The 44,950-nt window shown below is 69.7% G+C and carries 38 protein-coding genes and 1 pseudogene; 21 read left to right on the forward strand and 18 right to left on the reverse strand.

Features of this window, described 5'->3' with window-relative positions; all coding sequences use genetic code 11:
- Positions 1 to 710: MFS transporter (locus tag ACFQE5_RS19730; RefSeq protein ID WP_379587097.1), on the forward strand; the 710-nt coding region annotated here is incomplete at its 5' end.
- Here the strand turns inward: ACFQE5_RS19730 and ACFQE5_RS19735 are convergent.
- The 12 genes from ACFQE5_RS19735 to ACFQE5_RS19790 all read right to left on the reverse strand — a co-directional run bounded on the left by ACFQE5_RS19735 (position 618) and on the right by ACFQE5_RS19790 (position 14,753).
- Positions 618 to 1,709: an ABC transporter ATP-binding protein gene (locus ACFQE5_RS19735; protein WP_379587099.1), complete on the reverse strand. Its 1,092-nt coding sequence runs from the start codon at positions 1,707 to 1,709 to the stop codon at positions 618 to 620. The two genes, ACFQE5_RS19730 and ACFQE5_RS19735, sit on opposite strands and share 93 nt — an antisense overlap.
- Positions 1,710 to 1,718: 9 nt before the next feature.
- Positions 1,719 to 3,176 (reverse strand): aldehyde dehydrogenase family protein, encoded by a 1,458-nt coding sequence (locus ACFQE5_RS19740; protein ID WP_379587101.1) that lies wholly within the window; start codon positions 3,174 to 3,176, stop codon positions 1,719 to 1,721.
- Positions 3,173 to 5,533, reverse strand: coding sequence for a molybdopterin-dependent oxidoreductase (locus ACFQE5_RS19745; RefSeq protein ID WP_379587103.1), 2,361 nt, complete (start codon positions 5,531 to 5,533; stop codon positions 3,173 to 3,175). The genes ACFQE5_RS19740 and ACFQE5_RS19745 overlap by 4 nt, the downstream gene beginning before the upstream one ends.
- 23 nt (positions 5,534 to 5,556) lie before the next feature.
- Complete coding sequence (locus tag ACFQE5_RS19750; protein ID WP_379587105.1) at positions 5,557 to 7,095, reverse strand: aldehyde dehydrogenase (NADP(+)); 1,539 nt, start codon at positions 7,093 to 7,095, stop codon at positions 5,557 to 5,559.
- A gap of 38 nt (positions 7,096 to 7,133) precedes the next feature.
- Entirely contained in the window at positions 7,134 to 8,777 is a 1,644-nt protein-coding gene (locus ACFQE5_RS19755; RefSeq protein ID WP_379587107.1) for a GMC family oxidoreductase, read from the reverse strand.
- A complete protein-coding gene (locus ACFQE5_RS19760) occupies positions 8,774 to 9,241 on the reverse strand; it encodes a gluconate 2-dehydrogenase subunit 3 family protein (protein ID WP_379587109.1) in 468 nt (155 codons plus the stop codon). Before ACFQE5_RS19760 ends, ACFQE5_RS19755 begins: the two co-directional genes overlap by 4 nt.
- Complete coding sequence (locus tag ACFQE5_RS19765; RefSeq protein ID WP_379587111.1) at positions 9,234 to 9,713, reverse strand: dimethylsulfonioproprionate lyase family protein; 480 nt, start codon at positions 9,711 to 9,713, stop codon at positions 9,234 to 9,236. The genes ACFQE5_RS19760 and ACFQE5_RS19765 overlap by 8 nt, the downstream gene beginning before the upstream one ends.
- Positions 9,710 to 10,456 carry a FadR/GntR family transcriptional regulator gene (locus ACFQE5_RS19770; RefSeq protein ID WP_379587113.1) on the reverse strand — a complete coding sequence of 249 codons (747 nt, stop codon included), beginning with the start codon at positions 10,454 to 10,456 and terminating at the stop codon, positions 9,710 to 9,712. The genes ACFQE5_RS19765 and ACFQE5_RS19770 overlap by 4 nt, the downstream gene beginning before the upstream one ends.
- Complete coding sequence (locus ACFQE5_RS19775) at positions 10,453 to 11,580, reverse strand: mandelate racemase/muconate lactonizing enzyme family protein (RefSeq protein ID WP_379587115.1); 1,128 nt, start codon at positions 11,578 to 11,580, stop codon at positions 10,453 to 10,455. Before ACFQE5_RS19775 ends, ACFQE5_RS19770 begins: the two co-directional genes overlap by 4 nt.
- 24 nt (positions 11,581 to 11,604) lie before the next feature.
- Positions 11,605 to 12,399, reverse strand: coding sequence for a carbohydrate ABC transporter permease (locus ACFQE5_RS19780; RefSeq protein ID WP_379587116.1), 795 nt, complete (start codon positions 12,397 to 12,399; stop codon positions 11,605 to 11,607).
- A 121-nt stretch (positions 12,400 to 12,520) separates the two neighbouring features.
- Positions 12,521 to 13,423: a carbohydrate ABC transporter permease gene (locus tag ACFQE5_RS19785; RefSeq protein WP_379587118.1), complete on the reverse strand. Its 903-nt coding sequence runs from the start codon at positions 13,421 to 13,423 to the stop codon at positions 12,521 to 12,523.
- Positions 13,404 to 14,753 carry an ABC transporter substrate-binding protein gene (locus ACFQE5_RS19790; protein ID WP_379587120.1) on the reverse strand — a complete coding sequence of 450 codons (1,350 nt, stop codon included), beginning with the start codon at positions 14,751 to 14,753 and terminating at the stop codon, positions 13,404 to 13,406. The genes ACFQE5_RS19785 and ACFQE5_RS19790 overlap by 20 nt, the downstream gene beginning before the upstream one ends.
- Before the next feature lie 480 nt (positions 14,754 to 15,233).
- On the opposite strand from ACFQE5_RS19790, the gene ACFQE5_RS19795 reads away from it, so the two are divergent.
- The 3 genes from ACFQE5_RS19795 to vanX are packed head-to-tail and all read left to right on the forward strand — an operon-like array spanning position 15,234 to position 17,850.
- Positions 15,234 to 16,184 (forward strand): D-isomer specific 2-hydroxyacid dehydrogenase family protein, encoded by a 951-nt coding sequence (locus tag ACFQE5_RS19795; RefSeq protein WP_379587192.1) that lies wholly within the window; start codon positions 15,234 to 15,236, stop codon positions 16,182 to 16,184.
- Complete coding sequence (gene vanA / locus ACFQE5_RS19800; RefSeq protein WP_379587121.1) at positions 16,181 to 17,218, forward strand: D-alanine--(R)-lactate ligase; 1,038 nt, start codon at positions 16,181 to 16,183, stop codon at positions 17,216 to 17,218. The genes ACFQE5_RS19795 and vanA overlap by 4 nt, the downstream gene beginning before the upstream one ends.
- Positions 17,218 to 17,850, forward strand: a complete 633-nt coding sequence (vanX, locus tag ACFQE5_RS19805) for a D-Ala-D-Ala dipeptidase VanX (RefSeq protein ID WP_379587123.1) — start codon at positions 17,218 to 17,220, stop codon at positions 17,848 to 17,850. Before vanA ends, vanX begins: the two co-directional genes overlap by 1 nt.
- Before the next feature lie 187 nt (positions 17,851 to 18,037).
- On the opposite strand, the gene ACFQE5_RS19810 is transcribed toward vanX, so the two are convergent.
- Positions 18,038 to 19,129 carry a sensor histidine kinase gene (locus ACFQE5_RS19810; protein ID WP_379587194.1) on the reverse strand — a complete coding sequence of 364 codons (1,092 nt, stop codon included), beginning with the start codon at positions 19,127 to 19,129 and terminating at the stop codon, positions 18,038 to 18,040.
- On the reverse strand, positions 19,122 to 19,817 hold the full coding sequence (locus ACFQE5_RS19815; protein WP_379587124.1) for a response regulator transcription factor: 696 nt from the start codon (positions 19,815 to 19,817) through the stop codon (positions 19,122 to 19,124). Before ACFQE5_RS19815 ends, ACFQE5_RS19810 begins: the two co-directional genes overlap by 8 nt.
- Positions 19,818 to 20,103: 286 nt before the next feature.
- Here ACFQE5_RS19815 and ACFQE5_RS19820 point away from each other — a divergent pair, with 286 nt between their 5' ends.
- Positions 20,104 to 20,631, forward strand: a complete 528-nt coding sequence (locus ACFQE5_RS19820) for a M15 family metallopeptidase (protein WP_379587126.1) — start codon at positions 20,104 to 20,106, stop codon at positions 20,629 to 20,631.
- 214 nt (positions 20,632 to 20,845) lie between these two features.
- Here the strand turns inward: ACFQE5_RS19820 and ACFQE5_RS19825 are convergent, their stop codons facing one another.
- Entirely contained in the window at positions 20,846 to 21,661 is an 816-nt protein-coding gene (locus ACFQE5_RS19825; protein WP_379587127.1) for a PIG-L family deacetylase, read from the reverse strand.
- Positions 21,662 to 21,718: 57 nt separating this feature from the next.
- Positions 21,719 to 22,609, reverse strand: coding sequence for a helix-turn-helix domain-containing protein (locus ACFQE5_RS19830; protein ID WP_379587128.1), 891 nt, complete (start codon positions 22,607 to 22,609; stop codon positions 21,719 to 21,721).
- Positions 22,610 to 22,958: 349 nt separating this feature from the next.
- On the opposite strand from ACFQE5_RS19830, the gene ACFQE5_RS19835 reads away from it, so the two are divergent.
- The 10 genes from ACFQE5_RS19835 (at position 22,959) to ACFQE5_RS19880 (ending at position 37,624) form a co-directional block, all read left to right on the forward strand.
- Positions 22,959 to 25,103, forward strand: coding sequence for a hydantoinase/oxoprolinase family protein (locus ACFQE5_RS19835; RefSeq protein WP_379587129.1), 2,145 nt, complete (start codon positions 22,959 to 22,961; stop codon positions 25,101 to 25,103).
- 26 nt (positions 25,104 to 25,129) lie between these two features.
- Positions 25,130 to 27,376 carry a hydantoinase B/oxoprolinase family protein gene (locus ACFQE5_RS19840; RefSeq protein WP_379587130.1) on the forward strand — a complete coding sequence of 749 codons (2,247 nt, stop codon included), beginning with the start codon at positions 25,130 to 25,132 and terminating at the stop codon, positions 27,374 to 27,376.
- Between the two features lie 14 nt (positions 27,377 to 27,390).
- On the forward strand, positions 27,391 to 27,909 hold the full coding sequence (locus ACFQE5_RS19845) for an acetone carboxylase subunit gamma (protein ID WP_379587132.1): 519 nt from the start codon (positions 27,391 to 27,393) through the stop codon (positions 27,907 to 27,909).
- Between the two features lie 118 nt (positions 27,910 to 28,027).
- Positions 28,028 to 30,040 carry an acetoacetate--CoA ligase gene (locus ACFQE5_RS19850; protein WP_379587195.1) on the forward strand — a complete coding sequence of 671 codons (2,013 nt, stop codon included), beginning with the start codon at positions 28,028 to 28,030 and terminating at the stop codon, positions 30,038 to 30,040.
- Positions 30,041 to 30,141: 101 nt separating this feature from the next.
- The gene (locus ACFQE5_RS19855) at positions 30,142 to 30,933 is read left to right on the forward strand and encodes a GntR family transcriptional regulator (RefSeq protein WP_379587133.1); all 792 of its coding nucleotides are present in this window, start codon (positions 30,142 to 30,144) and stop codon (positions 30,931 to 30,933) included.
- A gap of 318 nt (positions 30,934 to 31,251) precedes the next feature.
- Positions 31,252 to 31,683 (forward strand): YidH family protein, encoded by a 432-nt coding sequence (locus tag ACFQE5_RS19860; protein WP_379587135.1) that lies wholly within the window; start codon positions 31,252 to 31,254, stop codon positions 31,681 to 31,683.
- 10 nt (positions 31,684 to 31,693) lie between these two features.
- On the forward strand, positions 31,694 to 32,014 hold the full coding sequence (locus ACFQE5_RS19865) for a DUF202 domain-containing protein (RefSeq protein ID WP_379587137.1): 321 nt from the start codon (positions 31,694 to 31,696) through the stop codon (positions 32,012 to 32,014).
- A 54-nt stretch (positions 32,015 to 32,068) separates the two neighbouring features.
- Positions 32,069 to 33,616: a 4Fe-4S dicluster domain-containing protein gene (locus ACFQE5_RS19870; RefSeq protein WP_379587139.1), complete on the forward strand. Its 1,548-nt coding sequence runs from the start codon at positions 32,069 to 32,071 to the stop codon at positions 33,614 to 33,616.
- A gap of 11 nt (positions 33,617 to 33,627) precedes the next feature.
- On the forward strand, positions 33,628 to 36,471 hold the full coding sequence (locus ACFQE5_RS19875) for a molybdopterin-dependent oxidoreductase (RefSeq protein WP_379587140.1): 2,844 nt from the start codon (positions 33,628 to 33,630) through the stop codon (positions 36,469 to 36,471).
- A gap of 40 nt (positions 36,472 to 36,511) precedes the next feature.
- Positions 36,512 to 37,624 (forward strand): Mrp/NBP35 family ATP-binding protein, encoded by a 1,113-nt coding sequence (locus ACFQE5_RS19880; protein WP_379587142.1) that lies wholly within the window; start codon positions 36,512 to 36,514, stop codon positions 37,622 to 37,624.
- Between the two features lie 42 nt (positions 37,625 to 37,666).
- Here ACFQE5_RS19880 and ACFQE5_RS19885 read toward each other — a convergent pair whose 3' ends face one another.
- Positions 37,667 to 39,235, reverse strand: a complete 1,569-nt coding sequence (locus tag ACFQE5_RS19885) for a SulP family inorganic anion transporter (protein ID WP_379587144.1) — start codon at positions 39,233 to 39,235, stop codon at positions 37,667 to 37,669.
- A gap of 32 nt (positions 39,236 to 39,267) precedes the next feature.
- The gene (locus tag ACFQE5_RS19890) at positions 39,268 to 40,485 is read right to left on the reverse strand and encodes a molybdopterin molybdotransferase MoeA (protein ID WP_379587145.1); all 1,218 of its coding nucleotides are present in this window, start codon (positions 40,483 to 40,485) and stop codon (positions 39,268 to 39,270) included.
- A gap of 305 nt (positions 40,486 to 40,790) precedes the next feature.
- Between ACFQE5_RS19890 and ACFQE5_RS19895 the strand changes: the two genes are divergently transcribed.
- From ACFQE5_RS19895 to ACFQE5_RS19920, 6 genes and pseudogenes are all read left to right on the forward strand, one after another.
- On the forward strand, positions 40,791 to 41,633 hold the full coding sequence (locus tag ACFQE5_RS19895) for a sulfite exporter TauE/SafE family protein (protein ID WP_379587146.1): 843 nt from the start codon (positions 40,791 to 40,793) through the stop codon (positions 41,631 to 41,633).
- Between the two features lie 40 nt (positions 41,634 to 41,673).
- The gene (locus ACFQE5_RS19900; RefSeq protein WP_379587147.1) at positions 41,674 to 42,039 is read left to right on the forward strand and encodes a BlaI/MecI/CopY family transcriptional regulator; all 366 of its coding nucleotides are present in this window, start codon (positions 41,674 to 41,676) and stop codon (positions 42,037 to 42,039) included.
- A complete protein-coding gene (locus tag ACFQE5_RS19905) occupies positions 42,036 to 42,971 on the forward strand; it encodes a M56 family metallopeptidase (RefSeq protein WP_379587149.1) in 936 nt (311 codons plus the stop codon). Before ACFQE5_RS19900 ends, ACFQE5_RS19905 begins: the two co-directional genes overlap by 4 nt.
- A 53-nt stretch (positions 42,972 to 43,024) precedes the next feature.
- Positions 43,025 to 43,747: a DsbA family protein gene (locus tag ACFQE5_RS19910; protein ID WP_379587151.1), complete on the forward strand. Its 723-nt coding sequence runs from the start codon at positions 43,025 to 43,027 to the stop codon at positions 43,745 to 43,747.
- Positions 43,744 to 44,607, forward strand: coding sequence for a cytochrome c biogenesis CcdA family protein (locus ACFQE5_RS19915; protein ID WP_379587152.1), 864 nt, complete (start codon positions 43,744 to 43,746; stop codon positions 44,605 to 44,607). Before ACFQE5_RS19910 ends, ACFQE5_RS19915 begins: the two co-directional genes overlap by 4 nt.
- Positions 44,607 to 44,950 (forward strand): annotated as a pseudogene (locus ACFQE5_RS19920) (hypothetical protein); the annotation flags it as partial. The gene ACFQE5_RS19915 and the pseudogene ACFQE5_RS19920, both read left to right, overlap by 1 nt.

Consider the following 44,950-nt stretch of genomic DNA (forward strand, 5'->3'; position numbering starts at 1 on the left):
GCTTCAACGTGACCGCGGGCATCGGCATCCTGGAGCGCGCCTCCCCGATCTTCCAGGACTTCTTCCCCGACGCGACGAGCCCCGAGGCGCTCGCCGCCGCGGCGGCGGGTTTCGTCGCCATCCTCTCCCTGGCGAACGCAACCGGCCGGTTCCTGTGGTCGACGGTGTCGGACTTCGTCGGTCGCCGGAACATGTACCGGTTCTACCTGGGTGGCGGCGCGCTGCTGTACCTGACCGTGACGCTCACGACCAACACGAACAAGGCGCTGTTCCTGGCCTGCTGCATGCTGATCCTGTCGTTCTACGGAGCCGGGTTCTCCACGGTCCCCGCGTACCTTCGCGACCTTTTCGGCTCGTACCAGGTCGGCGCCATCCACGGCAGGCTGCTCACCGCATGGTCGACGGCGGGGGTCCTCGGGCCGGTGATCGTCAACGCCGTCGCCGACGCCCGGATCGGGGCGGGCGTGAGCGGACCTGCGCGCTACACGACGTCATTCTCGATCATGATCGTGCTGCTCGCGGTCGCGTTCGTGTGCAACGAGTTGATCCGGCCGGTCCACGAGCGGTTCCACGAGCCGGCGCCGGCCGCGAGGGCAGCGGGTTCCGGCCGCCCGCGGTCAGCCCGACGACCTGGGTACATCGAGGCGACGACCGTCCTTCGCCGAGAACAGGTGCACATGTCCCGGCCGCGGCATGACGTGGATCAGTGATCCCCTCTGCGGAGGACGGCGGCCGTCGACCCGCGCGACGATCGGATGCTCCTGCGGGCCGACGGTGGCCGTTCCGTAGACGTAGGCGTCGGCGCCGAGCTCCTCGACGACATCCACCGTGACCGGCAACCCGGACGCGGCCAGTTCGAGGTCCTCCGGCCGCACGCCCACGGTGACGCGGTGCTCGCCGGTCGCGGCGAGCACCGCGCGTTCCACGCGGTAGGTGGTCCCGCCCAGGTCGATGCCGCCGTCGACGGCGGTGACATCGAGCAGGTTCATCGCGGGTGACCCGATGAAACCTGCGACGAACACGTTGGCGGGCTGGTCGTACAGCGCGCGCGGCGATCCGACCTGCTGGAGCAGGCCGTCCTTGAGCACGGCGACCCGGTCGCCCATCGTCATGGCCTCGACCTGGTCGTGCGTGACATACACCGTCGTCACCCCCAGCCGCCGCTGCAGCTGCGCGATCTGGGTCCGGGTCTGAACGCGCAGCTTGGCGTCCAGGTTCGACAGTGGTTCGTCCATGAGGAACACCTGCGGCTGCCGGACGATGGCCCGGCCCATCGCGACGCGCTGGCGCTGACCACCGGACAGCGCCTTGGGCTTGCGCCCGAGATAGGGCTCGAGGTCGAGGATCTTCGCGGCCTGCTGCACCCGGGAGCGGATCTCGTCCTTGCCCACCCCGGCGATGCGAAGGGCGAAACCCATGTTGTCGGCGACGGTCATATGCGGGTAGAGCGCGTAGTTCTGGAACACCATCGCGATGTCCCGGTCCTTGGGCGGGATCTCCGTCACATCTCGCTCACCGATGAGGATTCGTCCCGCGTCGACGTCCTCGAGGCCGGCGAGCATCCGCAGTGAGGTGGACTTACCGCAGCCGGAGGGCCCGACGAGGACCAGGAACTCGCCATCGGAGATCTGCAGGTCGAGTGCGTCGACGGCGGGTTTCTCGGTATGGGGATAGACCCGGGTCGCCTTGTCGAAAAGTACCGTTGCCATGGGTGCTCCTCACATCCACGGACGACTGTTCGCACTGGTCTGCATGCTCTTGACCTCCAGGAACTCCTCGAAGCCCCATTCGCCGAACTCGCGCCCCAGCCCGGACTGCTTGTACCCGCCGAACGGCGCGAGCGGGTTGAAGGCGCCGTCGTTGATCCGCACCATGCCTGCCTGGATCTGACCGGCAACCCGCATCGCGTCGGACTCGTCCGCGGACCAGACCGCGGCGTGCAGCCCGTAGACGGTGTCGTTGGCCAGTTCGATGGCCTCGTCGGCCGAGTCATAGGGCTGGATGGCCAGCACCGGGCCGAAGATCTCCTCCTGCGCGATGCGCATCGTCGCGGTGACCTCGGAGAAGACCGTCGGGGTCACGAAGAACCCGGTGGCGAGGTCCGCGTCGAGTTCGGGAGCGTCCGGGCCACCGGCGACCAGCTTCGCGCCCTCGTCGATACCCGAGCGGATCAGCGCGACGATGCGATCCCGCTGGACGGCCGAGACCACCGGTCCCACCTGCGTGGCAGGGTCGAGCGGGTTCCCCACGACGGCCTTCGACGCCCGTTCGGCGGCGATCTGCTCGGCCTCGGCGAGCCGCCGGCGCGGGACCAGCAGGCGGGTCAGCGCGTCGCAGCGCTGACCGTTGTTGATCAAACAGTCGTCCACGGTGGACACGACCGCCGCTTCCAGGTCGGCGTCCTCGAGCACCAGGCTCGGGCTCTTGCCGCCCAGCTCCAGCGTCACCTTCTTGATCTGATCAGCGGCCAGCTCGCCGATCCGCCGACCGGCGCGCGTCGAGCCGGTGAACGACACCATCGCGACGTCCGGATGCCGCACGATGGCCTCGCCGACCTCGGGACCTGTCCCGAACACCACGTTGAAGACGCCGGCAGGCAGCCCGGCCTCCGCCACGATCTGGCCGAGGATGACCGCCGTGAGCGGCGCGACCTCGCTCGGCTTGACGACGACCGTGTTCCCGGCGGCCAATGCGAAGGCGCTCTTGACGGTCACCAGGTGCAAGGGGAAGTTCCACGCCGTGATCGCGCCCACGACACCCATCGGCTCACGGACGACATGGGAGTTGTCGAGCACCCGCTCGAAGGGATAGCTGGTCGCGATGGCCGCCGCGGTGCGGAAGCTGTGGACCGGGGTGACGCACTGCAGGGTGCGGCTGAGCCCGATCGGGCAGCCGACCTCACTCGTGATCGTCCTGGCAAGCTCCTCCCGGCGCGCCTCCAGACCGTCGGCGATGGCCCGCAGGTACACCGCGCGCTCGCCGGGTGACAGCGCACGCCAGGACGGCAGCGCGGCCGTGGCCTCGGCGACCGCGGCGTCGACGTCGGCCTCGGTGCCGGCAGGCCCCTTCGCGATGACACGTCCGGTGCTGGCGTCGACGACGTCGATCAGCTCGCTGCCGGACGAGCGGACCCATCGGCCGCCGATGAAGTTCTGGTCATACCGGGCAATGGTCACCTCGTGCTCCTTCGCAGTGCTGGGTGGACGGCGGGCGCCGCCGGGCTCGGTGGGCTGAGCAGGATCGGCGGTTCATGTGCGGTCACGGGTGGCGGTGCGCCCGTGAAGAGCTCCACCTCGACGAGGCACGTGTGCGCCACCGGCCCCTGGGCCAGCTTCGAGGTGCCGATGTCGAGGGTGAGGACGTTCGGATTTCCATGCTTGTCCAGCGACCCGACCTCGCCCGGGCACGCCGGGTCGTACCAGGCGCCGGTCGGCAGCTGCGCGACACCGACGCGCAGTCCCTCGCTGAGGGTGACGACGGCGAGGCAGGCTCCCCGCTGGTTGAAGACGCGGACCAGGTCGCCTTCGCCGAGGCCGCGGTCGGCCGCGTCCTTCGGGTTGAGCCGGATCTGCTCCCGCTCCCCTGCCTTGCCCTCCCGGCTGAGCGGGCCGTGGTCGAACTGGCTGTGCAGCCTGGTGTCCGGTTGGACCGAGAGCAGATGCAGGGGATACCGCGCGGCCAGCGGCGAGCCCAACCATTCCGCGGGCTCCAGCCAGCACGGATAACCCGGGCAGTCGTCGTAGCCGAAGCCCGCGACAGTGTCGGAGAACAGCTCGATCTTCCCCGACGGTGTCGTCAGCGGGTGCGCCGAGGGGTCCTGCCGCAACGTCGCGAAGGCCACGGGCCCCGCCCAGCGCATCGGGATCTCGACGCCGCCGATCGTGCGGAACGTGTCGTAGTCGGGTAGCGCGATGTCCATGGCCGCGCAGGTCTCGACGGTGCGCTCGTACAGTTCCCGCACCCACTGGTTCGCGGTCCGCCCCTCGGTGAACCGGTCGCCTGCACCGAGCCGCCGAGCCAGCGCGGAGAAGATCTCGTAGTCGGTGACGACGCCCTCCGGCGCCGTGGCGACCTGGTCCATCGCCGTCAGCCACGGGTCGCCGACGCCGAGGGCGAAGTCCTCCCGTTCGAGGGACGTCGCGACGGGGAAGACGATGTCGGCGTGCTTGGCCATCGAGTTCCAGAACGGCTCGTGCACGACGACGGTGTCGGGTCGCTGCCAGGCGGTGAGCAGACGGTTGAGGTCCTGGTGGTGGTGGAAGGGGTTACCACCGACCCAGTAGACGAGCTTGATGTCGGGATACCGCTGGGTGGCGCCGTTGTAGTCGAACGACTGCCCGGGATTGAGCAGCATGTCGCTGATCCGGGAGACCGGGATGAAGGTCGGCACGGCTCGTTCCAGCTGCGGCAGCGCCGCGGCCGCGGAGAACCGGTCGTGCACGTGTGCGTTGTGCATCGACGAGAAGCCGGTGCCGATCCCACCGCCCGGCCGGCCCATCGAGCCGGCCATCGCGGCGAGCGCGATACCGGCCCAGTACGTCATCTCGCCGTGGTGTTGGCGCTGCAACGACCAGGTGAGCGTGATCAGCGACCTGGTCGCGGCCAACCGCCGCGCGAGCTCGACGATCGCGGCCTCGGCCACGTCGCAGATCCGCGCGGCCCAGCGTGGCGTCTTCGCGATGCCGTCGATGTCGCCGCGCAGATACCGGGCGAAGTGTTCGAACCCGACACAGCAGTGCTGAACGAAGTACCGGTCGTAACGGCCCTCCTCCAACAGGGTGTGGGCCATCGCCAGCATCATCGCGACGTCGGTGTGGGGACGCAGCGGCAGCCAGGAGGCGCGCAGCGCGGCCGCCGAGTCGTCCCGCGAGGGGCCGACGACGACGAACTCCACACCGGCCTCGGCGCAGGCGTCCTGCCATCGGGCGTTCAGGTGCGCCCCGACGCCCCCCGGGTTCACCTGGACGCTGCGCCGGGGCAGCCCACCGAATGCCACGACGAGCCGGGTGTGCTCGGCCACCTCCGGCCACCGGGTGACCGACCGCAGGAACCACTCGCGGTTTCCCACGATATGCGGCAGCACGACCTCCTCGGCGGCATGCGAGTAGGTGTTCACGGAGCGGGTGTAGCCCCCGATCGCGTTGAGGAAGCGGTGGACCTGCGACTGCGCGTGGTGGAAGCGGCCGGCGCTGCCCCACCCGTACGAGCCGCCGAAGATCGCCTCGTTCCCGTGCCGGCCGCGGACCCGGTCGAGCTCACCCGCGACGAGATCCAGCGCCTCGTCGTGGCTGATCTCGACGTACGGGTCCGCCCCCCGATCGCCGCTCGGGCCCGGTCCGTCCCGCAGCCAGCCCAGCCGGACGGCGGGCCGCCGGATGCGGGCCGGATGGCGCAGTGCACCGACGTAGTTGCGCCCGATCGGCGAGGGATCGGCGTCCTGCCCGGTGCCCCGGACCTCGACGACCTCGTCGCCCTCGGTCCGCACCAGGTAGCTGCCCCAGTGACTGGCCGTGCGGCCGCTGCGTCGACCCATGGTTCGCTCCGCGGTCCGGCCCGTCAGTCCCGCACCGGGTGGGCCGGTTCCAGAACCCCATCGACCCGGCGGGGGATCCCGAGCGGGTTGGCCTCCTGCAGAGCGGGCGGCAGCAGGGCGTCCGGCCAGGACTGATAGGCCACCGGACGCAGGAACCGCCGGATCGACGAGGCACCGACGGAGGTGAACAGCGAGCACGAGGTCGCCGGGTACGGCCCACCGTGATGCTGGGCCCAGCCGACCGCGACCCCGGTCGGGTAACCACCGAAGACCACCCGCCCGGTGCGCCGCGTCGCGACGTCCCGTACGCGGGTGATCAGGCCGATCTCCTCCGCCCCGGCATGCAGGCTCACGGTCAGCGACGGCGGCACGGCCTCCAGAACCTGGATCAGCTCGTCCTCGTCCCGGTAGCGGACGGCCAGTGCCGCGGGGCCGAAGCACTCCGTCAGCACCGACCGGTCGTGCAGGACGGTCGCGGCGTCGGTCTGCGCCAGCACCGCCTCCGCGAGGGTGCCGGCGCCGTCGGGTCGAGACCCGCGGGCGGCCTCCTCGACCCGGGTGGTGCGCAGGAGGCGCTCGACACCCTCGTGGAAGGCGTCCCGGATGCCGGACGACAACAGGTACTGCGGCGCGACGGCGGTGATCTGGGCGCCGAGCCGGTCGAGCAGCGCGTCACCGGCGGCCCCGGCCGGGATCAGGATCACGCCCGGCTTGGTGCAGAACTGTCCGTGCCCGAGGGTGACCGAACCCGCGATACCCGCGGCGAGCTGCTCGGTCCTCTCCAACGCGGCCCCGGCGGAGACGATCAGCGGGTTGAGGGATCCCATCTCGGCGTAGAAGGGGATCGGGTCGCTTCTCGCGCACGCCAGGTCGAAGAGCTGCCGTCCGCCGGACTCCGATCCGGTGAAGCCGACCGCCTTGATGTGCGGGTCCTGCACGAGCGCCTGGCCTGCGGCTCGACCGAACGCCAGGCCCACGGTCTCGGCGGGCAGGCCGTGCGCGACGCAGACCTCGCGCATGATCCGGGCCACCGCCGCCGACAGCGCGGGGTGTGCGCCATGGGCCTTGACCACGACGGCGCAGCCTGCGGCCAGCGCCGACGCCGTATCGCCCCCGGCCACCGAGAAGGCGAAGGGGAAGTTCGAGGCCCCGAAGACCCCCACCGGACCGATCGCCACGAGCACCCGGCGCAGGTCCGGTGCGGGTGGCGTCGCGGCGGGGTCGGCGTGATCGATCGTCGCCTCGAAGCACGAACCCTCGGTCACGACGTCGGCGAAGAGCCGGAGTTGGTTCGTGGTGCGCGTCAGCTCGCCGTGCAGCCGGACCGGCCCCAGGGCCGACTCCCGGTCGGCGAGGGGAACGAGCCCGTCGCGGTTGTTCTCCAGCTCGGTCGCGATGGCCCGCAGGAGCTGGGCCCGCCGCGCCGGCTCGGTCGCGCCGAGTACGCCGGTGGCTCGCGCCGCCGCCCGGCACTGTGCGGCCACCTCGTCATCCGAGGTATGGGCGGCGACCGTTTCCACATTGTTTCCGGTCCGAGGATCGACCGATGTTACGAGATTCACACCTGTCTCTTCCGATACGAGATGGAGGGTCGCGACCGCTACCGAAAAGTCGTTTTACCTAAACGCTGGAGAATGCCGTCGGCACATTTCAGCGCCATGGCACCGATCGTGCTCGTGGGGTTTACCGCCCCACCGGTGGGAAAGGAGGACCCATCACAGATGTACAGGTTCGGGACGTCCCACGCCTGGTGGGTCGCATCCGTCACCGATGTCGTGGGGTCGGTGCCCATTCGCGCCGTTCCCATCAGATGCCACGCGGGCGGGAGGTACGTTCGGTTCCCATCCATGAAGCGGTTCACCTTGATGTCATGGGCACCGGCCGCCCGACCGATATCCACGGCACGGTCGCAGGCGAAGGACAGCAGCGCCTCGTCATTCGGATGCAACTCGTAATGGACGTACGGGGCCGGTATCCCGTCACTGTCGGTGAGTACCGGATCCAGGGTCACTCGGTTGTCGGGATGGGGCAGGTCCTCGCTCTGCACGAGAATCGCGAACCCCTTCGAATAGTGCCGCTCGAACCATTCGTGGTGTGCGTCACCCCAGGGCGCAACATTGCCTGAATGCGAACCGGCCGCCTGATAACCGGGACCGTTCATCCCGCAACAGAGCAGGGTGAAGCCGTTGACGAACCCACGTGCGGCGTCGGTTTCCGCGAACTCCTCGGAGTATGCCGCGGCGCAGATGACACCCTTGTGCGGCTCCACGATCTCGTCGGTCCAGACCTCGACGATCGCCAACCCGTGGAACATCAGGTTGCGGCCCACCTGGTCGCTGGAGTTCGCCAGTCCGTTGGGGTGGCGTTCGGACGCGGAGTTGAGCAGCAGCCGCGGGGTGCCGATGCCGTTGCAGCACACGACGGTGAGATCGGCCAGTTGCCGGTACCGCCTGCCGCTCGCCCGGTCGACGTAGATCGCGCCGATCGCCTCTCCCGACGCGCCGGTGAGGATGCGCTCGACCCTGGCCCCGGTGCGCAGGTCGGCGCCCGCGGCGACGGCGCGCGGCCAGTACGTGTTGTGCGAGCCGGCCAGCGAGTCCCGCGGGCATCCGCTCTGGCAGTCTCCGCAGTAGTTGCAGGCGGGCCGGCCGCGGTAGTCGCGAGAGTTGACCGCCATCGGGAACGGCCACCAGTGCCAGCCGAGCCTTTCGCACGCCGACGCGAACCGCTCCCCGCGCTTCCCCAGCGGCAACGGCGGGTTGGGGTACGCCGACCGAGGTGCGGCGCCCGGATCGCCCGCCAGCCCGCTGGCGCCCATGTCCGCGTCGTTGAGGTCGTAGTACGGCTCGAGATCCTCGTAGGTGTATGGCCAGTTGGGCGACAAGCCGTGCTCGACGTCCTTGACGAAGTCCGACGGGCGGAACCGAGGCCACGCGGCGGTGTAGATGGCGGTGGAACCGCCGACCGCGTTGAGCATGAGCGGCTGCAGACCCGGCGTCCCGATCGGATAGTCGGTCTCCCACCGGCGCCGGTTCGGCGAGGTCGACCAGTCGAAGGCCCGGCGCAGCTCGTAGTGGCGGTCGGCGTGCGGGCGTCGCTCACCAGGGATCCACTGACCCTGTTCGAGGCAGACCACATCGACGCCGGCTTCGGCGAGCGAACAGGTGATGGCCCCACCTGCCATTCCGGCACCGATGACCAGCACCTCGGCGCGCGGCATGTCCTCGATGCTGTCGGCATTCATCTGACACACCCCTCGGATACGCGGGTCACCTGCTCGGTGGGGATCCATACGCCGCGCCCGTCCTGCGGAACGCGACCCGGGTCGAACGAGTCCATCCGGTATCCATCCGGCTGCGGGGCCTCGTTGAGATCGTGGCCCATCCTGCGCAGGACCTCGATGACCGCGGGTTGCGCATAGTAGGCCAGATAGATGACCTGGCGGAGGGTTCCGAACCCAGGAGGATCGTCCCTTTCCAATGCGGCGAGGGCGGCATCCTGAGCCTCCGGAGACATTCTCCGGAAATCCTGCGCGCCACTCAACCGAGCCAGCGCCGCCGCCACTTCGGCCGTTTCGGCATCGCGCAGTTCGGCGATCACGTCCTCACCCATACCGATGGCCGTTGCCGAAGGCCACGTGTCCGTGGCCGGGATCATTCGTTCGGCCGCGGCGTTCAACAATGCGGCGAGCTGCTCGGGACTAGACATCGTTGACCGGCTCGAGGATCTCGTAGGGGGACTCGGTCGGCCATTCGGGCAGCAGCGGAACGAACATGATGCCGCCGACGACACACAACCGGAGCACCTCGTCTCCGGTGTTGAAGACGCGGTGCTCGATGTTCGTCCGGTTGAGCGCGGCATCCCCGGCCCGGATCGGGTAGCGGCGGCCGTACTCCTCGATCTCACCCTGTCCGGAGATGACGTAGTACACCTCTTCGCAGTTGTGCCGGTGCAGCGGCGAATGACAGCCGGGATCGATCTCGACGACACCGAGGCACAGGCTCATGGCGTCGAACCCGGTCTCCGGATAGATCAGCTTGAGGTCCCGGACACCGGTCCGCCCCCCGGCCTCCATCGGCGCGCCCCGCAGAAAGTCCGCGGGGCTGATGGTGACGCGGGTGTCTTGCTGCGCGGTGGCCGAGTCCGGGTCGATCCGGGGCGCGGCTGCTGCGCGGTTCATCGCTGTCTCCTCTGTTCATGGTGCTTGTCGGTCCGGTGCTGTTCGGTGTGCTGCCGGAGAAATCTCATGGCGTCCTCGAGGTGGTGCAGCATCGCGAGTCGCGCGGCCTCGGCGTCCTTGGCCGCGATCGCCTCGAGAATCGCGAGGTGCCCGTTGATCGCCCGTTCGATCTGCCCGGGGACGCTCAGCGAGACCCGCCGTTCCACGCCGGACCGCTCCTGCATGAACTCGACGAGGCTCTTGACGGCGTCGTTGCCGAGACTCGCGCCGACAACCCGGTGGAACTCCGCGTCTGCCGCGACCGTCGCGAGCCGGTCGCTGCGGGCGGCGGCGTCGCGCATCTGGTCGATCGCGAAGCGCATGCGGGCCACGTCGTCCTCGACGCGCCGGGCGGCGGCCAGCGCGGCCGCACCGGGTTCGACGAGCATCCGAAGCTCGAAGAGCTCGACCACGTGCAGGTCGTTCTCGAACCACGTCGCCGCCTGTTCCGGCTCGACGGGGTCGGGGACCCGGGCGAAGGTGCCGGCACCGGGGCGGGTCTCGACGTAGCCGATGGCCTGCAGCACGCGCAGCGCCTCGCGCAGCGAGACCCGGCTGATCCCGAGCTGAGCGCACAGGGTTCGCTCGCCCGGCAGCCGCGTGCCCGGTGGGATGGCGCCCGTGTCGATCAGTTCACGAAGCTGGTCGACCGCCGCGGTCCACAGCGGCTGCGGGGTGAGTTGGGTGAACTTGGGTTCGCTCATAGCACCCTATGTTTCTCGATCACGGCCGGATCGGGGCGAGGGGCGAGACCGGGTTCCGCGGATGGCCACGCCTGGCCGTCCTGGATGTCGACGGGCTGGGTGAGCAGGTCGGATCGCAACGGCCACGGGCTGACGTCGCGCAGGATCGGCGCCGGGGAGCCGGCGATGGCGCAGAGGGTGAGCATCGCCGAGAACCCGATGTCCGAGGCGTAGTGGTGCGGGCTGTACTGCAGGCCCCGGTCCAGCGCCGCCCGCGCATAGTCCAGCGCGGTGAGCAGTCCTCCGCAGCGCGCGAGGTCCGGCATCACGTAGCGCACCGCCCCGGATCCGACCAGGGCCAGCGCCTCGGCCCGCGTGTAGCAGTTCTCCCCGGCCGCGAGCGGCACCGGCGAGATGTCGCTCAGCTCGACGAGCCCCGCCAGGTCGTCGCGCGGCAGCGGCTCCTCCAACCAGCCGAGGTCGAACTCGGCGAGCTTGGGCAGCATGGCCGCGGCGGTGGCCCGGTCCCAGCCCATGTTGACGTCGGCCAGGATCGTGGTCCGGGCCCCCAGGGCGCGCCGGAAGGTCGCGAGCTGGGCGAGATCGGTCTGCTCACCGAAGCCGACCCTGACCTTGACGCTGCGATAGCCCTCACCCACGCACCGCACGGCTTGTTCCGCGGCCGCGTCCGGGCCGCCGGTGAAGCCGACCGCATACAGCGGAACCGCCGCGCGCTCTCCCCCCAGCAGCTCCCAGACCGGTGCGCCCCGTGACTGTCCCCAGGCATCGAGCAGGGCCATCTCCAGCGCGCCGATGGCGCCGCTGATGCCGACCGGGGACCACAGATGCCGCAGCCGGGCCATGCTCCGCTCGGCGTGGGCGATGACGGCCGCGATCTCGTCGATGTCGCCGCAGGGTTCGCCGGTCACGAGCGGCGCGAGCCCCCGGTCGACGGTCGCGTGCCGCTCCTCCAACGACCACAGCGGGAAGGTGACGCTGGTCTCGCCCCACCCGTCCACGCCGTCGGAGGTCCGCACGCGCACCAGGCCGACGTTGCGTTCGGACGCCATGCCCCAGGAGAAGGTCGCCGGGGGGTCGAGTGCCGATCGCAATCCGACGAACTCGACCTGCTCAATGGTGGTCACGGTGCACTCCAAGACTAGGAACTGCTACTTCACGCCGCCGCTGGTCAACCCACCCACCAGCCACTTCTGCAGCAGGGTCGCGGCGAGGTAGACCGGAACCATGGCGGTGACGGACGCCGCCGCCATCTGGCCGAACTGGACGCCTCGGTCGCCCTGGAACAGGGAGATCGCGACCGGCAAGGTCTGCGACTCCGCTCGCTGGGTGACCGTGAGGGCGAAGAGGAACTCGTTGTAGTTGAGGATCAACAGGATCGTTCCGGTCGCGACGAGTCCCGGCGCGAGCAACGGCAGCACGACATGCCAGATCGTCCGGAGCACGCCGGCGCCGTCGATCTGTGCCGCCTCCTCGATCTCGTGCGGGATCCGCTCCACGAAGCCGTGCAGCAACCAGGTCGCGACCGATACGTTGACCAACCCGTAGATCAACGCCAGGCCGAGTGAACTGTTGAGCAGCCCGGCGTATCGCAGCAGGAAGAACATCGGGATGACGGCCACCACCGGCGGTGCGACGAACGCCGAGAGCACGAATGTCGGCAGGAACTCCCCGCCCGTTCGATAACGGACGATCGCATAGGCCACCGGGGTGGCGATCGCCAGGCTGAGCACGGCCCCGGCGATCGCGGCCACGACCGAGTTGACGCCGTAGCTGAGGATCGGCATCCGCTGCCAGAACGCCGGCCAGTTGTCGGTCGTCAACCGGCCCGGCAGAACGCTGCCGGACAGCACCTCGCTCTGCGGGGTCAGGGTGAGGATCCCCAGGTACAGCAGCGGGACGACGGACGCAGCGAGCACGACCGCGAGCAGGAGTCGGCGGACCACCGTCGTGCCCCGCCGGGTTCTCCTCGGCCCGGCGTCGACTCGCGTTGCCGCGGACCGCGTCGACACGGCCGGTTTGGGCATCGAAGCGGTTTCTATGGGTGACATCGCATCTCTTCCTGGTTCACCATTTCGCCCGCTTGTTCAGCAGCATCACCGGAATCGTGACAATGGTGATGAGAACAACCAGCAGCAGCGTCATCGCGGCGGCATAGGAGACATCGAACTCGCGCAGCGCCGTTCGGAAGATCAAAAAGCTCGACAACATCGTGCTGTCGCCGGGACCGCCCGCGGTGAGAATGTACACCGGATCGAACAGCTTGAAGGACAGGATGAGCTTGATGAGGAATACCGAGGCCAACGTCGGCGTGATCATCGGAAGGGTGATGAATCGGAACGTCTGCCAGGCGTTCAGACCGTCCAGCTGCGCGGCCTCGTAGACATCTTTGGGCAAGGTGAGCAGACCCGCGTACACCAAGAGTGCCACAAATGGTGTCCATTGCCACGTCTCCGCGAAGGAGATGGTGACGATCGCCCAGGTGGGCGAGCCGAGTAAGGACAGCGGCTGGTCGATCAGTCCCACGCCGCGAAGAACGGCGTTGAACACCCCACCGTTCGGATCCAGCAGCAGTTTCCACATGACCGCCGCCATGACCGGCGGGGTGAGCAAGGGCAGCAGGATCAGTGTGCGGACGACCGCGACCCCCCGGGTGAGATCGCGCAGCAGCACTGCCACGCCGAGGCCGAGTGCCACCTGGACGAGGGCGCTGGCAATCGCGACGAGCGTGCTGCGCACGAGCGAACCGGTAAAGATGCCGTCCTGGATCGCTCGGGAGAAGTTCTCCGCGCCGACCCATTCCTGGAATGGTCGGCCCAGTGTCGACTTCGATACGCTCGCGGCCAACAGGTAAACGAGTGGGTAGATCGACACCACGAGGCCGGCGAGGATTGCCGGGCTGGACAGCAGCCAGCCCGCCCTCGCCTGCCGCCTCGCTCGGCCGCTCCGGCTACCGAGCTGGCCGACCAATGATCCGCTCCCACTCCGTCTGGGTGGACCGCAGCGCCGATTCCGGTGTGCTGTTGCCCGCGATCATCGCGGCGAGCGCGTCGGAGAGGGACTGCATCAGCACCGGGCTCTGCGGCGAGGTCGGCCACACGAGGGCACCGTCGAGCGATGCCGTCGCGACCGCCTGGACCTGCGGCGCAAAGGTCCGGTACTCCGCAGCCGACAGCGTGGACCTGCGGTTGGGGTCGATGCCCGAACCCGTGGTCGTGATCAGGCGCAGGTTGGTCTCGCGCGAGGTCGCGAACGTGACGAACTGCTGGGCGAGCTCCTTGTTGGGTGCCGCGCTGGAGACGTTCAGGCAGAATCCGGCGTCCAGTGCGGCGACGCTCTTCGTCGCGCTCCCGCCGGTCGGCAGGGTGACCACTCCCCATTTACCCTGGATCTTGGATTTGCTCGGGTCCTCGGCGAAGACACCCAGATCGGTCCAGAACTCCATGAAGGCGACCTGGCCGCCGAGAAAGGCGGCGAGGGCCTGGTCGAAGGCAGTCTCGGCCGGGGTGGGCAACGCGTGCGGGACGACCTCGAGCAGAGCCTGAGCGGCACCGAGCGCCGCCGCCGAATCCAACGCCGCAGATCCGTCGGCGTTCAGGAAGGTTCCCCCGAAACCGGCGAGCCGGTTGGCATAGGTGGAACCGAGAATGATCGGTGCCTTCTGCGCCATGAGCGCGGCTCCGTAGACCCCCCGGCCGCTTTCCGCCTGGGTGATCTTCTTGACCGCTGCGGCGTACTGGTCCCAGGTTGCCGGGGGCGCCACGCCGTTTCGATCCAGGATCTCGCGGTTGTAGAACAGGACCTGGGTGTCGCCGTCGAAGGGCAGACCGTATCGCTTGCCCTGGTAAAGCGAGTATGCGTCGTAGATCGACGGGATGAAGTCGCCGGTGTCCACGTTCGTGTCGCCGAGGAGATCGTCGAGTGGGTCGATGATGCCGCCTTCGGCGAGCGCTCCGACCGAGACGTACCAGGAGTCGAACACGTCGAATTCGGCGGCGCCGGACTGGACGTCGAGCGTGGCCTTCTGCTGAAGCTGGTCGTAGGGCACCAATGTCACGTTGACCGTCGCACCGGTCCGCTGCTCGAACTCCTTCTTCAGGATTTCCGAGGCGCCGGCGTGCGTTTGCGGGAAGAGCACGCTGAGGGTTTTCCCGTCACCCCCGCCACCGCCCTTCGAGCCGCTTCCGCACGCGGACAGACCCAACGTGAGTGCAGCCATTCCGGTCAGGCCGAGGAGACGCCGACGCGACAGCTCGAGGCGGCCGCCGATGACCGACGCGCCCCTGAGGGGTGGGTTCACAGTCAATCCCTCCGAGAGAGGCAGCAGTTCGAGGCGATGCAGGGCCCAACCACCCGCCGAGTCACGCAGCCCGGCTCTGGTCTGCTGGACAACTGGTCATACCAGTTGGCGGAGAGTTCAACATCTGGCCCCCGCGCTGTCAAGTGCCCGGGATGACGACCCGACCTCGCTGCCCACCCTGTACCCGCGCCGCTCACCCTGCACGGAGCGACAACCCCACGGCAACGCGCCCCCTCGTTCACCCCGTCAGGTGGATCTCGCCTGCCGGGTGGCAAGGCCGTCCCTCGACGATCACCGCCGACATGGTCCACAGGCTCACCCGGACACATATCGTCGACATATCGAGAACCGGATACGGGCTGGCAACACCACGCCCCCTTGACTGATGGCATGAGCTACAGCGAACCAGCACGAACAGCGGTCCCCCGCACCCGATCGCTGGCGTCGTCGCGGCCTTGCTCAGCCGTCCCAGCACGTGGAATCACGATCTATGGGTGCGGACAGGACGAGGCAACCTTGTTTCGAGAGCTGGCCGCTCATTTTGGCGTGCAGCCAATAATCACCGAGGCAGCGGTATCTGAAGCCAACATCGACCTGGTCCTCGGAAATCGATGCATCAGCATCGGCCACAAGACTCGAGTTTCGAATCCCACGCTGCTCGCACTCAGCCGGGCCGGCGTGCAGTACATCTCCACAAGAAGCATCGGCTACGATCACATCGACGTGGAGTACGCGGGGAGCGTCGGCATCTCCATCGGCAATGTCACGTACTCATCCGACAGCGTGGCCGACTACACACTGATGCTGATGCTGATGGCATTGCGCCACGCGAAATCCATCCTCCGCCGCGCCGACAGTCATGACTACCGACTGAACGATACGCGCGGCAAAGAGCTACGCGACCTGACCGTCGGCGTGGTCGGAACTGGACGAATTGGCGCGGCAGTCATGGAGCGGCTACAGGGATTCGGCTGCCGCGTACTGGCCTACGACCTGCACCCTACGGCATCCGCCAGTTACGTGCCGTTTGACGAGCTGCTGCGGAAGAGCGACATTGTCACGCTCCATACCCCGCTGACCGCGGACACGCACCATCTGCTCACTCATCAACATATTGCGCAGATGAAGCACGGCGCGTTCATCGTCAACACCGGACGCGGTTCACTTCTTGACACCGACGCCCTTATCCCCGCACTGGAAAGCGGCAGATTGGGTGGTGCGGCGCTGGATGTCCTCGAAGGCGAGGAAGGAGTCTTCTACGCCGACTACCGAAACAAGACCGTCGCAAGCAAGGCACTGTTACGACTCCAACAGCTACCGAATGTTCTCATCACTCCGCACACCGCCTACTACACCGACCGCGCACTGAGCGACATGGTCGAAAACAGTCTCATCAACTGTATAAGCTTTGAACGCGGGGAAGCCGCATGAACAAGTTGAAGGTCGGCATCATATTCGGCGGCTCCTCCGAGGAGCATCCCGTCTCCGTCAAGTCCGCCCAAGAAATCGCCAAGAACCTCGACTTCGAAAGGTACGAACCGATCTGGATCGGCATTACGGCCAGCGGTACCTGGAAACTCTGTGACGGCCCAGACGTGGGTTGGGAGAGCCGCAACTGCCGGACGGCTGTGTTATCACCGGACCGGAACGTGCACGGCCTGCTGGTCCTGGAGCAGGCGGAGTACGAAACGGTCCGCCTTGACGTGGTGTTCCCCGTTCTCCACGGCACGCTCGGCGAGGACGGTGCGATCCAGGGCCTCTTGGAGCTCACCGGCATCCCCTATGTCGGCTGCGACGTGCCGAGCTCCGCCCTGTGCATGGACAAGTCCCGGGCCTACACCGTCGCCAAGAGCACGGGAATCGCCACACCGAACTTCTGGGTCGTCGCGGGGAACGAGAAGGCCGCCCCCGACCAGCTTCCTTATCCAGTCTTCGTGAAGCCGGCCCGCTCGGGTTCGTCTTTCGGCGTCAGCAAAGTAACCGGAGAGGAGGACTTGCCCAGCGCGCTGGACTGCGCACGACAGTACGACTCGAAGGTCCTGATCGAAGAGGCTGTGGTCGGCAGCGAGGTCGGCTGCGCAATCCTAGGGGAGGGATTCGACCTGGTCGCAGGCGAGGTGGACCGTGTCGCACTCTCGCACGGATTCTTCAGGATCCACCAAGAGGACTCACCCGAGACGGGCTCGGAGAATTCGACGTTCATCGTACCCGCCGACATCTCCGATGAATCGCGCCGACTCATCCAAGACACCGCCAAGGCCATCTATCGCACCTTGGGCTGCAAAGGGCTCGCCCGCGTGGACATGTTCCTCAAGGAGGACGGGCAGGTGGTACTCAACGAGGTCAACACTATGCCCGGCATGACCTCATACAGCCGCTATCCCAGGATGATGGCCGCCGCGGGTCTGCCGCTGTCCGGCGTGATCGACCGACTCGTGTCGCTGACTCTGCACGGGAAAGAGTGATGAACGACGACTTCGTCTTCGTGGACGAACTGGTGCCCGGAATCCGTTGGGACGCCAAGTACGCCACCTGGAACAACTTCACGGGAAAGCCGGTGGACGGCTATCTGGCGAATCGAATTGTCGGTACCCGAGCCCTATGCGCAGGTCTACAACGAGCACAAGAGCATGCAGCATCCCTCGGCTTCGGCTTGCTGCTTTGGGACGGCTACCGTCCGCAACGCGCCAGTGACTGCTTCCTGCGCTGGTCAGAACGGCCGGAGGATGGCCGGACGAAGCTGCAGCACTACCCGAACATCGATAGATCCGAGATGTTCGAGAGGGGATACGTGGCCGTCAGGTCGAGTCACTCCCGAGGCAGTACCGTCGATTTGACTCTCTATCACCTCGCTACCGGCGAACTTGCCCGCATGGGCGGTGACCATGATCTCATGGACCCCATTTCCCAGCACGGAGCAGGAGGAATCACACCGACCGAGACCAGAAATCGTCAATACCTTCGCTTCATCATGGAGGATAGCGGATTCGACCGGTACGACGACGAGTGGTGGCACTACACCCTGAAGGACGAACCATTCCCTGACACCTATTTCAACTTCCCTGTCACAACGACGGCCAACAATCTTGCAGCCTGATCGAGATGGGCAACAGCGATCCACCGCAGACGGGCTGACCGCTTTCGTCCGACGGGGAGCGCGACGACCCGACGGAGGTAGGCCCGACGGCACCGCACGTCGTTGTCACCGGTGGCCACCCCACCCCGCCCTGGATCCGGAGCGCCGGACGCGGATGTCGTGGTGGCTCCGCGCGCGCTCACGACGATCACCGAGCGGTGGGTAGCTGCACCGTGACGCGGAGCCCGCCGGCGGCCCGGGGGCTGAGGGTGAGGGTGCCGTCGTGTGCTCGGATGATGCTCTTGACGATGGCGAGGCCGAGTCCGACACCGGCGTGGTCGGTGCGTATGCGTTCGGCACCGCGCTGGAACGGTTCGGTGAGTGTCGAGAGCATCTGCGGGCTGAGCGTGCCGCCGGTGTTCTCGACCGTGAGCATGACGGACTCGGGCCGGACGGCGGTGGTGACCTGCACGGTGCCCTGTTCTGGCAGGTTGTGGACGATGGCGTTGTGCAGGAGGTTCGTGGTCATCTGCAGCAGGAGAGCGGGTGAACCGCTGGTGGGAGTGATGTCGGCGGAGGTCTCGATGGTGACTCCGTGCTTCTCTGCGAGGGGGAGGAGTGTCTCGGTGGCTTCTTCCGCGATGAGCGACAGGTCGACGTGTTCTCGGGCGAAGGATCGCTGGTCGGCGCGGCTGAGCAGCAGTAATGCTTCGGTGAGGTCGATCGCCCGGGCGTTGACGGCGTGGAGCCGGTCGACGAGTTCGCCCGGGTCGCGGCTCGGATCCTTCCGGGCGAGGTCGAGGAGTGTCTGGGTGACCGCCAACGGCGTACGCAGCTCGTGGGCGGCGTTGGCCGCGAACCGCTGCTGCTCGGCGACGTGCGCTTCGAGCCGTGCGAGCATGGCGTCGAAGCTGTCGGCGAGTTCGCGGAACTCGTCGTGACGGCCTTCCAACTCGATCCGATGGGCGAGCGACCCCGTCGCGGCCCTGCGTGTGGCGTTCGTGATGCGCGTCAGGGGAGCGAGCATCCGTCCGGCCAGAAACCACCCCCCGACGAGACCGAACACCAAGAGGAAGGCCAGCACCACGACTGTCGCGGGGCCGAAGATGCTTGGGCCAAAGTTGCTGGGGTCGAGGATGCGTGGGAAGTTGGAGAACCTAGGAACGAGGCTGCTGGCGGGATAGCCTCGCAGTAGGAACAGCCACACGATGGCGAGTAGCAGTGCGCCGGCGAGTATGAGGAAGCCGGCGTAACTGAGGGTGAGCTTGAGGCGGACGCTCAAACCAGGCGCCCTATTCACCATCGCCTTTCCCGCCTCCGGCCGCTGATCCTGTGTCGATGCGGTAGCCGACACCGGCCACGGTGGCGATGATCCAGGGCGTGCCGAGCCGCTTGCGCAGGCCTGAGACCGTGATGCGCACGGCGTTGGTGAACGGGTCGGCATTCTCGTCCCACGCCCGCGCCAGGAGCTCCTCGGCGCTGATAACACCGCCTTCGGCAGCGACGAGGACTTCGAGCACGGCGAACTGCTTGCGGGTCAGCGCGACGTAGCGGCCGTCGCGGTAGACCTCCCGGCGGAACGGGTCCAGACGCAGACCTGCGATCTCGCGCATGGGCGGCCTGTGGTGCCCGCGCCTGCGGTCGAGCGCTCTGAGCCTGAGCACGAGCTCCTGCAGCTCGAACGGCTTGGTGAGGTAGTCGTCGGCACCGAGCTCGAACCCGGAGGCCTTGTCGTCGAGCCGGTCGGCAGCGGTGAGCATCAGGATCGGCATGCCGCTACCGGAGGCGACGATGCTTCCGGCGATCTCGTCACCGGAGGGCCCCGGGATGTCGCGGTCGAGGACGGCGATGTCGTACGTGTTGACGCTCAGCAGCTCCAGCGCGGTGTGGCCGTCACCGGCGATGTCGGCAGCGATCGCTTCAAGGCGCAGCCCATCGCGGATTGCCTCCGCCATGAAGGGCTCATCCTCGACGACCAACACACGCACGGTCCCCATCCTAGGAGCCAGCGCATATCGTCAGCCTATCGAAAACCATCGACGGCCCGACAACATCACGCCCCCTTGACTGGGCGGCATGGGTCAAGCTCCAGCACGACCGAGAACCCGCGGGACCCTCGGGCCCGCCGCCATCGGCCTGGTCGTCGTCGCGGCTGCGATCATCGGACACCTCGTCGTTCAGTCGGCATCGTCGCCGGCGCCCTCGTTCAGCGATGCCCTTCGCGGCGACCATCGTGGCACGACCGCCGAGGCGAACGGCGCCCTCCCCGACGGCGTGACGGTGTTCGACGATCGGTATCCCGGCGTCGCCGACCTCAACCCCGCTCTGCTCCAGGCCCTGCGCGAGGCAGCGATCGATGCCGCTGACGACGGTGTCGAATTCTACGTCAACAGCGGATGGCGCTCCCCCGAGTATCAGGATCAGCTCCTGAGTGAGGCGGTCGCCGAGTACGGCTCGGAGTCCGAGGCTGCCCGGTGGGTCGCCACCGCAGACACCTCTCCGCACGTGTCCGGGGACGCAATCGATATCGGACATTCCGATGCCATCGCCTGGCTGTCCGAACACGGTGCCAGATACGGGTTGTGCCAGATCTACCGCAACGAGCCCTGGCACTACGAGCTCCGCCCCGAAGCCACCGATCACCGTTGCTCGCGCATGTATGCCGACCCCACGCAGGACCCGCGGATGCAGCAACGACCGGGGCCCTTGGCCGATCCTGGCCCACCCCGAGGGCTTCCATCCGTCCACTTCGGAGCTCCTTCGGAGCGGCCGCAAGGAACGCAGCGGTGGCCCGAGCACTGACGTGTTCCCGTGTCGCGACCGCAAGTGGCGGTCCATCGTCCGATCGGGCCAACCGGCAGTACCGCGTGAAGATCATTGTCGCCCGTGGTGGCAGCGCGGTGTCGTACAGCAGGTTCAAGCAGTGCAGGTCAGAGTTGGTCGATGTGGCCACTCGGGCGCGTGCGCCGCGGGATCTCCGGGGTGCGCAGGGCGATCCCCACGGATCGTGCGGCGCTCACGACCGGTGCAGCGGGGTGAACAGCTCCTGGAAGAGGTCGGGGGTCGCGGCCGGGCTGGGCTCCGGATCGACGATGTAGAACTCCGTTCCCAGCCCCATCGCGAACATCGCCTCGGGCATCGTCAACATGAAGTGGTCGGGCCCCATCTGGCTGGCGTGCGCCTGCATCGACGCGCGTTTGACCTCGACGAAGTCGACGGCATCGACCCGATGGGTGATCTGTGACTCCGGTTTGCCGAAGCTCGGCACGTCGATCCGCGGCGGCTCCCAGCCGTTGGGAAGCGTCCGGTCCTTCGCCATCTGGGCCATCCCGCGCAGGAACCAGTCGCGGTTGATCGTGCCCTGCGCGACGACCGGAACGGCGTTCAGATCGGCGGCCCGCCGCCCGACTCGATGCACCTGGATGTGATCAGGATGCCCATAACCGCCGTTGTCGTCATAGACGGTCAGGACATCCGGCTCCTCCTCGTCGAGGATCACGGCGAGCCGCCGCGCCGCGTGCTCGACATCGGCCTGCCAGAAGCAGTACGGCGCATCATTGCTCGGCTCGCCCATCATGCCGGAGTCGACGTAGCCGAGGAACTCCACGCGGTGGGCGCCGATCGCCTTCGCCGACGCGAAGCACTCCGCCGAACGCCGCACCGCCAACTGCTCGCCCTCGCCCAGCACACCGGGAACCGGTTCCCCCAGCTCACCGCGGGTGGCGAAGACCAGAACGACGCGATGCCCGGCCGCCGCGGCGCGGGCCAGCGTGCCGGCGGAGCTGATCGACTCGTCATCGGGATGGGCGTGGAAGCTCACGATTGTCCCCACGCCACGAGCCTATCCGGCCGGCGGGCGGGAGCATCGATCACTGCGCTGTGCGGCTGGTCAGCTCCGCCGCCGGTACTCGCCGGGGGTGGCACCGACATGCTTGCGAAAGGCCCTGGTCATATGGCTCTGGTCAGCGAAACCACAGGCAGCCGCGATCTCGAGCAGCGACATGTTGGTCCGGCTGAGCAGCGTCTGGGCCCGGTCGATGCGCTGCCGCAGCAGGAACGCGTGCGGTGTGGTTCCGGCCGACGCCCGGAATCGACGTGCGAAGTGGTAGCGGCTCAACGAGACCGAGGCAGCCAGGTCGTTGAGCGAGATGTTCTCGGCGAGATGGTCCTGGATGTAGTCGCGCACGGCACGTTCCTGCTGGAAGGTCAGTCCGTCGCTGCCGCCCCGCTCACGGAACAGCACATGCGCGTGCCGGCGCAGGATGTGCACCGACAGCTGACAGGACAACGACTGCACCAGCAATGAGCTTCCGGCGCCGCCGTGTGCGGCCTCCTGCGCGATGAGCATCGCCGTGCGGTGGATGGCGGGATCGTCCGCCTTGAGGACGTCCTGGAGCTCGACATCCTGCACGTCGCGTTCGTACATCTGACGGCATGTGGACGCGAGCTCGTCCTGGGTCAGGTACACGTGCACGACCTCGATATCGCTCGGCCACACCCAGTGCGAGTCCGCGGCCCTGGTGAGCAGCGAGACGTCCCCGGGACCAAGCGTGACGTCGCTCCAGCGGCCGTCGAAGCAGCGGCGCATGGCGGTGGTCCCCCGCAGGTACGCGACGATCATGTAGTCCCGCATCGGCGGCACCTGCACATCCGAGGCGGCGTACCGGTAGCCGCGGACCGACACCCCGTCCCAGCCCCGGTCCGGGCTGTGCACGGTGAGTCGGCCCGGGACCCAGGTCGGAAGCTGGTCGGGATCGATCAGGCTCGGTGCCGCTGCCATCGAAGGTCGTCCTCCGCGTCGAGGCCGGCTGTTCCCTGCTGGGCAGTGCCGCTCAGGAAGCCGAGCTGGTGGGCTGACGCTCGCTGAGCATATTCAGCCTCGCGCACATGTCGAGCCGGACCGTGGCGATCGCGCAATTCTGTTCAACGGATCCGATCGATTCTTCAACGCCCCACCGCGTCACCGCAGTGCTCCGTCCTGCACATTCTCTCGCCGATCGACAGGACAGCAAGATTCTTCTAAGCGGCCCGGAGATCGTTCTAGGTTCCCTCCGGTCTCGGCGTGCAGCATCGCGGCTCACCTGGCGGGCGTCGTGGTCGGCGCCGGAGCCCAACGACGGGAGTGCACCATGACAGATCAAGTGGCGGCCCCGCGCGAGCGCAACTGGGTCGCGCTCGACGCGGGCGGGACGATGACCGACGCGGTCATCGTCAGCGCCCAGGGCGAGTTCGGGGTCGGCAAGTACCTGACGAACAAGCAGGACGAGTCGATCAGCTTCATCGGCTCCATCGCCGACGCGGCGAAGCTGCGCGGCCAGGAGCTGTCCTATGTGCTGCCGCACAGCGAGGTCATCGTCTACGCCGGCACCATCATGCTGAACACGCTGCTCAGCAAGACGGGGTCGAACGTGGGCCTTCTGCTCACCCAGGGGTTCGAGGACTACCTGCTGATGGAGAAGGCCGAGGGCGGCTGGCTCGGCTACCCCTACGCCGACCGGCTGCACACGGTGACCCACCACCACGACGACCCGGTGATCCCGCGAGACCGGGTGTACGGGGTGCAGGGCCGGATCGACCTGTTCGGCCAGGTCGCGGTCCCGCTGCGGGAGGACGACGTCCGGGCGGCCGCCCGCGAGCTGGCGGCGGCGGGCGTCGAGGCCATCGGCGTGATGTTCCTGTTCTCGCACATGAACCCGGAGCACGAGCAGCGCGCAGCCAAGATCATCGCGGAGGAGGCGCCCGGCGTCTCCGTGGTGCTGAGCTCGGCGATGGCGCCGACGCACAAGGAGTACACCCGGCTGGCCAGCGTCGTCGCCCAGTCCTACGCGGGTGAGCGGGCCCGCAAGCATTTCCGGTCGGTCGAGGCGAAGGCCCGCGAGGACGGGTTCAACCGCGAGGTCTCCACGCTGCTCGCGCACGGCGGCACGGTCCCCGTGGACACGCCCCGGCTCTACGAGTCGTACGTCTCCGGCCCGGTCGGCGGCGTGCTCGGCGGGCACTACATCGGCGAGATCATCGGCTCGGACAACGTCGTGTGCTGCGACATCGGCGGCACGAGCTTCGACGTGGGCATCGTCCGCGACGGCACGATCCCGATCACCCGCGAGCCCACGCTGCTGAGCTTCCGCACCAACATCCCGATGATCCACACCGAGTCCATCGGCGCCGGAATGGGCTCGGAGCTGGGTATCCACCCGCTCACCGGCAAGCTCACGATCGGCCCGCGCAGCGCGGGTTCCGACGTCGGGCGCTGCCTGAACTGGCCCAACCCGACGATCACCGACTGCCATCTGCTGCTGGGTTACCTGGACCCGAACAACTTCCTCGGCGGCGATGTGCCGCTGGACCCGGACGCCGCCCGGGCCGCCCTGGAGCCGATGGCCAAGCACTTCAAGACCGATGTCCTGGAGTTCTGCGAGCGGGCCCACCAGCTCGTCACCGAGTCGATGCGCGAGTTCCTGGCCAACATGCTGCGCGGCCGCGGGTACACCACCCAGGAGTACTCGATGCTCATGTACGGCGGTGGCGGCCCGCTCGGGTTGTCCGGAGTGGTCGACGGGCTGGACTTCAAGGAGATCATCACCTTCCCGTTCGCCGCGGTGTTCTCGGCCTTCGGCGTGCTGTGCGCGCCCCGGCGCTACCGCTACCACCAGGCGACGATCGCCGCCTGCCCCGCCGGTGACGACGACCCGTCGCGCGCGGTGAAGGGTGCCGCGGTCGAGGCGATCAACGCCGCATGGGCCTCGCTCGAGGAGCGGGCGCGGGCCGACTTCGCCCTGCACGGCTGGGACTTCGACTCGGCCACCCTCACCCGTTCCGCGTACGTCCGGTTCACCAACCAGCTCTCGGACTTCGAGGTCCCGTGGGACGGCGAGCGGCTGGAGTCCATCGAGGACCTGCACGAGCTGATGCGCAGCTATGAGCGCGTCTACACGAGCATCTACCCGAAGCAGGCGCTGTACTCCGAGGTGGGCTACCAGATCCTCGAGCTCGCGCTGTCCGCCGACCTGGCGACCCCCAAGCCCGCCGTCCCGATCCTTGAGCTGCGCGGCCGCACCCCACCGTCCTCGGCGGTCAAGGGTCGGCGGCCGGGGCACTGGCGGGGCACCGACATCACCTTCGACATCTACGAGATGGACGAGCTCCAGGCGGGCAACGTGATCAACGGTCCGGCGGTGATCGAGCACCCGGCCACCACGCTGCTGATCCCACCGACCCACCACGTCGAGTTCGACAGCCGCCGCCTCATCCACTACCGCGCCGGGCTGGCCTGATCCGTTCCTGCTGAGGAAGGCACATCGTGACCACCGAGAACACCCCCACGCCGACGCTGCGCGAGCAGCTCGACCGCAGCGAGTCGCTCTTCGCGCAGACCGGCCACTACCAGGGCCTGACCGCGCTGCCGAACCTGGAGCAGGACCCGCTCAAGTTCGAGTCGTTCCACTCGCGGCTGCTGTCGACGATCATCTCGACCCGCGAGACCATGAAGTACATCGCCTCCTCCCCCGCGGTGCGGGACTTCGAGGAGTTCGTCATCGGGCTCTACACGCCCGAAGGCGACGCCATCGCCCTGTCCAGCGGCATCATGGTGCACGTCCACACCCTGTCCGAGTTCATCAAGTTCATGATCAAGAACGGGTACGAGGACAATCCCAAGATCCGCCCCGGTGACATCTTCGAGAACAACGAGGTCTGGGCGGGCGGGGTGCACACCCCCGACGTCATGACCGTGATTCCGGTCTTCCACGGCGAGGAGCTGATCGCCTGGGTCGGCGCGGTCTCCCACGAGCTGGAGGCGGGCACCTACGAGGGCCCCGGAATGTCGGTCCTCACCCCGGACCGGTACGGCGAGGGCCTGCACATCAGCGCCGAGAAGGTCGGCGAGAACGACGAGTTCCGCAACGACTACCTGCTGCGGCTGCGGATGGGCCTGCGCAACGCGAACTGGTGGATCCTCGACGACAAGGCCAAGCTCTCGGGCTGCCTGATGGTCCGCGACGCGTTGGCGAAGATCATCGACACCTTCGGTCTGGACTACTACAAGGCCGCGACCAAGGAGCTCATCGAGGAGGGCCGCCGGGAGTTCATCAAGCGGGTCAAGACCACGATGGTCCCCGGGACCTACCGGGGGCTGACCATGCCGGTGCACAAGCGCAGCCACGTCCCGTTCGTGCACCCGCTGGCCAACAACGACTTCATCGACCTGGTCCGCCAGGAGATGACGGTGACCGGTGACGGCCGCATCGAGCTGGACTACGAGGGCTCGACGGGCTGGAGCTTCCACCCGTTCAACTGCGCCCCCGGCCCGATGAACGGCGGCTTCTGGATCACCCTGACCCAGTTGCTCAACTACGACGGCCGGGTCAACGACGGCGCCTACCTCGCGGTGAAGCAGTACCTGCCGGAGGGGTCGATCGTCAACGCGAACTACCAGGGCGTCGCGACCTCGTTGGCCTGGTGGACCCTCATCCCGATCTTCGCGAACATCTGGCGGCTGATCGGGATCAGCTGGTACGCGCGGGGGTTCATCGAGGAGATCCTCATGTCGACCCCGACGTGCATGGTGGGTGTCACCGGGTTCGACCAGTTCGGCGGGCCGACCGGCTACAACAACTTCGAGATGGCCGGGGAGAGCTTCGGCGCCCGCGGCGTCGCCGACGGTATGGACTGCGGCAGCCCGATCTGGAACTCGGAGGGGATCCAGGGCGACGCCGAGGTCTGGGAGCTCACCGGCCCCAACACCTACCTCGGTCGCAGCTTCGTCGCCGACCACCAGGGCTACGGACGGTTCCGCGGCGGCTCGGCGTGGCAGTCGCTGTGGATGGTCCGCAACTCCGACGTCGTCAACGTGACCCTGTCCGGGTCGGGCTGCATGAACGGCGGCGTGTTCCACAAGGGCCTGTTCGGCGGGTACCCGCCGGCGGGCTGGAAGTGCCTGTGGGCCACCGGCACCAACGTCGCGGACCTCATCGCGCGCGGGGAGAAGCTGCCCTCCAGCCTCGAGGAGGCCGAGCGGATGCTGTCCGACGGGACGATCACCGCCGAGGACTGGTACTGCGGCCCGGACAACCAGTGGTCGCCCACGCTGCGCGAGGGTGACCTGTTCGGGGTCCTCTACTACGGCGGGGTCGGATACGGCGACCCGCTCGAGCGCGAGGTCCCGGCGATCGAGAAGGACCTGGCCAACGGCCTGATGACCGTCGAAGGGGCGGCCGCCGTCTACGGCTACCGCGGCGACGAGGCCACCACCTCGGCCGAACGCGAGGCACGCCGCACGGCCCGGCTGGAGCGCTCGGTCCCGGCCCAGGAATGGTGGGCCGCCGAGCGGGCCCGGGCGCAGGCCGGCGACGTCTCGGAGATGGTCCACCACACCTTCGCCCGCTCGGCGAAGCTGTCCGACGCCCTCGTCGAGCAGTACAAGGCGTTCTGGCAGATCGACGAGTTCCCGTACACCGAGACCGGTGAGGCGGACTTCACCGCTCCCGCGCCGGTGGGCTTCTACTACCCGAGCTCGTCCAGCCGTCCGCGGCCGGACGCAGCCTCCTGAAGGAGGACGACCAGATGCACAGCGACGACCGCTCGAACGCGGGCAGCCAGGAGATGACCGCCGCCCTGGTGCAGCGCAAGCTGTCCTGGGAGGAGCTGCTCGGGCTCATGCGCGCCCCGAAGGACCCGGGCCGCTTCGACGAGGCCATCGCGGCCCATCAGCGGCTCGTTCCCTGGGACGAGCAGATCCTGCTGCCGCTCGGAGAGAACCTGTTCATCGTCGCCAAGGACGGCAAGGCGATCGTCAAGACCCGCGCCGGCGCCGAGCTCGGGCCGTGGGACGGCAACTGGAAGATGCAGTGCCGGGTGATCGTCCGGCGCACCCGGGCGGACCTCCTGGAGATCTACCCCGAGGAGCACCTGACGATCGACTCGAACCTGGTCGAGATCCGGGAGTTCCTCTGCCCGCTCAGCGGAACCCTGCTGGACGTCGACTGCGTGCCGCCGACGTTCCCCGTCGAGGTCGACTTCACCCCCGACCTGCAGGCGTTCTACGGCGAGTGGCTCGGCCGCGAGCTGCCCGTCGCCCTGTAGCACCAACCCGGCCGGGGGGGGGCCGATCTGGCCCCTGCCCGGCACACCTGCACCGCTACGCCCGCAACCGGTGGACAACGACGGCGCGGCGGTGGCCCGAAGGAGCAGCCCGATGCCGATGCACCAGGGTGCGGTCGACCGGCCGTCGACCGACACCGACGTCCTGTGGACCCCCCTCCCGGCCGACGCCGACGGTTCCAACATCGCCGAGTTCCTCCGGTGGCTGCGCGACACCCGGGACCTGTCGTTTGCCGGGTACCCCGACCTGTGGCGGTGGAGCACGGCCGAGCCCGCGGCCTTCTGGGCCGCGATCTGGGACTACTACGGCCTCGACGAGGTCTCCGGCTACGACGAGGTGCTGGCCGATGCGGCGATGCCGGGCGCCCGCTGGTTCACCGGCGCCCGGTTGAACTTCGCGCAGCAGTGCTTCGCCCGTGCCTGCCCGGACCGTCCGGCGCTGATCAGCCTCGCCGAGGGGGGCGAACCGGTCCACACGTCGTGGGAACAGCTGCGCAGCCAGGTCGCCACCGTCGCCGCCAGACTCCGCGAGCTCGGAGTGGCGCCGGGGGACCGCGTGGCGGGCTATCTGCCCAACATCGCCGAGGCGGTCGTCGCGCTGCTCGCCACGGCGGCGGTCGGCGCGGTCTGGACGGTCTGCTCCCCCGACTTCGGCACGGCCGGCGTGCTCACGCGGCTGCGGCAGGCCCGGCCGACGGTCCTGGTCGCGGCCGACGGCTACCGGTACGGCGGCAAGGAGTTCGACCGGCGATCCGAGATCGCCTCGATCATCAACGGCCTGCCCACCGTCCGGCATGTGCTGGCCATCGATCGGCTCTTCCCGCCGGCGACGACGCCATGGTCGGCGCGAACCGACGTGGTGCAGCACACCTGGCCCGCGCCCACCGGGGACGAGGTTCGGCTGGACGTCGCCGACGTTCCGTTCGATCATCCACTGTGGATCCTGTGGTCCTCGGGCACCACCGGGGTGCCCAAGGGCATCGTGCAAGGCCACGGCGGGATCGTCGTCGAACTGCTCAAGGCCCTCGGCCTCGGCGCCGACCTGCGCGCACAGGACCGCTACCTCTTCCTCACCTCCACCAGCTGGATGGTCTGGAACTTCCTCGTCGGCGGGCTGCTGCACGGCGCGACGATCGTGCTCTACGACGGCAGCCCCACCCATCCCGACGTCAACGGCGCATGGCGGGTCGCCGAGCAGACCGGCGCCACGATGCTCGGGCTGGGCGCGGGCTACCTGGTCGCCGGGGAGAAAGCGGGCGCGCACCCCGCGGCCGAGGTGGACCTGGGCGCCGTGCGCACCATCCTGCAGACCGGCTCACCGCTGCCGCCCAGCACCTGGCGGTGGGTGTACGACCGCGTCGCGCCGCACGTGTGGCTGCAGTCGGTCTGCGGCGGGACCGACATCTGCTCTGCGCTGGCCGGTGGGTCACCGCTGCTGCCGGTGCGGGTCGGCCGGATCCAATGCCCCGCGCTCGGCGTGGCGCTGGCCTCCTGGAGCCCCGACGGAGAGCCGCTGGTCGGCGAGCAGGGCGAGCTCGTCGTCACCGCGCCGCTGCCGTCGATGCCGCTGTACTTCCTCGACGACCCCGGCGACGCGCGGTACCGAGACAGCTACTTCGACATGTTCCCGGGGGTGTGGCGGCACGGCGACTGGGTCACCGTCGACCCCGACCTGACGGTCGTCGTGTCCGGACGCTCCGACTCGACACTCAACCGCATGGGCGTGCGGATGGGGGCGGCCGACCTCTACGGCGTCGTCGAACGTCTCCCCGAGGTCGCCGACAGCCTCGTCATCGGCGCCGAACTTCCCGACGGCGGCTACCTGATGCCGCTGTTCGTCGTTCCGGCCGGCGGTGCCGACCTCGACGACGGGCTCCGCGACCGGATCGTGGCCGCGATCCGGCACGAGCTGTCCCCCCGGCACGTCCCGGACATGATCGTCGCGGTACCCGCCGTGCCGCGCACCCTGACCGGGAAACGACTCGAGGTCCCCGTCAAGCGAATCCTGCAGGGTGCCCGGCCCGCCGAGGTGACGGCCGATGGCACGATTATCCATCCCGAGATGCTGGCCTGGTTCGCCGAGTTCGCGGAATCGCTGCGCAGATCGCCCTGACGACGGAAAACGTCCGCTACTACAGCGTGTCAAGCTTGCCGCTGCTCGTCGAAAGACCGTACATTAACAGAGACGCGATCGACGGTTCGGGGACGGTGCAGATGACGAGGAAGGCGAATCAGCGAGGCCCCCGACCGGTGGACCGGGATCATCCGCTACCCCTGTGGGCCCAGATTCTGGCCGATCTTCGCCGACGCCTCGACGTCGGTGAGTTCACCGACGCCTTCCCCGGTGAGCTCGCACTTGTCGCCGAGTACGGCGTCAGCAGGCACACCGTGCGAGAGGCGCTGCGTAGGCTGCGGGAGGACGGGACGGTCGTCGCGGGCCGGGGAATGACCCCGCGGCTGGCCGGGCCCATCGAGATCGAACAGCCGCTCGGGGCGGTCTACAGCCTGTTCTCCGCCGTCGAGGCGACCGGCCACGTCCAGCGCAGCGTCGTGCGGCACCTGGACGTGCGGGCCGACGGCGTCATGGCGACCCGGCTGGGCCTGGAGGAGTCGGTTCCCCTGGTGTACCTGGAACGGTTGCGACTGGCCGACGAGGAGCCGTTGGCCCTGGACCGGGTATGGCTGCCCGCGCAGCTCGCCCGTCCGCTGCTCGATGTCGACTTCACCCGCACCGCGCTCTACGACGAGTACGCCCGCCGCTGCGGGGTGCGACTGACCGGTGGTGAGGAACACATCAGAGCGGTCATCCCGACCGCGGCCGAACGGAAGCTACTGGGAATCGGGCAGGGCACGGCCGCCTTCGCCATCGACCGGCTGGGCTGCGCCCGGGACCGCCCCGTCGAGTGGCGCAACACCCTGGTCCGCGGCGACCGGTTCGGCGTCAGCGCCCAGTTCTCGGCGCGCGATGGCTACCAGCTCGGCCTCGACGCCCGGCGCCTGGCCTGACCCGGCCCCGCTCAGAACGGCACGCCGGCCCGGTGTGCGGCGGCGACCACCGCGGCGAACCGGGCGAGCACCCTCCGGACCCCCCGGGCACCTGCCCCGGCCTGCGTCGGGCCGGCCGGATCCGCGCATCGCGGTCCGGCTTCGGCAGATGTGGCCAGTTGCGTCGGACGGCCGTCGCCACGCTGCTGACGGGTGTGCGCCACCGCTCCTCCGATGCCTCAGAGTCCCGCCGGGACACGTTCATCGTGCACCGGTGCAGCGGGCGCCCATGCGACAGTTCGCATGCCCGCACCGCTTAGCCTAGCGAAGGTGTGTGAGGTGAAGCATAACCGTCACGTACGCCGGTGGCGCAAGGATGCCGGACCGGACGACGCCGCGGCTGACGATCGACGCAGGCCCAGACGCATCTACGCGGTCGGCACCGAACCGGATCCGCGGTTCACCATGGCCAACGAGCGGACATTGCTGGCCTGGCTGCGCACGGCGCTGGCGTTCGTCGTGACCGGGATCGCCGCCACCGCGCTACAGGCCCATGTGGCCCGTCCCGCCTTCATCGGCATCGTGGCCGGCGGTGCCTGCCTCACCGGCACGATCGCCGCGATCGCCGCGTACGGCCGGTGGCAGCGGGTCGAGCTGTCGCTGCGCCTGCAGCGCCCCTTGCCCGACCCCCGCGCCGCGGGCCTGCTGATCGTGGCACTGATGGTGCTGGCCGCCGCCGGCGTCGTCACCCTGATCTGGGACGCCCTGTGACGGCACCGACATGAACGACCGCGTGTGGGACACCGGCCTGCAGCCCGAGCGCACCGCGCTCGCGTGGCAGCGCACCGCACTCGCGTCCATCGTCACGGCGCTCGGCACGATCCGGCTCGGGATGCACCATTCCTCGATCGCCTCCGTGGTGATCGCCTCGGTGGCCCTGGCGCTGTCCGCGGCCACGATCATCCGGCTCCGGGTCCGTTACCGCCACAGCGTCGATCACCTGACCAGCGGCCGCCCCATCGGCCCGCTGGGGCCCGCGCTGCTCACCAGCGCGTCGATCGCGGCCCTCGGCTGCGCCGCGATCGTGCTGCTCCTGCGCTGACGAGCTGCCCAAATGTCCGTGCGGCTTGTGTGGATGTTCGGACACTAATAGGGTGTGGCCACCACCACGGGCGACGGAGGCTCCATGCGTTACGGCTTCGCGATCGACCAGCGCACGTGCATCGGTTGCCACGCGTGCACGGTCGCCTGCAAGACCGAGCACGAAGTGCCGGTCGGTCAGTTCCGAACCTGGGTGAAGTACGTCGAGAGCGGCACGTTCCCCTCGACCACCCGGGACTTCGGGGTGATGCGGTGCAACCACTGCACCGACGCCCCGTGCGTCAAGATCTGCCCCACCAAGGCGTTGTTCATCCGCGACGACGGGATCGTGGACTTCGACAACAGCCGGTGCATCGGCTGCAAGAGCTGCATGCAGGGCTGTCCGTACGACGCGATCTACATCGACGAGAACACGCACACCGCGGCCAAGTGCAACTTCTGCGCCCACCGCATCGACGCCGGCCTGGAGCCGGCGTGCGTGGTCGTGTGTCCGACGCATTCGATCTGGGTCGGTGACCTGGACGACCCGGAGTCCGGGATCTCGCGGCTGATCAACACCAATCCGGTCACCGTGCGGGCGCCCGAGCAGCAGACCGGGCCGAACGTGTTCTACCTCGGTGCGGACCGTGCGGTGCTCGACCCGCTGGCCGCGCCGGTGGACGAGTCCTACATCTTCTCCCGCCCGGACGCGCACCGCGCCGAGGTGTCGGCGCAGCTGCCCACCGACCCGGTGAGCAAGGCCCGGACCACGCTCAACACCCCGCACCCGCGGCCCTGGGGCTGGCGGGTGACCACCTACCTGTGGACCAAGGCGGTGGCCGCCGGCGCGATGATGCTCGCCGCGCTGGCCCACCTGCTGGGCCTTGAGCTGGGCACCGTCGGCGATGTCGTCGCACCGGTCGTCGGCCTGGCCGGGGCCGCGGTGACCGGGGTGCTGCTGGTGTGGGACCTCAAGCGGCCCGAGCGGTTCCTGTTCATCTTCCTCAAACCCAACCCGAGCTCCTGGCTGTTCTGGGGGGCTGCGGTGCTGGCCATCGCCTCCGGGTTGTTCTTCGCCTGGCTGGTGTTCGGGCTGTTGGGCATGGATGCGGTGCTGACCGCCCTGGCGGTGCCCACCGCGATCGCCGCGGCGCTCCTCGCCGGCTACACCGCCTTCCTGTTCGGGCAGGCCGAGGGCCGCGACCTGTGGCAGTCACCGCTGCTGTTCTGGCACCTGCTGGTGCAGGCGCTCATGGTCGGTTCCGCGCCGCTGGTGCTGGCCGCCGCGGCGCTCGGCGGGGTCGACGACGCGGGCCGCAACCTGCTGGTCGGCACGCTGGCCGCGGCGACCGTGGCACATGTGGTGATGGTCCTGCTGGAGTACCTGGGCCGGCACTCCACACGCAACTCGGGCGCGGCCGCTCATCTTGTGCTGCATGGCCGCTACACCCGGACGTTCTGGCTCGGCGGCATCGGTCTGGCCGTGGTCGGCGCCGTGCTCGCCGGGCTGGGCTGGACCGGCCCGCTGCTGGCCGCGGTGGCCGGCGGGCTCGTCGTCCAGGCGGCGCTGCTGGCGTACGAGTCGGTGTTCGTCCGGGCCGCGCAAGACGTCCCGCTGTCGTAGAGGAGCTCTCGATGACCGACCTGCTGCCCGGTGCTCGCCGGCATGAGGGTTTGCGTAACTTCCCGCCACCGGAGACGTGGGACGACCACGTCGAGTACGACGCCAAGGCGCATCCGCGTAAGGTGCCGCACCACTACATGCTGGTGCCGACCACGTGTTTCAACTGTGAGTCGGCGTGTGGGCTGCTGGCCTATGTGGACAAGGACGACCTGTCGGTCAAGAAGGTGGAGGGCAACCCGGCACATCCCGGGTCGCGGGGGCGGAACTGCGCGAAGGGCCCGGCCACGATCAACCAGATCAACGACCCGGAGCGGATTCTGTATCCGTTGCGGCGTACCGGTGAGCGCGGCAGCGGGCAGTGGGAGCGGGTGTCCTGGGACACCGCGTTGGACGACATCGCCGGCCGGATCCGGGCCTCGATCACCGCGGGCCGCCACGAGGAGGTCATGTACCACGTGGGCCGGCCCGGTGAGGACGGCTTCGTGGAGCGGGTGTTGCAGGCCTGGGGGGTGGATGGGCACAACAGCCACACCCAGGTCTGCTCCTCCGGCGCCCGGCTGGGCCAGACCCTGTGGGGCGGCTATGACCGGCCCTCGCCGGACCACGCCAACGCCAAGGTCATTCTGCTGTTCTCCTCGCATCTGGAGACCGGGCACTACTTCAACCCGCACGCTCAGCGGATCATGGAGGCCAAGCAGTCCGGCGCCAAGGTCGTGGTGGTCGACCCGCGGCTGTCCAACACCGCCTCGCATGCGGATCTGTGGGTGGCGCCGTGGCCGGGCAGCGAGGCGGCGATCCTGCTCGCGGTGGCCTCGTATCTGCTGCGGACCCGCCGGATCGACGAGCCGTACCTGCGGCGCTGGTACAACTGGGAGACCTATCTGGCCAACCGGCATCCGGACGCGCCGCGCACGTTCGAGGCCTTCCTGGACCGGTTGGAGGCCGACTACGCCGGGTACACCTTCGCCTTCGCCGCGGCCGAGGCGCAGGTGCCCGAGGAGCAGATCGCGACGTTGGCCGAGCTGGTCTCGCAGTGCGACGGGCGGCTGGCCGCGCATATCTGGCGGTCGGCCGCGGCCGGGAACCTCGGGGGCTGGCAGGTCGCCCGGGCGCTGTGGTTCGTGCTGGGGCTGACCGGTTCGATCGGCACCGAGGGCGGCACCAGCCCCAACGGATGGAACAAGTTCATCCCGCACGGCCCCGACGTGGGCGCCCACGACCACTGGAACGAGCTGGCCTGGCCGGCGGAGTATCCGTTGGCGTGCAACGAGATGTCGATCCTGCTGCCGCATTTCCTCAACGAGGGCCGGGGCCGGATCGAGGTGTACTTCTCCCGGGTGTTCAACCCGATCTGGACCTACCCCGACGGGTTCTCCTGGATCCAGGCGCTCTCGGATGAGGACAGGGTGGGGTTGCACGTGGCGCTCACCCCGACCTGGTCGGAGACCGCCGAGTTCGCCGACTACGTGCTGCCGATGGGGCATTCCACCGAGCGGCACGACACCCACTCCTACGAGACCCACGCGGCGAAGTGGCTGGGCTTTCGCCAGCCGGTGCGCCGGGTCGCGATGGAACGCCAGGGCCGTCCGTTCACCGACACCCGCGACGTCAACCCCGGGCAGGTGTGGGAGGAGAACGAGTTCTGGTTCGAGCTGTCCTGGCGGATCGACCCGGACGGCTCGATGGGCATCCGCAAGCACTTCGAGTCCCCCTACCAGCCCGGTGAGAAGATCACCGTGGACGAGTACTACCGGTGGGTGTTCGAGAACCGGGTCCCCGGCCTGCCGGAGAAGGCCGCCAAGGAGGGCCTGACCCCGCTGGCCTACATGCGCCGCTACGGCGTGGTCGAGGTCGACGCCGACATCTACCGCGCCGACGAACGCCCGCTCACCGCCGCCGAGCTCGACGGCGCGGTCCCGGACCCGGAGGGCTCCGAAACCGCCGGAGTGCTGCGCAAGCCCACCACCGACGACTCGATCCCGCCGCTGGTCGGCGAGGCCGGCGCGGTCGGCGTCCGGCACGCCGACGGCACCGTCACCGCGGGCTGGCTGTCCCCCTCGCGCAAGCTGGAGGTCTACTCCACCACCATGCGCGACTGGGGCTGGGAGGAGTACGCCACCCCCGGCTACATCCCCTCCCACGTCGCGCACACCGAACTCGACCTCGCCGCCGGCGACCTGGTCCTGGTGCCCACCTTCCGGCTCCCGACGCTGATCCACACCCGGTCCAACAACACCAAGTACCTCAGCGAGATCTCCAACACCCACCCGCTGTGGCTCAACCCCACCGACGCGGCCCGGCACGGCGTGGTCACCGGCGACCTGGTCCGGCTCAACACCTCGATCGGCTACCTGGTCGCCCGGGTCTGGGTCACCGAGGGCATCCGCCCCGGAGTCTGCGCACTGAGCCACCACATGGGCCGCTGGCGGCTGCACGAACACACCGGCAGCCGCTGGGTCTCCGGACTGGTCGACATCACCCACCCCGACGGCGAGGAGACCTGGCTGCTGCGCTACCGCAAGGGCGTCGGCGCCTTCACCTCCGACGACCCGGACAGCTCCCGCATCTGGTGGGACGACCCCGGCGTGCACCAGAACCTCGCCTTCGGCGTGCAGGCCGACCCCCACTCCGGCATGCAGTGCTGGCTGCAGAAGGTGCGCATGGAAAAGGCCCACCCGGCCGACCGGTACGGCGACGTCTACGTCGACACCCGCCGCTCCCGCGAGGTCTACCAGCAATGGCTCACCAAGACCCGCACCACCCTGGGCCCCGGCGGACAACGCCGCCCCGAGTTCCTCATGCGCCCGGTCAAACCGCGCCGCCGCGCATTCCGGGTGCCCGGCGCCGGGGCCTGACCGGACCAGGTCGGATCAGAGCCGGATCAGAGAGGTTGAGGTGTTCAGCAGGATCGCTGCCAGGACGTCGCCGGACCTGCAACGGGTCGCGGCGGCGGTCGGCGAGGTCATCGAACCCGAGTCCGGGCTGAGCCTGGACCGGCTCGCCGCGGTCGGGACCGTGCGCGACCGCGGCGGCCGGGTCCACGTGCCGGTGGCGCTGCTGGCCGGCGACTACCCGCTGGCCGACGAGCTGCGGGCGGCCGTGGTCGCGGCCGCCGGCAGCGTCGCCGGCGTCCGCGAGACGGTCGTCGAGCTCGCCCCGATGGGCCAGCGCGACCGGGTCGAGCTGGGCGAGCGGCTGCGCGCCGCCGCCCCGCCGGCCACCGCCACCCCCCGCATCTACGCGGTGGCCAGCGGGAAGGGCGGGGTCGGCAAGTCCACCGTCACCGCCAACCTCGCGGTCGCCCTCGCCGCGACCGGCCAGCGCGTCGGCGTGCTCGACGCCGATGTGTGGGGCTACTCGATCCCGCAGCTGTTCGGCGTGCACCGCACGCCCATCGCCCTCGGCGGGGTCATGCTGCCGGTACAGGCCCACGGCGTCGCGCTCATCTCCACCGGGTTCTTCGTCGCCGACGGCACCCCCGTCGTGTGGCGCGGACCGATGCTGCACAAGGCGTTGCAGCAGTTCCTCACCGACGTGGCCTGGGGCGGGCTGGACGTGCTGCTGCTCGACCTGCCCCCGGGCACCGGCGACATCACGATGTCGCTGCTGGAGCTCGTGCCCGACGCCGCGCTGCTCGCGGTCACCACCCCGCAGGCCGCGGCCCGCACGGTGGCCACCCGGGTCGGCCGGATGGCCCGCGAGGCGGGCATGCCGATCGCCGGTGTCGTGGAGAACATGAGCGCCTCGGTGTGCGCGGGATGCGGCGCGCACACCGCGGTGTTCGGCTCCGGCGGGGGCGCCCAGCTCGCCGCGGAGGTCGACGCCCCGCTGCTGGGCCAGGTGCCCCTCGACGTCGAACTGCGCGAGGCCGGGGACCGCGGCCGTCCGGTCGTGCTCGACTCTCCCGCCGCCGCGTCGGCCGTCGAGCTCACCCGCATCGCCGCCGCACTGCCCGCGGTGCGGCGCAGCCTGCTGCGCCGCTCGCTCCCGCTGAGCGTCTCGTCATAGCCTCGTCAGCGCTGGGCGTCGCCCAGCGCGCTCGCGTGTCGATCAGTTGAGCGGATCCCGCTCCGGGGCGAGGATCCGCTCGATGAGCTGCCGCGACTGCGGGGGCACATCCCGGATCTCGGCGTCCAGGCCGGCCGTGCGCGCCTGATCCAGCAGCGCGCGCAGGGCCAGCGCGCCGCTGGTGTCGATCCGGCCCAACCGGCTCAGGTCGACCCGCAGCCGCTCCGCGTCGGGATGCTCCACCAGGGCCTCCAGCAGCGCGCTGTCCAACCGGTGCGCGGTGCCGAACCACAGCACGCCGCGCGGGGTGAACTCGATCAGGCCGTCGGCCTCGACGACATCGGTCGCCAGCTGCAGCTCGCGCCACAGGAACACCGCCAGCGACAGTCCGATCCCGATGAGCACCGCCCAGTCCAGTCGCGGGGTGAGCAGCACGGTGGCCAGGAACGTCCCCCACGCCACGATCGCCTGCGGCACGGAGTAGCGCCACAGCTGGATCAGCGGCCGGAACTTCATCAGGCCGAGCACCGCCGAGATCACGATGGCACCCAGCACCGCGAGCGGCAGCGGCTCGAGGACCCAGGCGATCGGCAGGAACGCCAGCACGGTCAGGCCGGTGACACCGCCCGCCAGCCGGGTCCGCGCCCCCGAGAGCCGGTTCACCGAGCTGCGGGAGAACGACCCGCCACACGGCATCCCGCCGGTGCAGGCCGCGGTCACGTTCGCCACGCCCTGGCTGATGAACTCCCGGTCGGCGCTCCACCGGCTGCGCTCCTCCGAGGCGAACCGCCGGGAGATCGACGCCGCCTCGGTGAACCCGATCAGGGCGATCAGGATGCCGCTCAGCAGCAGCTCGGGCATCCGGGCCCAGGGCAGCTCGTCCAGGGTGAACGGCGGGAAGCCCACCGGGATGTGCTCGACGACGGCCCCGGAGTACCAGCCGAACGCCGAGATCACCGTGCCGAGGATCGCCGCGACCAGCACCCCGGGGAACAGCGCATGCAGCCGCCGGCCCCCCAGGACGAGCAGGATCGTCATCGCGGTCATGGCGATGGCGGCGAGGTTCCACAGTCCCGGGTGGGCCAGCGCCCAGACCGCCTCGGCGAGCACGTTGCCGTGTCCGGAGGACTCCACGCCCAGCGCCTTCGGGGTCTGCGATCCCGCGATGAGCAGGGCGGCCGCCGGGATGAACCCCAACAGCATCGGCTGCGACATGAGGTAGGCCAGCCACCCCCCGCGCAGCAACCCGAGCAGGATCCGGGCCAGGCCGACGACCAGGGCGAGCCCCAGCCCGAGGGTCAGGTACTCCGGGCTGCCGGGTGTGGCCATCGTGCTCAACGCGCCGAAGGTGAGCAGGGCGGTGATGGCCACCGGACCCGTCTGCAGATAGGGCGAGGACGCGAACAGCGCGGCGAGCACCGGCGGGAGCGCCCCCGCGTACAGGCCGACCACCGGGGGCATCCCGGCCAGCTCGGCGTAGGCGAGCGACTGCGGAATCCCGACCATGGCCACGCTGACCCCGGCCACGACGTCGCGGGGCAGGGTGGCACGCCAGGAACGGCGCGTGATCGTCGTGGGCGGGTCGCGTCGCGCGTCACCGTCGGCCGTCATCGTCATAGTTTTGCTCCCGCAGTTCAGCCCGGTCAGTCCGGCAGCCCGTGGAGCCGGACCGGACCATCGGCGCTTTCCGGTGGTACGACGGCGAGCGCCTCGGCCGCCGCCACCCCGCGCAGCATCGCGCTCGCGTGGTGATCGACCACCGCGAGACTTCCGTCGCTCTCGGTCCGGACCGGCAGCAGCCTGGTCGAGCTGCGATGCCGGGGCAGTGAGTCGCCGGCGACCACGGGCAGCTCGTCCAGCGCCGCCCCGCGCAGTCCGGTGATCGCGGGGACCACGAGGGTGAGGAACCCGACCAGCGCGGCCAACGGGTTTCCCGGCAGCCCGATCAGCAGCCGTCCGTCGGGCAGCGCGGCGAGCGCCTGCGGGTGCCCCGGACGGCAGTGGACCCCGTCCACGATCAACTCTCCGCCGAGCCCGTCGAGGCAGCCGCGAAGGTGATCGGCGGGCCCGATCGAGGAGGAGCCGGAGACGAGGACCACCTCGGCCTCGGCCCGGGCCAGCCCCTCGGCGAGCGCGCTCGTCGAGTCCGACAGGTAGGTCGTGGCGATCAGCGTGCCGCCGGCCCAGGCGACGAGTCCGGGCAGCATCGGACCGATCGCGTCGCGCACCCGGCCGATCGGTGGGATCCCCGCGACACAGACCTCGTCACCGGTGACCAGCGCGCACACCCGGGGGCGCGGCCGCACCCGAAGCCGGTCGTGGCCTGCGGCGGCGGCCAGCCCGAGCAGCTGTGGGCTGACGGTCGTGCCGCCGGGCGCGAGCGGCTCACCCGTGCGGCATTCCTCGCCCGCCCGACGGATGTGCCCGCCCGGCGAGACGGGCCCGGACAGCCGCCGTTCCTCCCGGACCGCGTTCTCGTACGGCAGCACCGCGGTGGCCTCGGCCGGCAGCAGCGCCCCGGTGGCGACCTCGCAGGCCTGCCCGCGGGTCAGCCGCGGCGCCGAGGACGATCCGGCCAGCACCTCCCCCACCACGGTCCACGGGCCCTCTCCGCACACCGCGTAGCCGTCCATCGCCGAGCGGTCGAAGGAGGGCAGGTCGACCAGCGCGGCCAACGGCTCGGCCAGTGTGGCACCCGAGGCGGCGACCAGCTCGACGGACACCGCCGGGAGCGGCCGGGCCGCGGCGTGGGCACGGGTCCGGGCGTCGTCCCAGGAGAGCGCCCCGGGCCGACGCCCAGCGCAGGACGGGGTCGGGGCATCGGCAACCGGACCCGCCGGAACGCGCGCGATGGCAGCCATACCGGACACGTCTCAGCGACCCGGTGGCTGGATCATGGCTGTGCTGACCTGCATGATTCCACCTCTGCGCGTCGCGTCCATTGCCCGGACATTGAACCATGCACGGGCCCCGGCACGCGACGTCCAGCACGCTGAATCGCCCACGCGAAGCAACGGCCTGGTCGCGCTCCCCGGTGATCACCCTCTCGTTGAGGGCGTCTCTCAAAAGACCGTACATTAGGACGAGGTCCGAACGGCTGACACCATGGGGGAACCACGCGTATGAGCGACGCACACCAGGACGCCCGCGACACCGGCCGACGCAGGTGATCGCCGCATCGGCGGTGGCCCTCGGCCTCGTCGTCGGAACCGTGATCGGGGCGCTGGGCGGCGGCGGTGGCGTCCTCGCGGTTCCCGTGCTGGTCTACCTGCTCGGCCAGACCGCCCAGGAGGCCACCACCAGCAGCCTGGTCATCGTCGGGATCACCGCGCTGGTGGGCGCGCTGGCCCGCACCCGGGCGGGGCTGGTGCGCTGGCGAACCGGTCTGGCGTTCGGGCTGATCGGCGTCGGCGCCGCGTATCTCGGCACGATGCTCAACGCGCGGCTGCCCCAGCCGGTCCTGCTGCTCGCCTTCGCCGCGCTGATCCTGGTGTGCGCGACCGCGATGCTGATCAAGGCCCCCGCCGGCGACGACACCGGACCAGCGGAGCCCCCGGAGCCGGCGACGGGATCGGGGGCGACCCGATCGGCCACCGCCGTCGCGACGCGCGCCCCGGTGCGCGGCTCCCGGACGGCGACGGCGGCGAAGGTCGTCCTGGCCGGTCTCGCCGTCGGGTTCCTGACCGGGCTGCTCGGCGTCGGCGGCGGCTTCCTGGTCGTCCCCGCCCTGGTCTTCGCGCTGCGGATGCCGATCGCACCGGCCATCGGGACCTCGCTGCTGATCATCGTGATCAACTCCGTCGCCTCGCTGGGGGCCCGGGCCGGCCACCTCACCCTCGACTGGGCGGTCGTCGCGCCGTTCCTGATCGCCGCGATCGTCGCGTCCTTCGCCGGGAAACGGGTCGCCGACCGGCTACCCGGCCGCGCGCTCGGACGGGCCTTCGCGGTGCTGCTGCTGCTCGTCGGGGTCTTCGTCGCCGGGCAGAGCCTGCTCTCCCTCGCGAGCTGAGCCGCGGATATGGTCGACCACCGGCGGCGGAGGTGACGGGATGCGCGGTCTCGGCGAGCTCGAGGCGACGGTGATGGACCTGCTGTGGGTCGCCGACCGGCCACTGCTGGTTCGCGAGGTGCGCGAGATTCTCGAAGCCCACGACCGACCCCTGGCCTACACCACGGTGATGACCGTCCTCGACAAACTGCACGGCAAGGGCTGGGCGCGCCGCGAGCGGGTGGGCCGGGCGTGGGCCTACCGGCCCGCGCACAGCCGCGCCGAGGCCGGGGCCCAGGTGCTGCGCGAGGTCCTCGACGCCAGCGGCGACCCCGAACGCGTGCTGCTGCATTTCGCCCGCACGATCAGCCGGCGGGAGTCGGCCCTGCTGCGCCAGGCGCTCGGCGAGCGAGCGGAGGGCTCGTGACGCTCGGCATCGGGCTGATCCTCGGCGCGCCCCTCATCGCCGCCCTCGGGCCACGGTATCTGTGCAGGCTGCTCACCCCCGCGGTGCAGCCGGGGCTGGCCCTGGCGGCGTGGATCGGGTCCGCGGCCGCGATGTGGGCGAGCGCGCTGGCCGGGGCGGCGATCCTGGCCATCCCCGGCGGCACCGAGGTCGACGGCCTTCTCGGGATGGCCCGCAACTGCCTCAACGCGGCCACCACCGCAGGGCCGATCCCCTGGGCGCAGGTCGTCGCGGTCGTCCTCGCGACGAGCACCGGGATCGCGGTCCTGCGCTGGGCGATGATCACCGTCCAGCTGGCGTGGCGGGACCGGCGCCGGCGGGCCGAGCAACTGTCCCTGCTGCGGCTCGTGTGCCGCCGCGAGGACTCGGTGTTCTGGCTGGAGGAGGACGCGCCGATGGCGTTCAGCCTCGGCGGGCGCGCGGGCGTGGTGGTCGCCACGACCGCGGTGGCCCGGCTGACCGGACCGCGCCGGGCGGCCATCGTCGCGCACGAACACGCACATCTACGGGGTCGGCACCATCTGCTGGTGCTGCTGGCCGACGCCACCCATCGTGCGCTGCCCTTCGCGCCGCTGTGCCGGCAGTTGCCCGCGGTCGTCCGCGTCCTGGTCGAGGTCGCCGCGGACGCCGCGGCCGCACGGGAATGCGGCGCCGAGACGGTGAGCGACGCGCTGGCCGATGTGGCGGACGGTCACGCCCCGATCGCAGCGCTGGGCGCCTCGAACGAGTCCGTCGCGGACCGGCGGGCGTGGCTGCACCGGCAGCGTCCGGCGAGTCGATGGGCCCGTTCTCGCGCCGGGCTGACGCTGGCGGCCACCGCCTCGACCGGACCGCTTGCGGCCTCGGTCGGCTGCGTCGCCGGGCTCGTCCTGCTGGCCTGCCCCACGTTCTGAGTCCCGATCACCACTACTACTATGCTCCATAGTAGTAGTGTGGGAGGATCGTGGTGAACACCCGCAGTGGCATCTCGCGCCGGGAACGATGGCTGCTCGTCGCGCTCGTCGCCGTCGCGCTGGCCCTGATCGGCGCGCTGGTCGCACGTCCACCGGGAGAACCGGAGGCCACCCCGGAGGCGGCGCCCGCGCAGACCGGGAACCCCGCGCCGCTCGGCCCGCTCGGCGACCTCGCCCAGCGCATCCCCGACGATCCGATGGCGCTCGGCCGGGTCGACGCCCCGGTGACCATCGTCATGTTCAACGACTACCGGTGTCCGTTCTGCGCCAAGTTCAGCCGCGACACCGAGCCCGATCTGGTGGCGCGCTACGTCGAGTCCGGCATCGTCCGTCTCGAATGGCGCGACCTCGCGATGTTCGGGCCGCAGTCGACGACGGCCGCGCAGGCCGGTCGGGCGGCGGCCGCCCAGGGCCGGTTCTGGGAGTTCAACCGGGCGATCTACGCGGTGGCCCCGGAAACCGGCCACGCCGACCTCACCGACGAGCGGCTGGTGGAGTTCGCCCGCCAGGCCGGGGTGCCCGACCTCGAACGTTTCCGCGCGGACATGCGCGCGCCGGAGAACGTGGCGGCGGTGCAGGCCGACGGTGCCATGGCGGCGACGCTGGGGGTTCCGGCGACACCGGCCTTCGTGATCAACGGGACGCCGATGCTCGGGGCCCACCCGCTGGACACCTTCGTCGCCGCGATCGAGCGGGCGGCCGGGGGTGCGTCGTGACCGGGATCGGCCTGCTCGGCGCGTTTCTCGGCGGGCTGCTGTCGCTGCTGAGCCCCTGTTCGGCGCTGCTGCTCCCGTCCTTCTTCGCCTACGCCTTCGATCGGCTGGGCACGCTGGTGGCCCGCACCGCGGTGTTCTTCGCCGGCCTGGCCGCGGTGCTCGTGCCGCTCGGCGCGGGCGTTGCGTTCGTCGGCGCGCTCATCACCCAGTACCGCAGCGTGGTCACCACCGTCGGCGGCGTGCTGCTGATCGGCTTCGGCGCGCTGAGCATCCTGGGCAAGGGCTTCGGCTCCACGGCCGCGGCCCGGGTGTCCGGCCGGCTGCGCATCTCCTCGCCGGCCTCGGTGTTCGCGCTCGGCACGGTCTACGGCCTCGCCGGGTTCTGCTCCGGCCCGTTGCTGGGCAGCGTGCTGACCGTGGCGGCGGTCGGCGCAGCCCCGGCGTACGGGGCGCTGCTGCTGGCGGTCTATGGGCTGGGCATGACGGTCCCGCTGTTCGCGCTCGCGATGCTCTGGGATCGCTTCCGGCTCGGCACGCGGTCCTGGCTGCGGGGCAGGCCGCTGCGAATCGGACCGCTGCACACCCACAGCACCAGCCTCGTCTCGGGCCTGCTGTTCGTGAGCATCGGGATCCTGTTCCTGGTCACGGACGGCACCGCGAACCTCGGCGGCCTCGCGGGCGTCGACAGCCAGTTCGACCTTCAGGTGTGGGTGCAGCGCACCGTCTCCGGCCTGTCGGATGTCACGGTGCTGCTGGTCGCGGTCCTGGTCGCGCTGGCGCTGCTGACGTGGCGGCTGCTGCGGCGCCGGGCAGCCCACGAGTCGGCGGTGGATGCCGCCGCACGACCGGAGGAGCCGTGATGCGCCGCTGGTCGGCCCTGAACTGGTCGGCCCTGAACTGGTCGGCCCTGAACTGGTCGGCACGGCGGTGGGGGGTCGCCGCGGGCGGAGCGGTCGTGGCGGCGCTGCTGATCGCCGTCCCGACGGCGGTGCTGCCGACGCCCTGGTTCGGTCGCGACCTCCCGGTCACCTGGTGGAGCTACCCCACCCTGGCGCTGACGGCGATCCTCAGCGGCCTGTTGCTGGCCAGCTACACGGCCGAACCCGGGACCGCGCCGATCCGCCCGCAGCTGCGGGCACTGGTCGGCGCGGCGCTGTCCTGGTTCGCCGTCGGCTGTCCGGTCTGCAACAAGATCGCGCTGCT

This window comes from Pseudonocardia hispaniensis (assembly GCF_042658695.1).
GTDB lineage: Bacteria > Actinomycetota > Actinomycetes > Mycobacteriales > Pseudonocardiaceae > Pseudonocardia > Pseudonocardia hispaniensis.

Coding starts and splice junctions, on each gene's coding strand:
- ACFQE5_RS19885 (WP_379587144.1), bottom strand. CDS start 39,235: ATGACGGCCGACGGTGACGCGCGACGCGACCCGCCCACGACGATCACG.
- ACFQE5_RS19900 (WP_379587147.1), top strand. CDS start 41,674: ATGCGCGGTCTCGGCGAGCTCGAGGCGACGGTGATGGACCTGCTGTGG.
- ACFQE5_RS19845 (WP_379587132.1), top strand. CDS start 27,391: ATGCACAGCGACGACCGCTCGAACGCGGGCAGCCAGGAGATGACCGCC.
- vanX (WP_379587123.1), top strand. CDS start 17,218: ATGAACGACGACTTCGTCTTCGTGGACGAACTGGTGCCCGGAATCCGT.
- vanA (WP_379587121.1), top strand. CDS start 16,181: ATGAACAAGTTGAAGGTCGGCATCATATTCGGCGGCTCCTCCGAGGAG.
- ACFQE5_RS19830 (WP_379587128.1), bottom strand. CDS start 22,609: ATGGCAGCGGCACCGAGCCTGATCGATCCCGACCAGCTTCCGACCTGG.
- ACFQE5_RS19875 (WP_379587140.1), top strand. CDS start 33,628: ATGACCGACCTGCTGCCCGGTGCTCGCCGGCATGAGGGTTTGCGTAAC.
- ACFQE5_RS19755 (WP_379587107.1), bottom strand. CDS start 8,777: ATGAATGCCGACAGCATCGAGGACATGCCGCGCGCCGAGGTGCTGGTC.
- ACFQE5_RS19865 (WP_379587137.1), top strand. CDS start 31,694: ATGAACGACCGCGTGTGGGACACCGGCCTGCAGCCCGAGCGCACCGCG.
- ACFQE5_RS19850 (WP_379587195.1), top strand. CDS start 28,028: ATGCACCAGGGTGCGGTCGACCGGCCGTCGACCGACACCGACGTCCTG.
- ACFQE5_RS19745 (WP_379587103.1), bottom strand. CDS start 5,533: ATGGGTCGACGCAGCGGCCGCACGGCCAGTCACTGGGGCAGCTACCTG.
- ACFQE5_RS19760 (WP_379587109.1), bottom strand. CDS start 9,241: ATGTCTAGTCCCGAGCAGCTCGCCGCATTGTTGAACGCCGCGGCCGAA.
- ACFQE5_RS19765 (WP_379587111.1), bottom strand. CDS start 9,713: ATGAACCGCGCAGCAGCCGCGCCCCGGATCGACCCGGACTCGGCCACC.
- ACFQE5_RS19770 (WP_379587113.1), bottom strand. CDS start 10,456: ATGAGCGAACCCAAGTTCACCCAACTCACCCCGCAGCCGCTGTGGACC.
- ACFQE5_RS19835 (WP_379587129.1), top strand. CDS start 22,959: ATGACAGATCAAGTGGCGGCCCCGCGCGAGCGCAACTGGGTCGCGCTC.
- ACFQE5_RS19735 (WP_379587099.1), bottom strand. CDS start 1,709: ATGGCAACGGTACTTTTCGACAAGGCGACCCGGGTCTATCCCCATACC.
- ACFQE5_RS19855 (WP_379587133.1), top strand. CDS start 30,142: ATGACGAGGAAGGCGAATCAGCGAGGCCCCCGACCGGTGGACCGGGAT.
- ACFQE5_RS19890 (WP_379587145.1), bottom strand. CDS start 40,485: ATGGCTGCCATCGCGCGCGTTCCGGCGGGTCCGGTTGCCGATGCCCCG.